A 57,483-nucleotide genomic window follows, 5' to 3' on the forward strand; every position below is an offset into this window, starting at 1 on the left:
CGAGGAGTTGATGATCGCGCAGCATACCTTATCGCTGCTCAAGAGCACGCCAGCGAGTACCGTCAAGCCAGCGAGGATGTCATGATTCCCGTCTATCCGGAGACCAAGGTCGCGTTGAAGGGGAAGAAGGGGCTCATCGTCGGCATCGCCAACGATCAATCCATAGCCTGGGGCTGTGCGAGGGCGTTTCGTGCGCTGGGCGCCGAACTTGCTGTCACTTATCTCAACGATCGCGCCAGAAAGCATGTCGAGCCGCTTGCCCAAGCGCTCGAAGCACCGATCTTCATGCCGCTGGACGTAATGACCGAAGGCCAGATCGAGGAGGTCTTCGAACGCATCACGAAGGAATGGGGGCAACTCGACTTCCTGCTGCATTCGATCGCCTTCGCACCCAAGGAGGCGCTCCACGGGCGTGTCGTCGATGTCGGCCGTGAGGGCTTCCTCAAGACCATGGAAGTCTCATGCTGGTCGTTCCTGCGGATGGCGCATCTGGCCGAGCGGCTGATGAAGAATGGCGGCACGCTGTTCACAATGACCTATTACGGCAGCCAGATGGTCGTCGAGAACTACAACATCATGGGGGTGGCGAAGGCGGCGTTGGAATCGGCAGTTCGCTACGCCGCGGCCGAACTTGGGCCGAAGGGAATTCGGGTGCATGCCATCTCGCCCGGGCCGCTCGCCACGCGCGCCGCTTCGGGAATACCTGAGTTCGATGAACTGATGGATAGGGCGCAATCGAAAGCGCCGTCGCGCAGCCTCGTCAGCATCGATGATGTCGGCAACGCCACCGCGTTCCTGGCGCTTGACGGCGCCAAGCTGATCACCGGCGGCGTTCTTTACATTGATGGTGGCTATCACATTATCGATTGAGGATGCGACCTGGTTGTTTGTCTTGCCGCCGGGCATCGCGTGCCTGGAGCGTTGCTGGTGCCGACGGCCGATTTCATCCGTTGAAGCTGTTGAAAATCGGCATGCTTCGCCTGTTTCAAATCTTCATTTCGGGCACGCTTTCGCGGACGACGAGTTCCGCGTCCGTTACAGCCATGATCTCCCCGACGCTGACGCCGGGAGCTGTCTCCAGCAGTGTGGCTTTTCCATCGGCGAAGCCGATCACTGCGAGGTCGGTCACAACAAGGTCGACCGGCCGCGCCGACGTCACGGGCAGGTTGCATTCTACGACGATCTTCGACTTGCCCTTGGCGGCGTGCTGCATGGCGACTATGACGCGCTTGGCGCCGGCAACGAGATCCATGGCGCCGCCCATGCCCGGCACCATCTTCCCGGGAATCATCCAGTTCGCGAGGCGACCTTGCCCGTCGACCTGTAGGCCGCCCAGCACGGTGACATCCACGTGCCCACCGCGGATCAAGCCGAAGGACATCGCGCTGTCGAACGTACTGGCGCCCGGAAGCGCACTGATCGGCCGGCCGCCGGCGTCGGTGAGCAGGGGATGTTCCAACCCCTGCTCGGGGATCGGTCCGGTGCCGATCAGCCCGTTCTCCGATTGAAAGAAGACCTTGAGGTCAGCCGAAACATAGTTGGCGACCAGCGTCGGAATTCCGATGCCGAGATTTACCAGATTGCCAGGTCGGAGCTCCCGTGCCACGCGACGTGCGATGATCTCCTGTGCGTCCATGACTTCACCCGCTTGGATTCGTGACCAGATAATCGACCAGCGGTGCCGGCGTCATGACATGATCAGGCGCAATCACGCCGACCGGTACGATATGCTCGGCGGTCACAATCACGGTGTCGGCTGCCATGGCCATGACCGGATTGAAATTGCGCGCAGTTAGCGCATAGGACAGATTGCCGAGGTAGTCGGCCAAGAATGCGTGGACGAGCGAAAATTGCGCGCGTAACGCGGCTTCGAGCAAGAATGACTTGCCGTCGACCTCGACCAGACGCTTGCCCTCGGCCACCAAAGTGCCGACGCCCGTCGGCGTGAGTACGCCTCCAAGGCCGCAACCGCCCGCACGAATACGTTCGGCGAAAGTACCCTGTGGAACGAGATCGGCGGTGATCTGCTTGGCGAGCATCTGCTTCTGCGCGCTCGGGTTCAAGCCGATGTGAGTAGCGATCAGGCGAGATACCAGCGCGGCATCGAATAGTTTGCCGACGCCTGTGCCAGGTGTTGCCGCATCGTTGCTGATGATCGTCAGTCCATGCTTGCCTTGACGAACGATTTCGTCGAGCAGGCGAGCCGGCGTTCCGACACCCATAAAGCCGCCGACCATGATGCTGGCGCCGTTCGGGATCATCGCGACGGCTTCTTCAAGGGAAATCGGCGTCATGACCCCAACTCCGGTCAAATGCGTGAGCGGATGTTGTCGAAGTTAAAGCGGACTCTATTGATTTGCATCAAGCCTCTCGATCTTGTCCGCGACCGTTGGTCGGAGGACGCAAGAGCTCTCGACCGGTCGGATCTCGCGCGAACTGGAACAGGGGTCTCAATTTGTTTGACGCTGACCGGCCTGAGCTTGATCTTCGTCAGTTGCAGGAGCGCCGGTGGTGTGTTTCGGACGAAATGTCCGCCAAAGCAGCGCCTGAATCTCCTCGAGCTCATGCACCCGAAACAGCCATATCGTCGCAATGTAGACGCATAAGCTGGTTGTGCAGAGGATGGTCGCGCGGGCCAGCACGGTCCCTGCATCGACGCCCGGGAGCCAAAGCAGCAATTCGAAGCGGGCGAGTAGGCCGAGGCCGATCGCAATGACGGCTGCTACCGCCAGGAGGAGCGTGACTCGGAGCATTCCTTCTGATTCATCGAGCGCCGTGCCCCGGATCGCCGCCTCCCTTTCGAAACGTCGCCGCTGCAGCCAGCCGAGTACCATGACGTAGAGTACGATGGCCGCCGAACTCGCGATCGCCAGGCCGATGGCGCCACCGCGCTCTCGTAACATGATATAGGCCGGTGTCATCAAAATCGCGATCGCCGTGCCGACCAGCGTCGGCAGCCACGTACTGCCGAGCGCATAGAAGCCGCGACTGATCAGCGTTTGCGCAGCCCACCCGCTGAGGCCGATGCAGAGAAAGGCCATCACTGTCGCGGTATCCTGCGCATCGGCGAGGCTGAAGCGATGAGCGGCCAGTCCCCAGATCAGGTAGACGGCTTCGAAACCGGCGACTGTCAGGCACACCTGTGCCGCAAATGTCAGCAGCAGCATCAGCCGCATCGCGCGGCACAGCAATGCATAAGCCCTCACGACGGCGCCGGTGGCAACCAACTCGCTGATGGTCGGATACGAAGCGACGCCGAGTGCCATCCCGAACATCCCGATCGGGACCTTCATCAAGGTCCGTCCATATTGCAGATGGGCCAGGTTTCCGGCCGCGAGATATGAGGCTTGGTTCTTGACGATCCATTCGTCCACGATCACGATCGAAAATCCGATCATGATCGGAACCGACAGCCAGAGATAGCGTCTGAGATCAGGATCTTTGACTGGCAGCAGCGGCAGCCAGCGCATTTCGCTCTTGATGCATCCGTAGAGTGGCATGGCAAAAGGGCCGGCGATCGAGCCGATCAGGACGCCCCAAGCGAATCCCTCGGCGCCGAGATCGGGATAGACGATGCCGACGAGTCCTCCGGCGATGATGCCGGCCGAATAGACAAGCGGCGCCAGAGCCGGCAACGTATGAAGATTCTGAGCCATCAGGGCAGCCGAAAGCAGACCCCCCACGATGTGGAAAAGCTGGGCCGGCAAGACGATACGCGTAAGACGAACGAGCGTATCGAATTCGCTCGGATCGACAATGCCCGGCGCCACCAGTGCGGCCAGAGGGCGAGCAAATATCATTAGAACCCCGATCCCAAGCATGCAGATCAGCACAATGAAGTTTGCGATGATGCTGAAGGAAGTCCAGGCGCGGGCATTATCTCCACGCTGAAGGTGCGCGACAAAGATCGGAATGAATACGATCGATAGCGCGCCCGCAGCCAGCAGGTAGTTCAGAAAGTCGGGTAACGTGAAGCTGGCAAAATAGAGATCGGCTTGCCTGCTCGCACCCAGCGTACGGCCGATGATTTGCTCGCGGACGAGCCCCATCACGCGGCTGAGGAGGATGGAGACGCCCCAAATCATGGATGCGATACCGATGACGCGCGTTTGGCGCTGGCTGTGCTGTTGTCCTTCCAAATGGATGCCCGGCCTGACGAGATCGAGAGAACTGGACGACACCGTTTGTCATCCTCTCGCCCGGCATTGCTTCAAATCGGTTGATGCAGATCAAGAGCGCGGTGAATGCAGGGCAGATGGTTGGCGGTCCGCTGAACCGGTTCGATCCTATTGAAAGGGTACTGAGACATGAAACGCGTGCAATTGATCATTGGCGTCGTCGCTTCCCTCGTGGCGACGGGCGCGGCCGCCCAAACCGTTGATCTGACCGGCACTTACCAATGCGTCCAGTCCTGCCGAGGCGGCATGTTCGCTCACATCACGCAGAACGGGCCGGAACTCAACCTGGTGACTGAAGCCGGAGTGGCGTCGCGCGCCTGGCCGGATTGGTTTTACCCTGGCAGCCGAATTTGGATCGACGCCTACAATATGAGTGCTGTCTACACACCCGATGGCTTCACGATCCAATTCGACAACGGAACGATTTGGCAGCGTGAGCTTCCGCCGCCGCCACCGCCGCCTCGGCGGGCCAGGTAGGGGGGGCTCCGTATTTTTACGGGGTCGGCAAACCCGGTTCCAACCGTTTGTCCTGAATCAAATGCGCCCCTCCGCCGTCCGCTTAGCATCGGCCCAGGTTAAAGGGAGTGCGACGATGCTGGTAAGAACCAATGCACTGACCCGCAGATCGATTGACGGCCCCTTGGCCACCCTTGCCGGGGATCAGGTGGCATGTAGCGAATTCCGGTACCGCAGGGGCGCGGAGGTCTTCGGCGAGGGAGAGCCAGCGGAATACGCCTACCAAGTCATCTCTGGTGCAATCCGAACCTACAAGTTGCTCTCGGATGGCCGCAGGCAGATCAACTCGTTTCATCTGCCGGGCGACATCTTCGGGCTCGAGAACGGACGCACACACCGCTTCAGCGCCGACGCGGTCGTTGAAACTGAAGTTCGAATTACGAGAAGGCACAGCCTCGTCGACGTGATGAAAAGGCGCGAGACGGAGACCAACCTGGTCGACCTTGTTACCCGGAATCTGCAGCACGCCGAAAATCACATGCTTCTGCTCGGCAGGAAAACGGCGCTCGAAAAGGTCGCCGCATTCCTGTTGGAGATGGATGAGCGGCTGGCTCATCCGAACGTGATGGTTCTGCCGATGGGACGGCGCGACATCGCCGACTACCTTGGACTGACACTGGAAACGGTATCGCGCGCGCTTTCGTCGCTGCGCGATGAGCACATGTTGCGATTTGATGGGCAGACACAACGGGAGGTCGTGCTGCTGGACCGGATTCGACTAGCGGAACTGGACAGCTGAAGTCGCCCTTGGCCTATTCGTCTATGTCCTGCTCGATCGTCCGCGCCGGCGCTCCGTTGTGGGCGGCGGCGAATTGTGCGAGCGGCAGTGACGTCCTGAGAGACAGCAAGTTGGGATCGACGACCTCCAGCGTCAACGTCGTTCCTTTCTCCATGTCCTTGACAAATCGCGGGCTTGCGACGTCGGCCGCAATGCACCCGTTACTCAAACACCAGCTGTAGGGGATCACGCTGGGCTTTTCCTCGTCAACTTGCAGCTTGGCGGGGATGCGCAAATACATGCCGACAGGTACGAACACTTGGATCCGTGCCGCGCGGTCGCCCTCGCGCTTGATCAGATCGATCCGGACTGCGGTTTGCCCCGTTTCGTATGTACCCTTGATCGAGGTTCTGCAAAGCATCGGGGCGCCTGCGGCCTTGAAGCAAAGCTTCTGCCAGGCGCCATATTTGATGTCGGTTGCCGTACGTTGCCCGCGAGGACTGATCTCGGCCGGAGCATGTGTGGAATCGAGAACCGTCGAGAGCAACAGCAGTGCAGCCACCGTGCTCCGCCGAAGCCAACTTGGTGTTGTTTTGTGGGCCGATGGTGTCATGGGAGTTCTCCAGAGTGCCGACGTCCCGCGTCTGCTACTTAGGCGCCTCAAGGAATTTCGTCACCAGTGGCGACCAGATCGGGATCGAATCCGGTGAGCCGATGAAGAAGTGCCCTTCATCGCCGAACGGCGGCATCAGGTGATATTCGGCCTTACCGCCCGCCGCGGTGAACGCGTTATGCATTTGCTTGGACAGAGCAGGACCAAAGAAAGTGTCGTTCTCGATGTAGATCCACAGCATTGGAATGCGTGAAGTTCGACCGAAATCAGCCGTGGCTTCAACGAGCTTGTCCGGCGCGCAATTGTTGTTTGGCTTGCCGCCGACGCGGCCTCCACGACCCGCGGCGAAGGTGATGATAGCCTTCACTTGCGGAGGGTTCAGGCTGGACAGCGCGATCGAAGCCCAGCCACCGGCCGATTGGCCGATAACGATGACATTCTGGGGAAGAACACGCTTCTCGGCCACCATGTAATCGATGATCCAGAGATCGACCTGCGCGACGGCGAGCCCCGCGTCGTGGAAATTGGGATTGCTGCATTTGCCGACCTTCGAGAAGAACGGGCCATAGAGGCCGCGCTCGGGGATGTCGATCGCGGAGGCGCCATATCCAGTGCCGACGGGCGCGACCACGAGATAGCCTTGCCGGGCGAACCATTTTGCGGCGTCTCGGAACTCCACCAGCGGAAAGAAGCTGCGCTCGGCCGGATTGAGCGACACGCCGTGATTCATGATCGCCAGCGGGAAGGGACCTTCGCCGACCGGCCGGACGAGATAGGCGAACATCGGGAGTGGCAAAGGCAGCGCCCAGACTTCTTCCTGGATGCGTCGTGGCGGGGATTCTTCCGCGGCTCGTGCCGGCACAATGAAGCAGCTGAGCAAGAGCAGGGCCGCTGCCGTTCGCCATTGGATCGAGCAGTTGAGCCGCATCCCAGCCTCCCTCAGCCGGCAGACGTAGCCGCGACGATGATCGGACCGAGCACGGTCAACAACACGTTCCCCACCGCGTAGGGCACGGCCACGCCTAGCACCGGCGTCTGGCTCTCGGCGACCTCGCAGACACCCGTCACCGCAGCATCGACGGTCATTGCCCCCGCCAGTGCACCGCAGGTAACAACCGGGTTCATGCGGAGCACGTGGCGAGCGAACAGTGTTGCGACCATGAGCGGCACCAGGGTGACCACGAAGCCCATCCCGACCAGCAGTCCACCCTGCGTTTGAATTGCCAGCCAGGCCGCGTGTCCATTGCCGAGGCCGATAGCAGCGATGAAGCCGCCGAGGCCAAGGTCGCTCAGTGTTTGCTGCGCAGCGGGCGGCATTGCGCCCATGGTCGGTCGGCGGGAACGCAGCCATCCGCAAACGAGCCCGGCGACCAGCGCGCCGCCGCCGCCACCCAGTGTCAGCGCGATTCCCCCGATCTTCAGGCTGACAAGGCCCGCAAGCAGCCCGACGGCGATGCCGGCCGCGAGGAAGGAAATGTCGGTGCGGTCGCTGGAGCGGAGAATCTGTCCAACCTGCGCTGCAGCGCGTTCGATGTTGTGGCTCGTCCCGACCAGCGTCATGACGTCCCCGACATAGATGCGGGTGTCCGCACTCAATGGAACGTCACGCCCCATTCGTGTCAGTGCGCGCAAAAATACGCCGCGCGCGTCAGTCCCAACGCGGTTCGCAACGTCTTGTACCGAGCGGCCGTGCAGCTTTCGGCTATCGACCAGGACGTCGATCACGTTGCCCGGCATAGCCTTCAGGATCTCGTCGGCATCAATTTCGGTACCGATCGCCGGGCGCGCGCGAACGATGGCCGCCGTTGGGCCCGCGATCACGATGTCATCGCCAGCTTCGAGAACGGTGTCGAGATGAGGCTCAATATCGCTTCCCTGACGGACGATGCGTTCAATCACGGTCCGGCCGCCGATCTCCTCCTCGATCGCCTTGACCGTGCGACCCGCGGACACCGAGACGCGATAGGCGCGTGCCTGGAATTTCCGGTAGTGCAGGTTCTCGGTCTTTGGCGGTTCACCACCCGAAAGCTCGATCTCGAGCTTCTTCGCCTCGTCCTTGAGGTTGATCCCCATCAGTTTCGGCGCGATGAACGGGACGTAGATGAGCGTCAGGATATAGCCAAGCACGTACGTCACAGCATACCCGGCTGCGATGTTCGCCTCCTGCTGCTCAAGCAAGGCCTTCGGCAGCCCGAGCTGCGCGAGCGCGCCTGACGCCGTGCCGATTACAGAGGATTGGGTCAGCGCGCCGGCGGCGAGCCCCGAGGCGGTGCCCGGACCGAGCCCGAAGGCGGAAGCGAAGACGAGTACGACCAAGAGTCCTGTACCCCCGAGTACGAGCGCCATGGCAACCTGGGCCAAAGTACGGATACTCAACGACGCAAAGAATTCCGGTCCCGACTTGTAACCGATCGTGAACACGAACAAGCTGAACAGGATCGTTCGCAACACTGGTGGGAACGCGAAGTTGCCCAGCTGCCCGATCAGCACCGCCACGATGAGGACGCACGCGGTGGTCCCGATCGAAAAACCGTGTATCTTGATCCGGCCCAGGACGGTGCCGATGGCGACGGCCAGGAGCAGAAAGACTTCAGGGGCCGTGGAGATGATCCACCTGACGGTCTCCATAATCGCTATCCCCGGGGCGTGATCTTTGAAGGATATAATTCTTCAAGGTCCGCCCAAGGCTTGATTCAGATCAACGCTTTCCTGGCCTGAGCATCTTCCCTGAGCCGAAGCCAAGTCAGCGAAGTCGTGGGCATGAGCTCATTCGATATTGCCGTTCGCCCACCGCTACGAGGCGAAGAAACGGTGCTAGTCGCACTCCTGCTTGCGTTTGTCGGCGGTTATATCGACGCCTATACTTGGGTGGTTCATGGTGTGATGGCCAATGCACAGACGGCGAACCTGATCTTTCTCTGGGTCTATGGGACCGCGGGTGAATGGACCAGGGCGATGGAGTTCGTCCCGCCGATGCTGGCCTTTGTAGCTGGCGTCGCAATTGCGTCGTTGCTTCGGGGGACGGCCAGTGGACGGGCGAGGGCCATCGCTACGTTGATGGAGCTCGTCGTGCTGATCGCCATTGGCATCCTCCACAATCGTATGCCGGATATCGCCGGCACCCTGGGCGTCTCCTTCGTTGCGGCAATCCAGGCAGCCATGTTTACCAAGATCGAAGGAGCGTCCTACAGCACGGTGATGATCACCGGTAACCTGCGCCAGGCGATCGAGAACGTCTACGCGGTCGTCTCGCGAGCAGATCCGTCCGCATCTGTGCGCCGCTCAGGCATTTTTGCTGCGGTCTGCGTTCTGTTCGGTCTAGGTGCCGCGGCCGGTGCCTTCGCAACCAGGATGATTCCAGATCTGACGTTGGGGATACCCGTCACAGCTCTGTTGGTTGTGCTGCTGCGTTGTGAAGCCAGGCGTTCGAGTTGCAGAAATGAATGAACGATCCGAGCCGCGCGCGAACTGGACGCGGCTTCTTCCGTTCGGGACTTGGCTTGGCGCCTACCGTCGCGAGTGGCTCGCGTCGGATGCGATCGCCGGTGTGACGCTGGCTGCCTATGCAATTCCGGTTTCGCTCGCTTACGCGGCAATGGCTGGTCTGGCTCCACAAGTCGGCATCTATGGCTACATGCTTGGCGGGCTCGGCTACGCCGCGTTTGGCACGTCGCGGCAGCTCGCCGTCGGTCCGACTTCCGCGATCTCCTTGATGATCGCCGCGACAGTCGGCGCGCTTGCTGGCGGGGACGCCGTCCTATACGCGCAAATTGCCAGCCTCTCGGCCTGTGCGGTGGCTGTGTTGTGCTTCGTGGCATGGCTGTTTAAATTGAGCGTTCTGGTCCGGCTCGTCAGCGACAGCATTCTGGTCGGCTTCAAGGCCGGTGCCGGGCTAACCATCATGATGAGCCAGCTGCCGAGCCTTCTCGGCGTTGCCGGTGGCGGCCATAATTTCTTCGATCGCATCGTGAAGCTCGCCGGTCAGTTCGGTGACATCAACCTGTCGGTGCTGTCGGTCGGCGCGGTCGCGTTGTTGCTGCTCTTGCTTGGCGAACGGCTCTTACCGGGGAAGCCGGTCGGCATCGCCGTCGTGGCCCTGTCCATTGCCCTAGCCACCCTCTTGGGTCTTTCGTCGCTTGGAGTTCCGGTCACCGGAAGAATTCCGGAAGGACTGCCTGCATTGGGTTGGCCGACGTTTGGCCTTCTCGAGTTCGACGATCTGTTTCCGCTCGCGGCGGGCTGCGTCCTGCTCGCGTATATCGAAGGCGTCTCGGCAGCCAGAAGCTTTGCTGCCAAGCACGGCTATGGCCTTGACGTCCGGCAGGAATTTTTGGGCCTGGGGTTCGCAAATCTGGCCACGGCTTTCGGTCATGGCTATCCGGTCGCGGGCGGCCTTTCTCAATCCGCCGTCAATGATAGCGCGGGCGCGCGAACTCCACTGGCGCTCATCGTCTGCTCCCTGACGCTCGCGCTGTGCTTGCTGTTTTTTGCAGGGCTGCTGACCAACTTGCCCAAGGCAGTGCTCGCGGCGATTGTTTTTGCCGCAGTCTATAGACTGGTGGACATTCGTGCGCTGCTGCGGATGTGGCGGATCAGCCGGATTGATTTCTATGCCGCATCGATTGCGCTGATTGCGGTCCTGCTTCTTGGCATCCTGCAAGGCGTCCTACTGGCGTCGATTGCGTCGATCTTCCTGTTGCTGGCGCGTGCGTCGAATCCCAACGTCGCGTTCCTCGGCCGCTTGCCCGGAAGCGGTCGCTATTCCGATCGCGCCCGGCATGAGGGAGTCGAACCGCTGGCCGGCGTTATCGCCTTCCGTCCCGAAGCGTCGCTCCTCTATATCAATGCCGAAGGGGTTCTCGAGACCGTCTTGAGCGCAGTCCGCAACTCGCCAGACATTCGCCTGGTGATCTGCGACCTGTCAGCATCACCCTACATCGATCTGGCCGGCACGCGAATGTTGCACGATCTCTACGACGAGCTCGTCTCTCGTCGGATATCGTTGTCGATTGTCGGTGCGCACGCCCAGTTGCGTGACCTCCTTCGGGCGGAAGGCTTGGCCGAAAAGATCGACAGCAGCCAATGGCTGCGCACGCTCGACGGCGTTCTTGGCAGCGTTCAATCTAATTCCGATCAGACATCTCGCTGACGTCCAGTCGTCATTTTGCATCGCCATGGAAGTGCGGGCGGGACAAAACTCGTTCACCTGCATCTCCTGCACGACTGTTGATTTGGATCAATGGTGGGCTTCGGGGCCACTTCAGGATCGGCCATCATCGCTGGCAAGGCCCAGAAGATCGGGAGACACCCATGTCCAAGGACGCAATTCCTGCACAAAAGCGCATCGATCAGTTCTTCTCCGGCCCTGGAGCAAGAGCGGATAGTTGGCGTGACCTGGTGGAAGCCGCGAAGGCGTGGGCGCGCGATCAGAATCGCACAGGGTACGATGCGGCGCTCGCCGAATTATCGGTGACAGAGGAATTCCACGGCTATCCGGGCCTCCAGTTGATGTCCGCGTTGCGGGAAGCGGCTTCGGCCGGTGACGCCGCGACCTCAGTTTCACTCGCCATGAGGATTGCACAGGCCTTGACGACGAAATCTTTTCGTCAGCATGCCGGGGACTGGAATCTGCATGACGAGGGCAACGGCGATATCCCTGACTTGTTGCCGCCGACCTTCGGACACAAGGAAGCGCATCGTCCCTACTTCGAAACATTGATCGTCACCGGCGTGCCGTCGAATAACTGGCCGGCGCTTGCGACAGAATGGCGGAACCTGCGGCGCCCGATCGATGCCTTTGTCTATGAGCCGGTCATCGTTGGTAGTCTCGAAGATGCGTTCTGCGCGGCGCTGCTCAATGCCGATCTGGCGGCTGTCGTGATCAACGAAGGCTTTGCATTGCGATCGCGTCACAATGCGCCGATTCTGCGCAGCTTCACGAACGCGATGGGCGAACACGAGGCGTCCGATGTTTCGGCGCTGAAGCTCGCACAGATCCTCAAGCGGATCCGTCCCGAGCTCGACATCTACCTCATGTCTAATCGCGACGTCGAGGAGATGGCTGGCAATCCGGAAGCCAATGTGGCTCGTCGTATCTTCTATTCGGTGGAGGAGATTCTGGAACTGCATCTTTCGATCCTTGAGGGTATTCAGGATCGTTACGACACTCCGTTTTTCGATAATCTCAAGAAATACGCGCAACGTCCGATCGGCACTTTCCATGCACTGCCGATCGCCCGGGGCAAATCTATCTTCAAGTCAGACTGGATTCGCGACATGGGCGAATTCTATGGCCCGAACCTGTTCCTGGCGGAGAGTAGCGCGACCACGGGAGGCCTCGACAGCCTTCTGGAGCCGACCGGCAACATCAAGAGCGCCCAAGACAAGGCAGCGCGGGCGTTCGGCGCCGATCGGGTCTTCTTTGTCACCAATGGTACGTCGACCTCGAACAAGATGGCGGTCCAGGCGCTGTTGTCGCCGGGAGACATCGCGATCGTGGACCGGAACTGCCACAAGTCGCATCACTACGGGATGGTTCTGGCCGGTGCCCAGCCGCTTTATGTCGAGGCGTTTCCGATGACGGAATACTCGATGTATGGCGCAGTCCCGCTAAAGACCATTAAGCAGGCGCTGTTGAATGCCAGGGCCGACGGCCGGCTCAATCGAGTGAAGATGGTCGACCTCACCAATTGCACCTTCGACGGCCACATCTACAACACTCGTCGGGTGATGGAGGAATGCCTCGCGATCAAGCCGGATCTGATCTTCCTGTGGGACGAGGCTTGGTTCGGCTTTGCACGCTTTTCGCCATTTCTTCGTCCTCGCACTGCGATGGGCGCCGCCAACGACATCGAAGCGTGGATGCACGATCCGAAGTCGATTGCGAGCTATGAGAAGCAGCGAGCTGAACTCGGCAAGAATCCCTCCGATGACCTGCTGCTCAAGACCCGCCTGATCCCGGACCCCAGGCAAATCCGGCTGCGCGTCTATCAGACCAACTCGACTCACAAATCGATGTCGGCGATCCGGCAGGGTTCGATGCTGTTCGTCAAGGATGTCGAATTTCACACGGTTGAGCAGCAGTTCAAGGAGGCTGTCTTCACGCATGCCTCGACCAGCCCAAATCAGCAGCTCATCGCCAGCCTCGATGTCGCCCGCCGGCAGATGGAGTTGGAAGGGTATGGCCTCGTGGCGAATGCGATGGAGATCGCGCTCGCGATCCGGCAGGCAGTTAACAACAACCCGCTGATCTCGAAATACTTCCGCATACTTGATGCGTCGGCAATGGTGCCGGCTGCCTATCGGCAAACCGGGTTTGTCGACTATCTCGCGCCCGGCGCCAACTGGGCATTAGCGCTGAAGAGCCTGCAGGACGATGAGTTCTGCCTCGATCCGACCCGCATGACCCTGGTCTGCGGTACCGCGGGCTTTGACGGGACGCAGTTCAAGGGGATTCTGGCGAGCCAGTACGGCATCCAGGTCAACAAGACGTCGCGCAACTCCGTGCTGCTGCAATCGAACATCAACAACACCCGCAGCGACGTCGCGCATTTGATACGCGTGCTGTCTGAAATCGCCAGCGAAGTCGATCGCGGCCTGGCGCAGGGCGGTGCGAACGCCAAAAAGACCTTCGAGACGCGGGTGAAGAGTCTGATGCAGGATGTGCCCAACCTGCCTAACTTCTCGCATTTCCATCCAAGCTTCCGAGGCGACGCCGGGTCGAAGACCAATGAGGGTGACATCCGGACTGGCTTCTATGCTGCGTATGATGCCGTGGGTTGCGAGTTCATCCGCCTCTCCGATCCCGAAATTGATCGTCGCCTGAAGGCGGGTCCTGAACTCGTCTCCGCCAATTTCGTCATTCCGTATCCACCGGGTTTTCCGATCATGGTGCCCGGTCAGGTGATTACTCAGGAAACCATCGACTTCATGCGCAAGCTCGATGTGAAGGAGATCCATGGCTATGACGCCAAGGAAGGGTTGAAGCTCGTTCGCACCGAAGCCTTGGCGAAGATCGGCAAGCCCAGGCCTGCGGCTGCTCCGAAGCTGAAGGCCGCATCCTAGAGGGGGCGAACATGCAGGGCCTATTCACGTTTCTGCAGCAGAATCCATATCTGCTGCTGTTCTTCGTCGTCGGTCTGGCAGTGTGGATCGGCAGGGCCAGTATAAAGGGGTACGGGCTCGGCATGGTTGCGGGCGCCATCGTGGTCGGTGCGGGCCTCTCGGTGTGGGCCTCAACCTACGGCGTGAAGCTCGAGCTCAACAACTTCGCCAAGAGCTTGTTCTACTATCTGTTCATGTACGGTGTCGGTCTGCGCGTCGGCCCCTCCTTCATCAACAGCCTGAAGGGGGATGGTCTCAAGTTTTGCATCCTGGCCGTGGTGTCGAGCGTGCTGGGGCTCGCTCTTGTCGTCGTGTTTGCGAAGCTGTTCGCGCTTCCGATCGGCGCGGCCGGCGGCATGCTGGCGGGCTCGCAGACGATGTCGGCCGCGATCGGTTCAGCCGAACAGGCTATCACCTCGGGCGTGGTCAAGCTGCCCGCGGGCATGAAGCCCGAGGATGCGTCGGGCATGATCGCATTGTCCTATGGCATCACCTACATCTGGGGTACCGTCGGAATCATCCTGATCTGCAAATATCTGCCACGCTGGTGGGGCGTCGATGCCAGGGCCGCGGCCAAGCAGTACGAGCAGGAATTCGGGGTCAAGGACCTCGAGGGCGGCGGTCTCACCGGCTTTCGCCAGTTCGGTCTGCGCGCGTATCGCCTGGAAAATCCGGCGCAGTTTGGCGTAAGCATCGCCGGCTTCCGCAAGAGCAATCCAGAATATCGAATCGTCAACGTCTCGCGCGGCGGTGAGCCACAGGGCGCCGATCCTGACTTCGTGCTGCAGAAGGGCGACATCATCGCGCTCGGCGGCTCGACCGAGCATCTCACGGAAAAGATGGGCCTGATTGGCCCCGAGGTTGCGGACCCCAAGGCTCTCGGCATCCCGATGGACCAGGCCGATATCCTGGTTACCAACAAGGATGTTGTCGGACGGACCTTCGAGTCTTTCCGCGGCGAAGCGATTGCGGGTCAATTGCAGGTCACCAAGGTTGAGCGGGGAGGCGTGCAAATCCCCGCTGGTTTGAAGACCGAGTTGCAACGGATGGATATCGTCTCGGTGGTCGGACTGAAGTCGGCCGTCAATGAGCTCGGGGAGATGTGGGGACGTATCGCGCGGACGAATACGTCGACCGACCTGCTGACGCTCGCCGTGGGCATGATTGTCGGGTTCCTGATCGGCATGATCGAATTTCCGGCCTTCGGCGCGAAGGTTGGGCTCGGCAATGCCGGCGGCCTGCTGCTATCGGGAGTGATCGTCTCCTCGATCGTGTCAAGGCTACGCTTTTTCGGCAACACGCCGAATGCGGCGCGCAACGTGCTGGAGGATCTCGGCCTCGTTGTCTTTGTGGCGATCGTCGGCGTCAATGCCGGTGCCGGGCTGCTCGCGCAACTCACGGGCGCGGTCGCGCTGAAGATATTTGTTGCGGGCTTCATCGCCTGCACGGTGCCGCCATTTATCGTCTGGGCGATCGGCTATCACATCTTCAAGATCAACCCGGCTGTACTGATGGGCGGCGTGGCCGGGGCGCGGTCGCATTCCGGCCCTTGCCGGGAGGCTGCGGTCGAAATCCAGAGCTCGGTGCCCTGGATTGGTTTTCCTGTCGGCTACGCCGTCTCGGGTATCCTGCTCACTGTGTTCGGCTACTTCGCGATGCTATTGGCGCAATAGTCCAAGATTATTGATCGAGGGAAACGGAAATGGGAAAAATTGCCAGACGTACAGTTCTCGTGATGCTGCTCACGGGTCTTGCAGCTTTTAGCACCGCGGCCCGAGCAGAGACCGGTCATGTTGCCGTGATCTTCACCAAGGGCGGCCTGATTGTCGGAGTTGGCGGTGGCGAGGGCGTGCTGACCCTCAGAGGCAAGCATTATCCCTTCACCGTTTCCGGCATGAGCGTAGGCTTCACGATCGGTGCTTCCACCACGAAGCTTGTGGGCAGAGCCATCAATCTGCGGGGGCCGGGATCGATCGAGGGAAGCTACGGTGCTGCGGGCGCCGGTGGTGCGCTTGCGGCTGGTGCTGGGGGTGTCCAGCTGCAGAACGCCAATGGTGTGATTCTCCAGCTCAGCGGACCGAAAGTCGGAGCCGAGCTGTCAGCGGCCGTTGGCGGGGTGACGATCCGTCTGAAATAGCTGGGAAGCAATCTCAGGAGCAGGGCCGCCGATTTGCGGCCCTCTTCTGGTCAATATTGCTGAGCTACAAAGCTCATTCCACGCAAGCTGGCCTGATCATTGTAGCGCCCTTTGTCGGACCGCTTCGGCAACTTGACCTTGTCCTTCTTGATCCGTTTGTAGGGAATTGCTTTCAGGATATGGGAGATGCAATTCAACCGTGCGCGCCGCTTGTCGTCGGAACGAATGATGGTCCATGGCGCGTGTTTTACATTGGTCGCCTTGAACATGAGGTCGCGTGCCCGTGAATAGTCGTACCAGCGACGGTAGGATTCCAAATCCATCGGGCTCAGCTTCCATTGCCGCAGGGGATCGTCGATACGCGCGTTGAAGCGGCGCTCCTGCTCGTCCATCCCGACTTCAAGCCAGAGCTTGATCAGGATGATACCGCCCTCAACGATGTACTTCTCGATCTCCGGGCAGAGGGACAGGAAACGATGATGCTCCGCTGGCGTGCAGAATCCCATTACGAACTCGACGCCGGCGCGATTGTACCAGCTTCGATCGAAGATCACGATTTCGCCTGCGGCCGGAAAATGCTGCATGTAGCGCTGCAGGAATAGCTGCGTCTTCTCGCGATCGGACGGAGCGGGAAGGGCGGTTACGCGAAATACCCGCGGGCTGACTTTCTCCGTCATTGCCTTGATCGTCCCGCCTTTGCCTGCCGCGTCCCGACCTTCAAACAGGATGATGACACGGGCCCCGCTCGCCCTGACCCATTCCTGAAGTTGGCAGAGTTCGACCTGCAGCTTCTCCAGCTCCTTTTCGTAAGGTTTTCGTTTCATCGTCGCCCGGGCGCCATCCTTTGCCATGCCGGCCTCTTCCATATCCGGTTGTGATGATGGCTAGATCAGTCGCCCCAGGAAATCGTGATACCGATATCTCCCGGCACGCCGCTCGAGAAGTCGATCACCTGATAGCCGATGCGATAGCCGCGCGGCTTGAGGTAGTCGGACCAGAGCTGAAAAATTTCCTTGGGGATGCCAGTCAATGTTTTCTCCCAGCCCGCCTCGCGTTGATTGATCGCACGTCCCTTGTCGGTGCAGAGCGAATTGGGAAAGCGATATACTTCAACTTCAGTCAGCCCGTTCCGGACCGCGCGTTGGATGATGTTCGCCGCCAGCTGGATCTTTTCCTCTTCCGTCTTGCCGGACGGCTTGCTGAGACGCTCGATCAGCGCCCTCTTTTCTGCCTCCGCGGCCGCTGCAAGCCGGGCGTATTCGTCGACCTTTTCAGCCTCCTTGAGGGCGGCCTCCTTGCGGATTTGCGTTGCACTCGGGATCAGATCGTCAAGTTGGGCCATGGCTCGTCGCTCCTGGGGATATCCTTGCTCGCGCCAAGGCTAGGTCGGACAGGGCGCATTCCCTTGATTCAAATCAAGCGTCGGTCCGACCGGGCTGCTCACAGTGCCGCCGGGGTCCTGCGCATGCGGGGCCTCCCGTCCTGGGAGAGATCATTGAGCGAACAGCTTCACCCGATGGCACCGCACCATTTGCCGTTCTATCTGGCCTCCGGAAGCGAGGTTGACACGCTCATGGTGGTGATGGGCCTCTTTTTGGTCGGTGCGGTGTTTTGGGTCGGTACCCTCTACTGGCGTCTGCACAGCCTGCCTGAGCGTATGGCGCACAAGTCGCAGAAGCTGCAGTTCGAGATCGTCGCGGTGCTCGGCCTAATCTCGCTGTTTACGCACATTCACGCCTTCTGGGTGGCAGGTCTTCTATTGGCCCTGATCGATATTCCCGATTTTGGCACGCCGCTGCGAAGCATCGCCGATTCGGTAGAAAAGATTGCCGATCGGGATTCCGGCGATGAAACGGGGCGGGTAAACGGTGAGGCGGTCTTGGACCCGTCAAAGGCCGAACCTGTGCTGAGGGAGCATCACAATGCTTGAGATCATCATTTGCTCCCTCGTGACGATCCTGCCCGACTATCTCTTTCGCCGCTATGTGCAGGGCAAGCGATTCGGCAAAGAGATCACGTTCTACTCCGTCTGGTATGAGCTCAGGTGGGGGATCACTGGCTGCCTGATGCTGACCGTCTCCCTGATCACTTTGATCTTCTATTTCCATCCGGCGACCACCAATGCGACGCTCTATTTTCGCACCGTGCCGATCCTTCCGGAAGGCTCTGGCCGAGTTGCGGAAGTTGATATCGGCTTCAGCCAGCCGGTGAAAAAGGGCGACGTGCTGTTCAGGCTGGACAGCTCGAAGCAACACGCAGCGCTCGAAACTGCCAAGCGAAAGATCGCTGAGGTCGATGCATCACTGATCGCGGCCGAGGCGGACGTCGTGAAGGCCGAGGCGCAGGTCCAGGAAGCGAAGAGCAATCTGCAGCAGGCAAGGGACGAGCTCGACGTCAAAAGCGAGCTGCAGCGCCGCAACCCGGGAATCGTGCCGCAGCGCGACATCGAGAAGCTGCAGGTGCTGGTAAACCAGCGGCAGGCCGGCGTCGATGCCGCGGCCGCCTCAAGGCAATCCGCTGATCTGCGGGTTTCAACGTTGCTTCCGGCTGAAAAGGCAAGTGCGCAGGCTGCGCTCAACCAGTCGCAGGTCGATCTCGACAAGACCGTTGTGCGAGCCGGCGTCGACGGCCGGGTCGAGCAGTTCGTACTCCGAGTGGGCGACGTAGTGAACCAGCTGATGCGTCCGGCGGGCGTGCTTATTCCGGAAGGAGCCGGTCAAGAAAAGTTGCAAGCTGGATTCGGCCAGATCGAGGCCCAAGTCATCAAGGACGGCATGGTGGCCGAAGCCACCTGCATCTCAAAGCCATGGGTCATCATCCCAATGGTGGTGACATCCGTTCAGGACTATATCGCCGCCGGACAGTTTCGCGGCGGAGATCAGTTGCTCGAAGCACAGAATGCTGTGAAGCCGGGTACAATTCTCGCGCTCCTGGAGCCGCTTTACAAGGGCGGTCTGGACGGGGTGACACCTGGCAGCAGCTGTATCGTCAACGCCTATACCAGCAACCATGAGACCATAACGTCGAAAGATACGAGTACGGGCCGAGCCATTGCGCTGCATGTGGTCGATGGAGTCGGACTCGTGCATGCGTTGCTGCTGCGGATTCAGGCGTTGCTGCTCCCGATCAAGACGCTGGTTCTTAGCGGTCACTGAGACAGTGACATTGAGAGGAGACATCGGATGAAGCCGTATGGCAGGACATGCGCGATTGTTGCCGTGCTCGTGGCCTGCGGCGATTGCGCGCAAGCATATGACCTGACGGGCGCTTGGGCCACGAGCGCTGATCAATGCAGCAAGGTATTCGCGCGCAAAGGTCGAGCAAGCCAGGTTGCGTTCGCAAACTTTTCGGGAATCTATGGTGGCGGCTTCATCGCGGAACCAAGTCGCCTGAGGGGAAAGTTCGAGACTTGTGCAATCAAGTCGCGGAAAGAGGACGGTCAGACGATCAATATGGTCGTTGGTTGCGCGTCGGGCGTCATGACGTCTAATATTCAGTTTTTCATCAAGACCGTGGATGAAACGACCATCGTGAGGCAGTTCCCTGGCATCGATGGAATGGAGGTGACTTATCACCGCTGCCAAATCTGACGGTAGCGACTGTCAGCAGTCGAGTGTGCCCAAAGCGGACACGCCGCGTGCCGCTTCCCTTGATCTCGATCAACGATTCTCGACTGGCAGGACTGATGTTAACGGGCATTGATGTCGATGGAGGATGCGATGATCCATTTGGGCCGGGTTCTGCTCGCGATCGTCCTCATGGCGACGACGGCGGTTGCCGCAACAGCGCAGACCGGCGGTAACCCTCCAGCTGCATCCAGCCAGCCGCAATCGGGGACGCCGTCACAGGCCGACCAATTGCTGAAGCCCGAGCAGCTCGAAGCGCTGGTCGCTCCGATTGCGCTTTACCCTGACACTTTGCTCGCCAACGTCCTGGCGGCTTCGACTTATCCGCTCGAGGTCGTCCAGGCCGACCGCTGGCTGAACGCGCGCAAGAACCTCAAAGGGGACGCGCTCAAGGCGGAAGTCGACAGGCAGGCCTGGGACGAAAGCGTGAGAGCGCTCACCAGCACATCGGACGTGCTCTCGATGATGAGCGATAAGATCGATTGGACCAAGAGCCTGGGCGATGCGGTGCTGGCCCAGCAGGCGGACGTTATGGATGCGATCCAGCGGCTTCGCAGCAAGGCACAGGCCAACAACAAGCTGGTGACTACCAAGCAGCAGAAGGTCAGCGTCCAGACCCAGGAGAGCAAGCAGGTGATCGTGATCGAGCAGACCGATCCGAACACGGTCTACGTGCCGTATTATGATCCCGCGACGGTCTATGGCGCTTGGCCCTATGCAGACTACCCGCCCTATTACTTCGGCTATCCGTCCTACATCGGCGCCGGCGTGATCGCCGCCGGCCTCGCCTTCGGGACCGGGTGGGCGATCGGACGCTGGGGCAACTACTGGGGCGGCGGCTGCAACTGGGGAAATCGCAACGTCTATGTGAACCATTTCAACAAGATCAACAATGCCGGCAATGGCTGGCAACACAATCCTGCGCATCGCCAGGGCGTCCGATACAACAACAGCAACGTCCAGCAGCGCTTCGGCGGCAGCAATGATCGGGCCGGTGCCGGCGATCGAATGAACTACCGCGGTCGCGATGGTCAGCAGGTTCTCAAGCCCAGCGGCGATCGCCCGGGGACTGATCGTCCAGGTGGAGATCGCGCGGCGGATCGGGCGGGGGATCGTGCAGGCGATCGTGGCGGAGATCGTGCGGGTGATCGCGCCAAGGGGGGCGACCGTGCAGGGGCCGCCGATCGTGGCAAGGGTGGCGACCGCGCGGGTGCTGGCAACAAGGCCAAGGGCGGCGGCGATCGCGCCAGGACGAGCGACCGCAGCCGCAATGCCTCGCGCGGTGGAGGCGGCAATGGACGGCGCGACGGAGCGCTCGGTAACGTCTCTTCGGGGCGCGCAGCCGCTCTGCAGTCCGCGCGCGGGCAGGCGAGCCTCGCTGGACGGAGCGGCGGTGCCAACTTTGCTGCCCGCGGTGGCGGAGGCTACGGCGGCGGCGGTTTCCGCGGCGGAGGCGGAGGTGGCGGCTTCCGTGGCGGCGGCGGGGGTGGTCGGCGATCGGACATTGCGCTCAAGCACGATATCGAACTGCTTGGGCATCTCGCCAACGGCCTCGGCTATTACCGCTTCAGTTATCTCGGCAGCAGCAAAGCGTATGTCGGCGTAATGGCGCAGGAGGTCGAGCAGATCATGCCGGCGGCTGTGACGCGCGGCGCCGACGGTTATCTGAGGGTCTACTATGACAAGCTCGGCCTTAAGTTCCGCAGCTATGACGACTGGCTTTCTGCCGGCGCAAAGCTTCCATCCCCCTCGGAGTCATCGCGATGACAGGCCGCTCGCAGTTCCGACTGAACCGTCTTGCTTCCGTCAGCATTGCGGCGGCAACGGCACTCGCCCTGTTGTCGCCCGTGCGAGCCCAACAAGGCTTCGCGAGCCCGGAGGATGCGGCGGCGGCTCTGGCGACGGCCGTCAAATTGGGCACAAGCAGGGCTATGTTAAAGGTATTGGGGCGTGATGCCGCTGATATTATCGAGTCCGGCGATGACGTCGCCGACGCCGACGCGCGGCAGCGTTTCTTGACTGCTTACGACGCCGCGCATTCGATCAAGGCTGATCAGCACAAGAAGGCCACGCTGATCCTCGGCAAGGACGACTTCCCGTTCCCAATCCCGATCGTCAATGGCCGCGATGGCTGGAGCTTCGACGCTGCGGCAGGCCGTCGCGAAGTTCTCTATCGTCGGATCGGGCGCAACGAACTTGACGCGATCCAGACCTGCCTTGCCTATGTCGATGCTCAAAGAGAATACGCCGACAGGGATCGCGGTCAGGGAATAGGAGCTTATGCTCAGCGTATCGTCAGCAGTCCCGGCAAGACGGATGGCTTGTTTTGGCGCGACGACAATAACCCAAGTCCACTCGGCGAGTTCGCAGCCCGGGCTGCTATCGAAGGCTACAAGGCTGGAGAGCAAAGCGCGCCTTACCACGGTTATTATTATCGGATCCTGAAGGCGCAGGGATCGGACGCTCCCGGCGGGGCGCTCAATTATGTGGTGAAAGGCAAGATGATCGGCGGCTTCGCATTGGTCGCCTATCCCGCCGAATACGGCAACTCCGGCGTCATGACCTTCCTGGTGAGCCATGCCGGTGCGGTCTATCAGAAGGATCTCGGTTCACGCACCGATTTCGTCGGCAAGCGCATGATCCTCTTCGACCCGGATCACACCTGGAGGAAGGTCGATCCAAGCAATCCTTGACGGAAGGGCACTTGCGATGTTCAGATTCTCGGTGCGTTGTCTATCGCTGTTGTTGCTTACGTGTGCTTTCTCTTCCCCGTCCTTCGCTCAGGCTAGCGGGCACGTTCAGGTCAAATTCGTGAAGGCCGCTCTGATCGTCGGTGGCGGCGGGGGAAGCGGCATCCTTACGTTCCGCGGGCGGCACTATCGGTTCACCGCGTCCGGCTTCAGCCTCGGGATAAGCGCGGGTGCTTCCACGAGTTGGTTGGAAGGTACTGCCTCGGGCATCCGAGAGATCAACGATTTCGCCGGCAACTATACGCTCGTTGGGGGAGGCGGCGCATGGGCCGCGGGTATGGGCGCAGCAAGCTTGCGAAACGAACATGGCGTGGTGCTCATGCTCAGAGGGCCAAAAGCCGGGCTGGAATTTGCAGCCAATCTTGGCGCGCTCACGATTTCATTGAGGTGAGCGTGAAATTCGCTCCGTCGTTGTCCGTTTCCCGGGTCGCCAAGCGGTCTGCGGATATGCCCGATGACATCGGGCTCGTCCAATCTGGACGAAAAGGCGATCCGTCGGCTGGCCGACTGTGGCGATCGGCTCACGAATCGCGGTCGTGGAGCACCTTCAAAGGCAAGGCGTGCTTCACGATCGGCGATTTGAGAACGATATAGGAGAAATACTTTTCAATTCCGACGTTGCGTTCAAGCAGATTTTCCATCCGCTCTTGGTAGTGCGAGATGCTGCGACGAACGAATCTGAGAAGATAGTCGTAGCCGCCGCTGATGAGATGACATTCCATCAGCGTTCGGCGTCTCGATCATGGCAGCATCATCCCGCCCACATATTCAACCAGCTGATCGACGAAGGATAGGAACGCGGCACTGCCGTGGCTTCGCCTGCGTCCTAGCCCGATTGCGCGCGAGTCCAAGACGACCCGACTCGGTTGGCTTATCGCTGTCCCGGACCGCGTCACGCGGCGTTCGAAAAAATATCGATCTGGGACGCGCTCGAGGTGCCAATGAGATTTGCTGGGCGAACCGCCCTGGTGACGGGTGGTGGAACGGGAATTGGCGCAGCCGTTGCGCGGCGTCTGGCTTCGGAGGGCGCCAAGGTCGCGGTCATGGGCCGGCGTCGCGAGCCCCTGCGCGAGCTCGCTGACGAGACCGGCTGTCTCGTCGTGCAGGCCGACGCCGCAGATGGCGCAGCGGTCCGCGCCGCGCTAAGCGAGATTCGGGGCAAGTTCGGCAGGCCGGATATTCTCGTCGCGAATGCGGGCGGACATGGGGTCGGCCCGACTATGTCAATGACCGACGAGACGTGGGCGCTGTCGACGCGCCTCAACCTTGATACGGCGTTCGTTTGCGCGCGCGAGACCCTTCCGGACCTGATCGAGCGAAAGGGTGCCATTGTAATCGTTGCATCGATTGCCGGCCTGTTTGCGGGCCCGCAGGCCGCCGGCTACGTGACCATGAAGCATGCCTGCATCGGCCTCGGCAAGTCGCTGGCACGCGACTACGGCCGCAGCGGCGTGCGGACCAACACGGTCTGCCCAGGCTGGGTCGCGACCGCCATGGCCGACGAGCAGATGCAGGTCCTGGTCGAGAAGCACGGTCTTTCCTCGATCGAAGAGGCCTATCGCCTGGTGACCAAGGATGTGCCCCTTGGCCGGCCGGCGACGCCGGAAGAGGTTGCCAACGTCGTTTGCTTTCTGGCTTCGGACGAGGCGAGCGCGATGAACGGCTCGATCCTGACGGTGGATGGCGGCGCCACCGTGGTCGATCTGCCGACGCTGGCGTTCGTCGAGTAGGAGGGAGTTTGAAATGGAGCAAGCAAGCCGGCCTGCCGACTGGAAACATTTCGATGATTTCGCCGCCGGCATCGCCACCAATCGCCTGCCGGTCACGGACAGGCTCGCGGGCAGGTCGCTCGATATCACGCTGCAAAACGGGCGTGCGGTCAGACTGAATTTCACCTCCGCGGACCGGGTTGAATGGGCGGAGGGGAGCGCATCGGGACAGGACTGGTACGAGGCGATCGACGTGGCGCCGGACGTGCTCTTCGTCAACATGACACTGTCCGGGCGGCCGGATGAAGATGAAGCCTTCATCGTCAATCTCAGCACTCGCCGGGTTCTGTCGGTGCGGGAACGGGTGCGGCCGGCGAGTGAAGCGCCTGGCGAGCCGCGCGTTAGGCAAGACTATACGCCCGGCATCGTCGGCGACCCCACGGTTCCGGCCACAGGTATGGAGCCTGCGCCGACAAGGGATCTGATCGGATTGACTGCGCACTATGAATATAGCCCGCAGCACGTCTACGAGCACGTCTATCTGAGCTCACAGCGCTACGCTTGGCAGAACATCGTCGGCGTGCAGCGAGGGCATGGTGATGTCGATCTGGCCACCACATACAAATTCGATGACAACCAGTATGTGTTCGGGTTTCGCGAGTTCATCATCCCGGTGGCATCGATCTTCTTCTACAACTGGGATGCCATGCGCTCGACCGGGAAATTTCTCGGCGTGACCAGCCAGGGCATCATCGAAAACAAGCCCGCCGGGGCCTTGATCCAGATGAAGTCCCGGACTGTCTATGACGAGAACAAGCAACCGGTTTGACGGGGGACGCGGCGCGTGAACTCGAACTACGATGCAATCAAGGCGCATTACGCGGCGTCCGACCGCAAGGACGTTGTGGGCATGATGGCGCCCATCACTTCCGAAACTCGTTGGACCGAGATGGCGGGCTTTCCGTACGCGGGTACATATGTCGGCGCTGGTGCCATTGTGGAAGGCGTCTTCAAGCGCATCGGCGAAGAGTGGATCGACTATACGTTCTCGCTCGAAAGGTTGGTCGACGGCGGGACAACGATCGTCGGCATCCGGACCTATTCGGGCCGGTACAGGAAGACGGGGAAGACCATGACGGCACGCGTGGTGCACGTCTGGGACATGAACGACGGCCGCGTCGTTCGCTTCGAGCAATTCGCTGACACCAGCCTGGTTGCCCGCGCGACGATCTAGATCGGCAGTCCCTCCACTTGGCGCGGCTCATGACATGGGCCGCGCTTTTTCTTGCCATGACGGGGCTTCGCTCGTTTGCGTCCTAGGCCGGCTGCGTTGGAGTCCAAGACGCCGGCAAAGGGCAGCGCCTAGTGTCATCGCGCCGGACAAGCGTCGGACGATCGCTCGGCCTCCCTTGAGGCGGCGCCGCGATCGCGAACAGATGCACCGGTGCAACGCCGCCGTCGGACGGGTGGCCTAATGAGGGGAAACGCATGACATTGAGGAACACGATCCTGGGAATCTTCATGGCTGCGCTGCTCGGCTGTGCCGGCTGCACGGCCCATGCGGCCGATGCCAAATGCGGTGCCAACACCGGCAAGGCGGCGAACGGCGAGCCGATCGTGATCGGCGGAATTGTCAGCGTGACCGGACCCGACAATTTCAGCTCCTCCGGGCTGGCCGCGACAGCCTATTTCAAATGCCTGAATGCCAATGGTGGCGTCAACGGACGTCCGATCAAGTACCAACTCGAAGACGACGGCTGGAATCCCGAGCAGTCATCGCAGGTCGCGGCAAAGCTGATCCGTGATCAGAAGGCGGTCGCGCTGGTCGGCAACATGAGCTTCGTCGATTGCGGTGCTAACCAGGGCATCTATGAAAAGGAAGACATCATGGTGATTGCGGGGGTCGGCGTCCCTCGCGATTGCTTCTTCCAGAAGAACTACGCGCCGACCAATGCCGGCCCGCGGGTCAGCAATACCAAGGCCGTGATGGATGTGGCGCAGACCTATCCGGGCAAGATCAAGCGCGTGGTCTGCATCGCACCGAACATCCCGAATCTCGGCGAATGGTCCTGCTCCGGCGCGGTCGCCTGGATCAAGAAGCAAGGCGGTGATGGCAAGATCATCACGTTCGACCCTGGCTCGCTCGACGCGACTTCGGTCGTCCTTGAGGCGATGGCCTTCAAGCCTGACGTCATCAGCGTCGGTACGCCCAAGGGCCTGGCCGTTCCGATCTTTGCCGCCGCGGAAGAGCAGGGGCTTGCCGACAAGGTGCATTTCACCGGACCTGCCTCGCTGTACAATCCGGATTTTCCGCGTGCGATCGGAAAATACTGGGACGGCAAAGTCACCGTCGACATGGAACTGAAGGCGGCCGACGCCGGCACGCCCGATATGCAGAACTGGCTTGCGGTGATGGACAAGTATGGCCAGGCCTCGGATCCGCGGGACACCTTCTCGCAAGCCGGCTATCTGGCGGCGCGCGTCACCGCCGAAACCCTGCTGAAGATGGACGCGGCCAAGATCGACCGGAAATCGGTCACGCAGGCCTTGCGGAGCATCAAGCGGTTCGAAAGCGACATGTGGTGTTCGCCTTGGTACGTCGGCGAAGGTCCTCGTCACAACGCCAATCACGCGGGCCCGGTGTCGTTCGTCAAAGACGGCAAGCTCGTGGCAAAGCAGGTGTGCGTCGAGTCGGAAGATCCTGAACTCGACGATGTGCATACCTACGAGAAGACGATCGGCATCGCGAAGTAAGCAGTCATGCCTGATTTTACGCCCTTTCTCGTCTCGGGCCTCGCGACGGCGGCAACCTACGTGCTCTCCGGCGTCGGCATCGTGGTGCTCTATCGGGCGGCGGGCGTGGTCAATTTCGCCCAGGGCGCCGTCGGTGCCCTGGCCGCCTTTGTCTCCTGGTCGATTGTCGAGCGCGGAGGTCCTCCCGGCTGGTCGTGGATCGCGGGTGTCGCGGCAGCAGCGCTTGTCTCGTTCCTCTATGGTCGCGTCATCGCGCCCCGGCTGGCCTACGGTGATCCAATCATGCGTGCGGTGGCCACGCTCAGCTTTGCGCTCATCCTGCTTGGCTTCATGGGCTACGTCTGGGGTGAGGCGCCGCGCCGGCTTCGTCTGCCCACGGATACGATGAGCTTTGAGCTCCTGGGCGTCCGGATCACGATGACGCGGGCAATCGCATTCGGCCTTGGCGTACTGGCGACCACTGCCGTGATGCTGTTTCTCGCCTATAGCCGGGTGGGCCTGCAGATGCGCGCGCTCGCCAGCAACCGCGATCTCAGCGCGATGCTCGGGGTTCGCGTGCTCCGCGTCGACAGTTGGGCGTGGGTGATCTCCGGCCTGCTGGCGGGCGTCAGCGGCGTGTTGCTGGCCGATCTGCAGCGCTTGAGCGGACAAGCGCTCACCTTCGCGGTCATTCCGGCGATCGCCGCCGCGGTGTTCGGGCGCTTCGTCTCGCTCCCCGCAACAGTCGCGGGTGGTTTGGCGATCGGAGTTTGTGAGGCGCTGCTGACCCCGATTCCCTTGATCGGCCCGTTCCGCACCGCAGTCCCGTTTCTGTTTGCGGTCGGCGCCATGCTGTGGATGCAGCGTCGAGTGACCTTCGTCTACAGGTGATCCGACGTGACCGACCGAAGCCTGCAGGCAGCCATGCCGATCTCTACTGCACGATTGCCGCTCCGCGCGATTGCCGTCTGTGCCGGCGCGCTCCTGGCGCTTTATTTCCTGCCCGCCGCGCTGAGCGATTACTGGCTGCGCACGCTGATTTCGGTCACCGCGTTGACCGTTGCCAGCCTGAGCGTCAGCCTGCTGTTCGCGCAGCTCGGCATGGTCTCGCTGGCGCAGTACGGCCTGTTAGGCGTCGGCGGCTGGTTTGCGCTCAGGATATCGCACGGCCTCGGCGTACCGTTCGAGCTCGCGCTGCTGACCGGCGGGATCGCCGCGGCGCTCGTCGGGCTCGTCATCGGCCTGCCCGCGCTGCGGATGCGGGGTCTTTATCTTGCGATCGTTACCTTGATGATGGCCGGTGCAATCCAGGTACTGATCAGCGCGTTCGGCTTTCCGGATGGAGGCTCGGGCATCCTCGGCAAGAGTACGGGGACGCGGATGATGATGGCGCGTCCTTTGCTCGCGCAGAACGACGAAGCCTATCTGCGCTACGCCATCGTCATCGCCGGGCTTTGCTACCTGCTCGTGCTTGCGCATGTCCGTGACCGCCCGGGGCGCGCATGGGCGATGATCCGCCGCAGCGAAGTTTGCGCCCTCGCCGGGGGCGTCGACATCACTGCTTACAAGGTACGGGCCTTTGCGTTGTCCGGCTTCCTTGCAGGGATCGCCGGAGGCCTGCTTGCAGGGGGCGTGGGACAGCTTGATGCAAGCGCGTTCCCGGCCAGTCAGTCGATCATGTTGTTCGCGCTGACCATCGTCGGCGGCGCTTATTCCTGGCTCGGTCCGATCGTGGCCGGGCTGCTGCTTCGGGCATTTCCGGCGCTACTGAACGACTTCAGGATCGACGGCAATATCGCGACAATGATCTTCGGTCTCGGCCTGCTGCACGCCTTGATCACGGCTCCGCGCGGCGTGGTCGGCCAATTGGCGGATCTGGTCCGAACAGTTCGCCGGCTCGTGGGTGGCAAGCGGAAGGCCGAGTCATGATCGAGATCGACGACGTGACGGTGCAGTTCGGAGGTGTGCTCGGCTTGAACGCCTTGACCGCCAATCTTGCGGAGCCGGTCACCGGTCTGGTCGGCCCGAACGGCGCCGGCAAGACCACATTGATTAATGTGCTTTCCGGATTCGTGCAGCCTACGAAGGGCCGTGTGCGGGTGGATGGGCGGGACCTGAAGGATGTTCCCATTCGCAAGCGTGCCGCGTTTGGCCTCCGCCGAACGTTTCAGAACGAGCAGATCGTCGAGAATCTGACTGCCGGCGACAATGTCGCCGCGGTGCTCGACAACGTGCCGACGGACGGCCAGCCACGGCGGCTGTTGATCGACAAGGCGTTGGACTTCGTCGGTCTTCTCGCCAGGCGCGATACGCCCGGACGCGACCTGAACGCCTATCAGCGCCGCATGCTGGAGATCGCGCGGGCAACCGCAGGGCTGCCCCGGTTGATCATGATGGACGAGCCCGGAGCAGGGCTTGCTCAACATGAGAGCGAGCACCTGCGCGATGTCATCAAGGCGATCCACGGTTATTGCGGTGCGCAGGTGCTGCTGGTCGACCACGATGTCGATCTGATCTCGGCAACCTGCACGGCGACACTGGTGCTCGATTTTGGCTCACCAATTGCTTATGGGCCAACGCCGAACGTGCTTGCGGATCCAAAGGTCAGGGCGGCCTATCTCGGGGTCCTGGAGGAGGATGCGACGTGAGCGCCGGGCTGGCCGTGCAGAACCTCAACATCGCGCGCAACGGCAAGGCCGTTCTTCACGGCATCGATCTCACGATCTCGCCGGGGAGGATCACCGCCCTGCTTGGCGCCAACGGCGCCGGCAAGAGCAGCCTCGTTCTCTCCATCGCCGGCGTGTTGCCGGCGACCAGCGGTTCGATCGCAATGGACGGCCAGTCCATTGTCGGCCTCAGGCCGGAGACCATTCGCGCCGGCGGTGTCGCCGCGGTGCCCGAAGGGCACCAGGTGCTGAACGATTTGAGTGTCGAGGATAACCTCAAGGTCGCGGGCAGCCACCTCGCGCGTTCGCAACTCAAGGCGGCCCTCGAGGTCGCGCTCGGTACGTTTCCGGAATTGCGCGACCGTCTGCCGGCGAGGTCGGGCACGCTCTCGGGTGGACAACAGCAGATGGTTGCCCTCGCGCAGGCGATCATTGCGCGACCACGTTATCTGCTCGCCGACGAGCTCTCATTCGGCCTCGCGCCGGTCGTGGTCGCGCGTTTGGTCCCGGTTCTGCAGGGCCTCGCCGCGCAGGGTGTCGGCGTCCTTCTGATCGAGCAGTTCACGCACATCGCGCTCAAGATCGCGCATGCAGCCTATGTCATGGAGCATGGAAAAATCTGCTTTGCCGGCGAGCCACAGGAGCTGATCGACAGGCCCGAGATCCTGCACAGCGCCTATCTCGCTTGACATCAGCATCAACATCGGCGGACGCAGATGCGGTTCCCTGCAGGATACCGCCCATTGACAGCTCGGAAGAGCTGCTTAACATGTTAGATAATAGCCGCCAGACGGCCCTTCCAGGGGAGGAGCGCGTGCAGCTCCAGGAGTTTAGCAACTGGACTCCGCAAGTCTGGAGTCAAGCTCCGTTGGAGGAGTGGAGGCACAAGCTCCAGTCCGTCTGCGGACGATTCAATCCATTCGGATGGGAAGAACGCGACCTCGTCAACGGCGGCGTGCTGGTTCGTGATGCCGCGGGCATGGACATCGCCCAGGTTGCCGGCGACATCGGCGTCGTTCGTCGCGACGAGCGCGACATCCGCCTCGACTATGGCGAATTCTTCTTCCTGCTTGTCCAGTTGGAGGGGACGTGCGGGGTCGAGCAGCAGGGGCAACAGAGCATCATTTCCCCGGGTGACTGTATCCTGGTCGATTCCTCGCTGCCGTCGAACTTCTATTTCAACGGTCAATTCATCAATCACCTCTCCGTGCATCTGCCGCGGCAATTGCTGCTGGCAGAGAGGCCCAACGATTTCGAGGTATCGCGACGCCTGGGCGCCGAGGACCCGATGTCGACCATGCTGCGGGCGCTCGTCGCCAAGATGTTGCAGACGCCGGCCAATCACCAGCGATCGGGCGAATTGCGGCAACTCCTGCTCCACGCGACGCGGCAGGCGTTCGCCACGGATACCGCCGTTGCACCCTTGTGTCCGAAGGAGCGTGCCTCGGGCCGGCTCGAATTCGCCCGCGCGCTGGTCGACCGTCATCTCACCGCGGAGTGCCTGACGCCGCAATGGCTGGCCGGCCGTCTCGGTGTGTCGATGCGGACCCTGCAAGAGGATTTCAGCACGGTCGGGACCACCATCACGAGCTTCATTCGTGATCGCCGTCTGCGACTTGCGAGGGACCGGTTGATCGAGAAGCAACGCGGCGCCGAAGGCGGGACCATCGCCGAGATCGCATTTTCATCGGGGTTCAACGATATCTCCTATTTCAACCGCTGCTTCAAGAAGGCCTTCGACTGCTCTCCCACGGATGTGGTGCGCCGATAGCCGCGCTCCTGTCCAATCAACGCCGCGCTCTTTTCCAAGACAGCAGACGCATCATCGTCTTTCCTCGGCCGCATCACTTGCGCTTGGGAGATCTTTGCATGCAGCGCTCGAGCCTGGTCATTGACGGTCGCAAGGTCGAGACAGCCGGCGTCCTGGACGTCATCAATCCGGCGACTGGCGCCGTCGTCGGCGCGATGCCGCTCGCGACGGCGGAGGATCTGGATTCCGCGATATCCGCCGCCACCAAGGCGTTTGCGATCTGGAAGGAAGCCTCCGAAATTGAACGGGCCGAAGCGTGTCGTGCGGTTGCGCAAACGATCGAGGCGCATTCCGAAGAGCTTGCCCGCCTGCTCACGCTCGAGCAAGGCAAGCCGCTGAACGGTCTGGGATCGCGCTTCGAGATCGGTGGCGCGGTTGCCTGGACGCGCTTCACGAGCGATCTGTCGCTCCCGGTGGAGGTCCTGCAGGACGGAGCCGAGGGGCGCGTCGAGCTGCACCGCAAGCCGATCGGCGTGGTCGGCTCCATCACGCCGTGGAACTGGCCGGTCATGATTGCATGCTGGCACATCATTCCGGCAATCCGGGCGGGTAACACGGTGGTCATCAAGCCTTCGCCGCTGACCCCGCTCAGCACCATCAGGCTTGTGGAGCTGATGAACGAGACGTTGCCGCCGGGCGTGGTGAACGTCGTCTCCGGCGAGAACGAGATCGGCAGCCTGATGTCCTCGCACCCCGGCATTGCCAAGGTGACGTTCACGGGCTCGACGGCGACGGGCCGCAAGATCATGCAGAGCGCAGCGACCACGCTCAAGCGGCTGACTCTCGAACTCGGCGGCAATGACGCGGGAATCGTGCTGTCTGACGCTAACCCGAAGCAGATCGTCGAGAGCCTCTTCTGGGGTGCCTTCATCAACGGCGGCCAGACCTGTGCCGCGCTGAAGCGGCTCTATGTTCACGACAGCCTCTACAAGCAGGTCTGCAACGAGCTCGTCGAGTATGCCGGCCAGGTCGTCGTCGGCGATGGCTTGTCGGAAAAATCGACGCTCGGTCCGGTGCAGAATCGCCGTCAGTTCGACATCGTTTCAACGTTCGTGAATGAGGCGCGCGACAAGGGCGGCCGTGTGCTGATCGGCGGCAATCCCTCGGAAGGGCCCGGTTTTTTCTATCCAGTCACGCTGGTTGCCGACGTGGACCACGGTTGCCGGCTCGTGGACGAAGAGCAGTTCGGTCCTGCTCTTCCGATCATCCGGTACCGCGACATCGATGATGCCGTCGCCAAGGCCAATGCGAGCTCGATGGGGCTGGGCGGCTCGGTCTGGGGTACCGACCTGGCGCAGGCAAAACGTGTGGCAGGGCGGATCGAGGCCGGTTCGGTCTGGATCAACAAGCATGGCGCCATTCAACCCAACGCGCCGTTTGGCGGCGTGAAGCAATCGGGATTCGGGGTCGAGTTTGGCGTCGAGGGGCTGAAGGAGTTCACCACCGTACAGACCGTGTTCTGTTGAAGTGGAACGCTGAACGCGGCGCGTCGGGGAGGGCAGATGCAGGACTATGATTACATCGTCGCGGGCGGCGGCTCTGCGGGATGCGTCCTCGCGTCGCGCCTCTCGGAGGATTCCCGCAATCGCGTACTCCTCATCGAAAGCGGCCAGCGCGACACCGACAAGTACATTCACATTCCGGCAACTTTCTTCAAGGTTCTGGAGAAGGGCCGCGACGCGCTTTTCTACGCATCCGAGCCGGAGCAGGGCCTCAACGGACGGCCGTCGATCGTGCCGCAGGGTCATGTGCTGGGCGGCGGCAGTTCGGTGAACGCGATGGTCTACATCCGTGGTTCGCGGCAGGATTACGATACGTGGGCGCAGCTCGGCTGTCGTAGCTGGGGCTACGACAAGGTGCTTCCTGTCTTCCGCGACCTCGAAAACAACCAGCGGCTTTCCGGTGAGTATCACGGGGCCACTGGCGAGCTCACCGTGTCGGACCGCGCCTACGGTCATCCGCTCTCGTGGGCCTTCATCCGCGCCGCGCAGGAAGTCGGCATCCCCTACAATGAGGACTTCAATGGAGCCCGCCAGGAGGGCGTCGGCTTCTATCAGACGACCACAAGTCGCGGGCGCCGTCGCAGTGCGGCGGAGGCTTTTCTGCGGCAGGCGGAGGGGCGTGCCAACCTGACCGTCAAGACGGGAAGCCGTGTCCACAAAGTCCTCTTTGATTGCAAGAGAGCGACCGGAGTGCTGCTCGATGACGGATCGACCGTCACGGCGCGGCGCGAAGTGATTCTGACCGCCGGCGCGCTGGCGACGCCGAAAATCCTGCAATTGTCGGGGATCGGGCCGGCGGCCCATCTGCGCGAGCACGGCGTCGACGTCGTGCTCGACCTGCCCGGGGTCGGCGAGAACTACCAGGATCATCTCGAGGCGACCGTTCAGTGCGAGACCAAGGATCCGATTTCGATCTTCGGCGAAGACAAGGGCTTCCGCGCGGCAGCGCACATGATGCAGTATCTTCTGACCAAGACGGGCCTGCTGACGTCGACGGTCGTCGAATCCGGCGGGTTCGTCGACACGGCAGGTACGGGCGAACCCGACATCCAGTTTCATGTACTGCCGGCATTCAATGGCTTTGCCGATCGGTCAGCTCATGCGGGCCATGGCATCTCGATCGGTCCCTGTGTCCTGCGGCCGCAATCGCGCGGCTCGGTCCGGTTGCGCTCAACGAACCCGACCGACGCCGCTCTGTTTGTTGCCAACTCGCTCGCCGAGCAGGCCGATGTCGAGACGCTCGTTCGCGGTGTTCAGATCGCCATCCGGATCTCTGAGGCCCCCTCGCTGGCCCGTTTGGTCAAGCGGCGTGTCCTTCCGAAGCCGGGGCTGGAAGCCGACCCAGACGCGCTCCGCGACTATGTTCGTGCGATATCCAAGACCGTGTTCCATCCGTCGGGCACCGCGAAGATGGGAGCTGCCGATGATCCCATGGCGGTCGTGTCGGAAGACTTGCGGGTGCGTGGCGTGGAAGGGCTTCGTGTCGCCGACGCCTCGATCATGCCTCGTCTTGTCTCTGGCAACACCAATGCGCCGACGATGATGATCGGCGAGCGCGCTGCACGCTTCATTCTGGGCAAGGAGACCGCCGCCTAGCGACGGCGAATGCCCGATATGAGCTGCAGCAGTGCCAGCGCATTGCTGAAATTGTGTCAGGGGTTACCGACCTCGAAGGCCAACAGAACGTTGCCGGGCAGGCCGCCCCATTGCGCGTAGCCGGAATTGACGTACAGCATGCCGTCCACAACGATCGGCCCGGGTCCGTCCATGGCGCCGCCATGGCCCGGAACGTCGTTGACCGTGGTGTAGTCGCGCGCGGTGTCGAATTCCCAGAGCAGCTTTGCGTCATCGGTCGCGTAAGCACGCAGGAAGCCGCTCACGCCGCCCGAGAACACCACGCCGGGAATTGTGGTGACCGCTGCGGAAAGAGCAGGACTGCATTGGGGGCGGTCGCCGCAGGCAACCGGCGCGACCTGCATCGCGATCTTCCCGGTCGCCAGATCGAGTCCGAACAGGCCGCCGCCTTCGCTTGAATTCAGGCGCCGCGAACCGTCACGAAGAAACCGCACATCCGAGTTGGCGACATAGATTCGGTCCTGGTCGGCGGCAGAGCCCCACTCGGTCCCGCCCAGCGGTCCACCTTGGCCGATCCGCGTCTGCCACAAGATCTTGCCTTCATGGTCGGGATCCAGCGCGTGGACCACGCCGGACTTCTGGCCGATGACGAGCACGCGATGTCCATCACGCAAGTTCACCAGGATCGGCGATTGCCCGAAGTCGTGATCGGGACCGCGATCTTGCGGACAGTTGCTCTGGTCGGTGCCGAAGCACGCGACGACGAAGCTGTCCTTGGGCGTCGCCTGCTGATGCCAAAGCATCTTGCCGGTCGAAAGATCGAACGCGAGGATGGCGTCGCTGGTGTCGGTTGCCGGGTCGGCATAGCTGTTCGATGTCGCGACATAGAGCGCCTTGCGTTGAACGTCGATGGTGGGAGCGGACCAGACCGACGCGCCGGCCGGGCCGAACAGCTGGGTCCCGATCGCGTTCGTCCTGGTCGGATGCGGCGCTTCAGCGATGGTGTAGGTCTTCCAGATATGCGCGCCAGTATCGGCCTTCAGCGCCACGACGCTGCCGCGAAACGTGCAGCATTGGTAGGTGGGGCGAGACCCCGTCGCTTCCTCGATCGATGACACGCCGACATAGACGGCGCCGGAGTAGAACACGGGTGCGCCGGTGATCCGGGCGGCCAGGTGGTCCTCGATCCTGGTCTTCCAGATCAGCGTGCCGGTTGTCGCATTCACCGCGTAGATGTTGGCGAGCAAGTCGCCGAAGAAGATCACCGGCTGGCCGTCATCCATCGCGGCGAAATTGATCGCCGCCCGGACCGGCGCGTCGGTCGGAAACACCCAGCGGGTACATCCGGTCTTGGCATCGAGGGCGTGGACCTTGCGGTCGGTGCCGCCGACGAACAGCAGGCCGCCGATGACGGTCGGCTGAGCGAACGCGATCGAGGCGCCGGGAAACCCGAAGGCCCATTTCAGGCGCAGCCGGGAGACCTGGTCGCGTGTGAGGCCGGCCATCGCCGCCGGCTGAAACCGGCTGTTGTTGAGATCCGCGCCCCAGCCGTTCCACCGTGGCCCATCGATCGCCTGGGGGAAGCCGGCCTCGCTCTGCGCACATTGGCCTGCGTTCGCGGCCGCCGCATGCGAGGCGGCCTTACCGGTGACGAGCGAGGCGATCGCCGCCCGCTCGTCATTGCTCAGTCCCTGCGCGAAGGATGCCATCGGGCCCGTGGTGATCGCGCCCAGAACCTCATCGAACGACCTCGATTGCAGCGCGGCGCGGCTCGGCGCCCGAATATTCGCGTCGGTGCTATCGTGACACTGCGCACAGCGTTGCGCGTAGAGGGCGGCACCGCCTTGCTGCGCTGTCGCAGGGAGGCAAAACCCGATCAGGGCGACGGCAATCGCAGCACTCAGTTTCATCTGGGTTCACCGGCATTGGCTTCGATGAGATGAGCGATCACAGCGTAGCACAACCCTGATGGATGTCGGCGTGCCCCGCGGAGGCCGGCGGTGCGTATCCGACGGTGCGGGGGCTCGATCGGCCGCCCTCGATTCCGACGCCGGCGGGCGCGATCTCCCATTGACAGGTCGGCTGTTGTGATAGAATTATAACACAATAAGTTGCAAAAATAACAAGATGTCATCATCGCATCAGCGTTTCGCGCGGGCGGCGGAGGAAAAATGGAATTGTCCGGTTCGATCGCTGCAGAGCCTCGGCCGTCGACGTCGCTCTTGATGGTCGGCGGCATCAACAAGCGCTTTGGCGGCGTGCGGGCGCTGCGCGACGTCAACCTCGAGGTCCGTGCCGGCGAGGTGCATGCCCTATTGGGCGAGAACGGGGCCGGAAAATCCACGCTGATCAAGATCCTCAGCGGCGTTCATACCGCCGACAGCGGCACCATCGAGATCGCCGGCAAGCCTGTGACGTTCGACAGCCCGGCACGGTCGCGTGAGGCCGGGATCGCCGTCGTCTATCAGGACCTCAGTCTCGTCGAATCGTTGAGCGTCGCCGACAACCTGCTGCTCGGCCGCGAGCCCCGCGCGCGGTTCGGCTTTGTCCGCAAGCGCGAATTGATGGCGAGGGCCGAAGCGTTCCTGGGCGAACTCGGCATTCCCCTGGATACCAAAGCTGCGGTCGGTTCGCTGCCGTTCGCCTACCGCCAGATGACGGAGATCGCCAAGGCGTTGATGGGCGAGGTGCGGCTGTTGATCCTCGATGAGCCGACATCTTCGCTGACCTCGGATGAGGTTCGCATCCTGTTTGACGCGATCGGCAAGGCGACGCGCCGCGGCGTCGGCGTGATCTACGTGACGCACCGGCTCAACGAGGTCTTCGAAATCTCGCAGCGGGTCACCGTGCTGCGCGATGGTGCCAACGCCGGCACCTTCGTCACCGCCGAGACCGACATGAAGCGGCTGGTGAACGCCATCATCGGCACCGATCGCTCGGCGCCCGCGGCGTCGCGCGCCGCGCCCGCGGCAGCGCGCGCGCTCGATCCGTCGCCGGTGCTGTCGCTGTCTGATGTGTCCAACGACCGGCTGTCGGCCGTCGACTTGTCGGTGATGAAGGGGGAGATCCATGGCCTTGCCGGATTGATTGGCAGCGGACGCACGGAGATTCTCGAGACGATCTTCGGACTTCGGCCGGTCGAGCGCGGCGCATTCGAGATCGAGGGCCGGCCATGGCTGCCGAACGGCCCGGCCGATGCGATCGAGCACGGCGTCGCGCTGGTGCCGGAAGATCGGCACGTGCAGGGCCTGGTGCTGGACCATTCGATCGAGCGCAACATCACGCTGCCGCGGATTCCGCATTTCTCGCGCTGGGGCTTCATGCAGCAGCGCGCTGCCATCAGGCGCGCGGAGACCGCGGTCGCGCGGCTATCGGTGAAGGCGCAGGGCGCCTCCAGCCTGGTCAGGACATTGTCCGGCGGCAACCAGCAGAAGGTCGTGTTCGGGAAATGGAATGATCCGCGGCCGCGCGTGCTGCTGCTCGACGAGCCGACCGTCGGCGTCGACGTCGGCGCACGCGAGGAAATCTATGGCGTGATCCGCAATGCCGCCCGCGACGGCAGCGGCGTGCTGGTCGTCTCGTCCGATCTCGTCGAACTGATCGAGCTCTGCGACCGCATCTCCGTGATCGTCGATGGACGCGTGGCGCGGACGCTGAAGCGCGGAGAGATCGTTGATGCCGAAGAGCTGCATCATCTGCTGCAGATCTACCAGGCTTCCGGACAAGGCGTATTGCAAGAGCTGCCCGCATGACTGAACTGACCGCGCCCAACGTCGCCGCCGCGCCGACCCGGTCCGACCGGCGCCGCAAGCTGCTGCAGAACCTGCTGCGGGGCGAGCGGCCCTACATGCTGTACATCGCCTTCGTGGTGCTGCTGGTGGTGTTCAGCCTGTCCTCGCCCTGGTTCCTGTCGGTCGACAATTTCCTGAATATCGGACGCCAGACCACGCTGGTATCGATCATCGCGGTCGGCATGACCTTCGTGATCATCGCGCGCCAGATCGATCTGTCGGTCGCATCGACATTGGCGCTGTCCGGCATGGCCGCAGCGCTCGCCATGAGCCAGATCAGCAACAGCTGGATCGTCGGCGCCGCCGCCGGGCTCGGCACCGGCGCGCTGGTCGGCTTGCTCAACGGCATCCTGACCACGCAGCTCTCGATTCCGTCCTTCCTGGTCACGCTGGGCTCGCTGAGCATGGCGCGGGGCCTCGCGATGATGGTGACCAACACCAAGCCGGTCATCATCACCAACGAGACCTATTTCGCGATCTTCGGCGAAGGCACGTTCCTGGGCATCCCCGTTCCGATCGCCTGGACGCTGGTGGCGATGATCGTCGGCATCCTGTTGCTGCACTACAATGTGTTCGGCCGCCGCATCTATGCGGTCGGCGGCAATCCGACTGCGGCGCTCTATTCCGGCATCAACACCAAATGGGTGACGACCGCGGCCTTCGTGCTGACCGGCGCGCTGGCCGGGCTCGCGGCGCTGGTGCTGTCGGCGCGCTCGCATGCCGCGCGGCCCGACGTCGTGCAGGGCATGGAGCTCGACGTCATCGCCGCCGTGATCCTCGGCGGCTGCAGCCTGTTTGGCGGCCGTGGTTACATTCTGGGGACGCTGTTCGGCAGCCTGATCATCGGCACGCTCAACAACGGCCTCGTGCTGCTCGGCGTCAGCTCGCCGATGCAACTCGTCATCAAGGGAGCGATCATCGTGGCCGCGGTCGCTTTCACGAAACGCTAGTCGGGATGCGGCGTCGGGACCGTAAGGCCCGCGTTGCGGCAGTAGGGGCAAGGTCGCCGGCCTCCGGTCAATCGGCGACCAAAAAGGGAGGAAACAATGAAACCAATCTTGCGACAAACCCTGCCGCTGACCGCGCTGATCGCGGCGACGGCGATTTCGATCGCCCCCTCGGCCCACGCCGAAGTGCCGGCAACCTGCGTCAAGGGCGTCGATCTGGCGACGCTCGGACCGAAATCGATCGTCGGTCAGGGGCCCCACGGCGAGAAGGCCGCGTCGCCCGAAGTGCTCGCACTGTCGGATGCCGATGCCGCCAAGGTCAAGGAGAAGCATTTCAAGGTCGGCATCTCGATGCAGACGGTCAACCTCGACTGGGCGCAGCTGCAGATCCAGGGCATCACCGACACGCTGAAGAAGTACGGCGTGACGGTGACGGGCGTCGCCTCGGCCGAATATCAGGTCGACAAGCAGATCGCCGACATCGAGAACACCATCCAGCAGCATCCGGACGGCATCATCTCGATCCCGGTCGATTTCACCGCGACCGCGCCGACCTACAAGAAAGTCGCCAAGGCCGGCATCAAACTGGTGCTGATGGACAGCATCCCGACCGGCCTCAAGCATCCCGAGGAATATGCCTCGATGATTTCGGCGGACAATCTGGGTAACGGGCAGATCGCGGCGCAGATCCTGGCCTCCTGCATGGCGCAGGGCGCCACCATCGGTCTCGTCAATTTCGGCGTCGACTATTTCAGCACCAACGAGCGCACCAAGGGCGTTCGCGAGTGGATGCAGAAGAACCGGCCGGACATCAAGATGAAGCAGGTCGACTTCACCGATCCGCCGAAAGTGTCGCAGATCGCGGGCGACTTCCTCACCGGCAATCCCGACGTCAAGGGCGTGTTCGCGGTCTGGGATCAGCCGGCGCTCGATACGTTGAGCTCTATGCGCGCGCAGGGCATCGACATTCCGGTCACGACCGTCGATCTCGGCCTGCAATCGGCGATCGAGATCGCCAAGGGTGGACCGCTGAAGGCGACCGGCTCGCAGCGTCCCTATGACCAGGGCGTCGCGGAGGCGATGGCCATGATGAACGCGCTGCTTGGCAAGGAGACGCCGGCCTGGGTTGGCGTGCAGTCGCTGCCGGTGACGCAGTCGAATGTGCTGGAATCCTACAAGACGGTGTTCAAGAAGGAGCCGCCGTCCGAACTGACCGACGCCTGCAACAAGGCGAAGCCGGCCTGCAACTGATCTTTGGCCAGCGATGCGCGGTGTCGCAACGGCGCGCATCGTGGACAAAGCTGACCCGGGCGAGCCAGCCCCCGCCCGGGTCAGATTGCGGTGGTCACATACTCGACCGGAAGGCTGCGGAAGTGCTTGCGCATGTCCGGCGACGCCGCGCCGCCGACGATGATCCGCGAGAACGCGCCGATATCGGAAAAGAATGCCGACTTGAGGCTGCCGAGCTTGCTCGCGTCGATCACCAGGATGCTCTCCATCGCGGTTTCGATGACAGCCCGCTTGACGGCGACCTCGTGAAAATTCGAGCAGCTCGCGCCGCGGGTCCAGTGCACGCCGCCGGCGGAAATGAAGGCCTTGTTGATGCCGAGCCGCCGCAGATAGGACAGGCCATCGTCCGATGCAAAGGACTGCGATGAGGGATGATAGAGCCCGCCCATCAGCATCACCTGCGTGCCGGGCCTATGCGTCACGATCGACGCCACGTTCATCGAATAGCAGATCACCGAGAGCGGCAGATCCTCGGGCAGGCAGTCCGCCAGCGACTGCATCGTGGTGCCGCAATCGATGAAGATCGTATCGCCTTCCTTGATCGAGGCGGCCGCAGCCCGGCAGGCGAGACGCTTGTCCTGGGTGTGCTGGTCGATCTCCTGCTCGAACGTGTACTTGATCGCGGTCGGCGATGCGGCGTTGACGACGTAGCCGCCGAGCAAGGCGAGGGCGGCCTCCGGGCCGGCAAGGTCACGCCGCACCGTCATTTCGGAGACCTTCAGGAGCTCGGCGGCATCCTTCAGGTGCAGCGCGCCACTCGATTCGACGGCGCGGCGCAGCCTCTGCAGGCGCTGGACGCGTGTCTCGCTTGGTCGTGCGTTCGGGGTTTCAGCCATTTTTGTCGCCGAGCTTGCTTATCTGATTGACAATGATCTTACAATGTTGTGAGTTTAGCAACGTCGATTTGTTACAATAATAACATCCAGTTTGGCGGCTCATCTGGCGTCGGGACGGTGTCGTTCCTCGGCAGGTGGCAAACCCAGCGGCAAGGTCAGGGGAGGATCACATGTTGCGATCGACACATTCAGTTTATCTGGCGATCTCGTCGATTCGCTAGGACCGCACGGCGTTTCCATGACGCAGAGCGTCCCCATGCAGAATCCGATCGCGCTGACCACGCTGCCGCCTTCCCCGGGCGGTGGGCATCCTCATTCGGCGCTGCGCAATAGCGGCCGCGCGCTCGACATGGATTGGGTCGACGAAATCAGGATCAACCTGTCGGCCGCCGAACGGCGGGTCGCGAGCCTGCCGGGCCGTCGTACGGTCAAGAAGGATGCGCAGGCGGCGTGGCTGCTCAAGGCGATCACCTGCATCGACCTGACGACGCTCAACGGCGACGATACCACCGAACGGGTGAAGCGCCTCTGCGCCAAGGCCAAGGCGCCCGTGCGCGGCGACCTTCTCGAGCGGCTCGGCTTTGCCGGGCGCGAGCTGCATACCGGCGCGGTCTGTGTCTACCATCGGTTCGTCGGCACGGCCGTCGAAGCGCTCGCTGGATCCGGCATCCCGGTCGCTGCGGTCTCGACCGGATTCCCGGCGGGGCTGATCCCCCACGAACTGAAGCTGAAGGAGATCGAGGCGTCGGTGCGCGACGGCGCGCAGGAGATCGACGTCGTCATCACGCGCGAGCACGTGCTGACTGGCGACTGGCGGGCGCTTTACGCCGAGGTCCAGGACTTCCGCGCCGTCTGCGACAACGCGCATCTGAAGACGATCCTGGCCACCGGCGACCTCAAGACGCTGCGCAATGTCGCCAAGGCATCGATGGTCTGCATGATGGCCGGTGCCGATTTCATCAAGACCTCGACCGGCAAGGAGGGCGTCAACGCCACGCTGCCGGTGACGCTGGCGATGCTGCGGATGATCCGCGTCTACCAGGAGCGCACCGGCTTCAAGATCGGCTTCAAGCCGGCCGGCGGAATCTCGACCGCAAAGGACGTGCTCAACTATCAGTTCCTGATGAAGGAGGAATTGGGGCGCGACTGGCTCGAGCCGGATCTGTTCCGCATCGGCGCCTCCAGCCTGCTTGCCGATATCGAGCGGCAGCTCGAGCATCACGTGACCGGCCACTATTCGGCTTTCAACCGCCACCCCGTGGGATGAGACTCCAGCGATGAGCGTCGCAAACTATTTCGAAACCATGGAGTATGGCCCCGCGCCCGAGGCGGACGGCGAAGCGCGCGCCTGGCTGGCGCGGCATGACGCCACGTTCGGGCATTTCATCGCCGGCAAGTTCACAACGCCGCATGCCGGCAAGCACCTCACCACGTTCGAGCCCGCCACCGGCAAGCCGCTGGCGCGCATCGCGCAGGGCGCGGCGTCCGACGTCGAGGCGGCGGTCAACGCCGCGCGCACGGCGCAGACGGCATGGGCGAAGCTTGGCGGTCACGGCCGCGCGCGTCATCTCTATGCACTGGCGCGCATGCTGCAGCGTCACGCCCGGCTGCTCGCCGTGCTGGAGGCGATCGACAACGGCAAGCCGATCCGCGAGACCCGCGATCTCGACGTGCCGCTCGCCGCCCGCCATTTCTACTATCACGCCGGCTGGGCGCAGTTGCAGGAGCGGGAATTCGCCGATCAGGCGCCGATCGGCGTGATCGGGCAGATCATCCCGTGGAATTTCCCGCTGCTGATGCTGGCCTGGAAGATCGCGCCGGCACTTGCCGCCGGCAACACGGTGGTGCTGAAGCCCGCGGAGTTCACCTCGCTGACCGCGCTGCTATTTGCCGAACTCTCGGCCGAGGCCGGCCTGCCGCCGGGCGTGTTGAACGTCGTGACCGGCGATGGTGCGACCGGCGCGCTGCTGGTCGAAAGTCCCGTCGACAAGATTGCCTTCACCGGCTCGACCGAGGTCGGGCGGCTGATCCGTCAGACGACGGCAGGCACCGGCAAATCGCTGACGCTCGAACTCGGCGGCAAGTCGCCGTTCATCGTATTCGACGATGCCGACATCGATGGCGCGGTGGAAGGCGTGGTCGATGCGATCTGGTTCAACCAGGGCCAGGTCTGCTGTGCCGGCTCGAGGCTGCTGCTGCAGGAAGGCATTGCTGACACCTTCCGCAGGCGGCTGATCCGCCGCATGTCGACGCTGCGCGTCGGCATGCCGCTCGACAAGGCGATCGACATGGGCGCGGTGGTCGCCCCGGTGCAGCTCGAGCGGATCAAGTCGCTGGTCGAGACCGGCGTGAAGGAAGGCGCCGAGAAATATCAGACGCCCGGCGCGATGCCCGCGGAGGGATGCTTCTATCCGCCGACGCTGCTTTGGAACGTGCATCCATCCTCGACGGTTGCGACTGAAGAGATCTTCGGTCCTGTCCTGGTTGCGATGACATTCCGCACGCCCGACGAGGCTGTCATGCTCGCCAACAACACGCGCTATGGCCTTGCCGCGAGCGTGTGGAGCGAGACGATTGGTCTTGCGCTCGACATCGCGCCGAAGTTGCTGGCCGGCGTCGTCTGGGTCAACGCCACCAACCTGTTCGACGCCAGCGTCGGGTTCGGCGGCTATCGTGAGTCCGGCTTCGGCCGCGAGGGTGGCCGTGAAGGCATGGTCGAATATCTCAAGCCCAAGGCCTGGAGCGGGCGCAAGGCGCGGCCCAAGGTATCGCCGCTGCCGATTGCGGCCGCCGCAAGTGCTGGATTCGACGTGCCGCCGATCGATCGGACGGCAAAACTGTTCGTCGGCGGCAAGCAGGTCCGCCCGGACGGCAATTATTCGCGCGCGGTGCTGTCGCCAAAGGGCCGGCGCCTCGGCGAGGTGGGCGAGGGCAATCGCAAGGATATCCGCAATGCGGTGGCCGCGGCGCGCTCAGCCGAATCGTGGGCGCGGGCGACAGCGCATAATCGCGCCCAGATCCTCTACTACCTTGCCGAAAATCTCTCCGCGCGCAGCGACGAGTTTGTCCGGCGCATCGCCGACATGACCGGCGTGTCGTCGGCAAAGGCGCGCACGGAAGTCGATGCGAGCATCGAGCGGCTGTTCAGCTATGGCGCCTGGGCCGACAAGTTCGAGGGATCCATCCACGCGCCGCCGCTGCGCGGCGTGGCGCTTGCAATGCATGAGCCGATCGGCGTGGTCGGTGTCGCCTGTCCGGACGAGGCGCCGCTGCTCGGCTTCATCAGCCTGGTCGCGCCGTTGGTTGCGATGGGCAACCGCGTCGTCGCGGTACCGAGCGAGCGGCATCCGCTCGCCGCGACGGATTTCTACCAGGTGCTCGAGACGTCTGATGTGCCGGGCGGCGTGGTCAACATCGTCACCGGTGAGCGCAACGAACTGGTCAAGGTGCTTGCCGAGCATGACGATGTCGACGCGCTCTGGGCGTTCGGGTCGCAAGACGCGTCGGCGGCCGCGGAACGGCTGTCGATCGGCAACCTCAAGCGGACGCTGGTCGATCATGGCCTCGCGCTCGACTGGTACGACAAGGCCGCGAGCGAGGGCCCGATCCTGCTCCGCCATGCCGTGCAGGTGAAGAACATCTGGATTCCGTACGGCGACTAGAGCGTTCTCAAGCGAGGTGGGTACCGGTTCGCGTGAAGACGACGCGTCAAGACTGGAATCTAGGGACGTCACCTTGCGGTGATATGGATGGGGTCCGGACCGTCAGAGTCCGGCGATGCTGAAGACGAGGGAGGGACGCTACATGCTCAAGGGCATCAATCCACTGCTCAATGCCGACGTGCTCTATGCCCTACGGGCGATGGGGCACGGCGATCGCTTGGTGGTGTGCGACACCAATTTTCCGGCCGACTCGATCGCGCGCCAGAGCGTGCTGGGCGAGTTGCTGCGCATCGACAATGTGAGCGCCGCCAAGGCGGTCGAAGCCGTGCTCTCGGTGATGCCGCTCGATACCTTCGTCGACGATGCCGCGATCCGCATGGAGATTGTCGGCCAACCGCAGGAGGTGCCCCCCGTGCAGCACGAGGTGCAGACCGCGATCGATCGTGCCGAGGGACGGTCCTGGCCTCTGGTCGGCGTCGAGCGCCACGCGTTCTATGAGAAGGCGAAGGCGGCCTACTGTGTGATCGCGACCGGTGAGCGGCGCTTCTACGGCTGCTTCCTGCTCACCAAGGGCGTCATCGCGCCGGACGGGGAGTAACGACATGAGCAAGAATGGCGTCGCCGTCCTCGGCGTGTTCGTCGTCGATCTGGCGTTCCGCGCCGGCAACATGCCAGCGATCGGCGAGACGATCGCCGGATCGGGATTTGCCATGGGGCCCGGCGGCAAGGGATCCAATCAGGCTGTCGCGGCAGCAAGGGCCGGTGCCAGCGTGAGCTTCATCTCGCGGATCGGCAGCGACGCCTTCGGCGAGCTGGCGGTCAAGACCTGGGAGGCCGAGGGAATTCGGCCGCGGGTGGCGAGGACTGCGGACGCGCCGACCGGCGCTGCGTTCATCTACGTCCATGAGACGCGCGGCGACAACGCGATCATCGTGGTGCCGGGTGCGGCGGGCGGCATCAGCCCGGCCGATGTCGACGCGGTCGCGGACGCTATCAGAGACTCCAGGGTGTTCGTGACGCAGCTCGAGCAGCCGGTCGATGTGGCATTCCGGGGGCTCGAGGTCGCGCGTGCCGCCGGCAGCATCACGGTGTTCAATCCGGCGCCGGCGATCAAGTTCGACGATAGCCTGTTTGCGCTGTGCGATTATGTTGTTCCGAACGAGACCGAGGCCGAAGCGTTGACCGGGATCGCGGTCGGCGATCTCGCCGGCGCCCGACGTGCCGGCGACGCGTTGCTGGCGAAGGGCGCCGGCACGGCGCTGATCACGCTCGGCGAGCGTGGCGCGCTGTTCCATGCGCGGGACCGCTCGCTGCACGTGCCGCCGTTTGCCGCCGGCAAGGTGGTCGAGACCACCGGCGCGGGCGATGCCTTCGTCGGCGGCTTCGCTGCGGCGCTCGCCGATGGCGTCGATCCGCTCGAGGCTGCGCGGTTCGGTTCGGCTACGGCCGGAATTTCGGTCACGCGTCCCGGGACCGCGCCCGCAATGCCGCAGCGTGCCGAGATCGAAGCGCTGCTGAAGGGATGATCGCGCGATGATGCGGAACGATCCGATCAAGCATGTCTTCATCTGGCCGGCGGTGCTCGTCGTGCTGGCGATCTCGATCTTTCCGCTGATCTATTCGCTGACCACGAGCTTCCTCAGCTATCGCCTGATCCCGCCGATCCCGCCGCGCGTGGTCTGGCTCGGCAATTATGCGACGCTGTTGCAGGAGCCGCGGTTCTGGAGTGCGCTCTTCACGACGACGCTGATCGCCTTCATCGCGGTCGGCCTGCAATACGCGATCGGTTTCGGCGTCGCGCTGGCACTGAACGCGCGGGTGCCGGGCGAGCGGCTGTTTCGCGTCGCCTTGCTGCTGCCGATGCTGCTTGCGCCGGTGGCGGTCGCGCTGGTGGCGCGCATGATGTTCAACCCGACCATGGGACCGCTCAACCAGTTCCTGTCGAAGTTCGGGCTGGTCAATCTGCCCTTCCTCACCAATGGACATTGGGCACTCGCCTGCATCATCGCGGTCGAGGTCTGGCAATGGACGCCGTTCGTCATCCTGATGATGCTGGCCGGCCTGCAAACGCTTCCCGAAGACGTCTATGAGGCCGCCGAGCTGGAGAATGCCAGCGCCTGGCAGCAGTTCTGGGGGATCACCTTTCCGATGATGCTGCCGATCTCGGCCGCAGTCGTCTTCATCCGCCTGATCGAGAGCTACAAGATCATGGATACGGTGTTCGTGATGACGGGCGGCGGGCCGGGCGTCGACACCGAGACGCTGACCTTGTTCGCCTATCAGGAAGGCTTCAAGAAGTTCAATCTCGGCTACACGTCGGCACTCAGCTTCCTGTTCCTGATCGCGATCACGATCATCGGCGTCACCTATCTGGCGCTGCTGCGGCCGCATCTGGAGAAGCGCCGATGAGCGGGCAGGGCTTGACGGGACTGTCGCCATGGAGCCGCCGGCTGGTCGCGGTCGGCGTTCTCGCCTGGTGCCTGATCACGGTGTTTCCGCTCTATTGGGTGGTCGTGACCGCGTTCAAGACGCCGCCGGGCGTCGTCGGCGGGCCGACTTACATTCCGTTTGTCGACTTCACGCCGACCCTGCAGCCGTTTATCGATCTCTATCAGGGGATTCGCGGCGAGTTCTTCCGGACCTTCCTTAACTCGACCATCGTAGGCCTGTCGGCGGCGGCGATCGCCACCGCGATCGGTGCGATGGCGGCCTATGCGCTGGTGCGGTTCGAGTTCAAGGTCCGGTTCGGCGCGGGCCTCGTGTTCTTCCTGCTTGCGCTCGCCGGCTACCTCTTCTTCAACGCGACGTTCGGATTGACCCGCCCGCAGGCACTTCTGCTCGCCTTTCCGATCGCGCTGGTCGCAGCCGTCATCGCCAATCGCCTGCCGCTGCCCGGACCGATCCTCGGCAATGAAGACATCCTGTTCTGGTTCGTGAGCCAGCGCATGTTTCCGCCGATCGTCACGGCCTTCGCGCTGTATCTGCTCTACAGCGAGATCGGCCGGCTCGGTTTCCAACTGATCGACAGCTATGTCGGCCTGACGCTGTGCTACGTCGCGTTCTCGCTGCCGATCGTGGTCTGGCTGATGCGCGACTTCTTCGAGGCGATCCCGATCGAGGTCGAGGAAGCCGCGATGGTCGATAACGTGCCGAGCTGGCGCATCTTCATCGGCATCGTGGTGCCGATGTCGATGAACGGGCTGCTGGCGACGTTCATGATCACGCTGGCCTTTGTGTGGAACGAGTTCCTGTTCGCGCTGTTCCTGACCAATTCCAGATGGCAGACGCTGCCCATCCTGGTGGCGGGACAGAACAGCCAGCGCGGCGACGAATGGTGGGCGATCTCGGCTGCGGCGCTCGTGGCCATCGTTCCCATGATGATCATGGCGGGCCTGCTCAGCCGGATGATGCGGTCGGGCCTGCTGCTTGGGGCCATCAAATAGCAAAAACTTTGTAGGGAGGACTAGACGATGTTACGACGGACGTTCCTGATGCTGACCACCTCGCTCGCGATGGCCTGCGCCGCGGGCCAGGCGAATGCTGCCTGCAGCCCGGATTACACCGGCGTCACCTTGACGGTGGCGTCGCAGACCGGACCGTATATCGCCTCCGCGCTCAAGCTCGGCGCCGATGAATGGGCCAAGAAGACCTGCGGCAAGGTCAACGTCGTCGAGTTTCCATGGTCCGAGCTCTATCCGAAGATCGCGACATCGCTGACCGCGTCGGACGCGACGTTCGACCTCGTCAGCTTCGCGCCGGCCTGGCTGCCGGACTTCGTGCCCTATCTCAGCGAGATGCCGAAGGAGATGCAGTCCGGCAAGGACTGGGACGATATCGAGCCGGCCTATCGCGAACGGCTGATGGTGTGGGAAGGCAAGATTTACTCGCAATCGATGGACGGCGACGTCCATACCTATACGTATCGCACCGACCTGTTCAGCGATCCCAAGGAGAAGGACGCCTTCAAGGCCAAGTACGGCTACGATCTCGCGCCGCCGAAGACCTGGAAGCAGTATCTCGACATCGCGGAGTTCTTCCAGCGGCCCGACAAGGGGCTGTGGGGAACGGCGGAAGCCTTCCGTCGCGGCGGTCAGCAGTTCTGGTTCTTCTTCAGCCACGCGGCGGCCTACACCAACAATCCGAACTATCCCGGCGCGATGTTCTTCGACCCCGAGACGATGGACGCACAGATCAACAATCCGGGCTGGGTGAAGGGGCTCGAGGAATACATCAAGGCATCGAAGCTCGGGCCGCCCAACGCGCTGAACTTCTCGTTCGGCGAGGTTAACGCGGCGGTCGCCGGCGGGCAGGTCGCGGAATCGATCGGCTGGGGCGATACCGGCGTCATCGCCGCCGACCCGAAGCAGTCGAAGATTTCGGGCAAGGTCGGCTCGGCGATGCTGCCCGGCTCGGACCAGATCTGGAACGCCAAGACCAAGACGTGGGATAAATTCCCGAGCGTGCTGCCGGGCCCGTTCATGGCATTCGGCGGCTGGCAGATCGCGGTGCCGAAGGCCGGCAAGAACCAGAAGGCGGCGTGGGACTTCGTCAAAACGCTGACCAGCCCCGAGGTGTCGGGCCAGGCGGCGATCACCGGCGGCAGCGGCGTCAATCCCTACCGCAAATCGCACACCGCCAATCTGCAACTGTGGAGCAAGATCTTCTCGCCGGAAGAGGCCAAGGAATATCTCGGCGCGCAATCGGACTCCATCAATGCCAAGAATGTCGCACTCGACATGCGTCTGCCCGGCTATTTCTCCTATACCGAGGTCGTGGAGATCGAGCTCGGCAAGGCGTTGGCCGGCCAGACCACGCCGCAGGCAGCGCTCGACGCGATGGCGAAGGAGTGGAACAGGCTGACCGACGAGTTCGGCCGGGCCAAGCAGCTCGCGGCCTATCGCGCGGCGATGGGCCTTCCGCCGAAGAACTAGCTTTCAACCGAGGCATCCCGGATGATGCGCGAGCGTCATCCGGGATTTTGACGAACCGTCGACGAAGGGACGGAAAAGGATTCCATGGCGCACGTCGAGATCGAGAACGTCAGCAAGGCATACGGGCCCTACAAGATCATCGAAGGGCTCGACCTCAAGGTGGCCGACGAGGAGTTTGTCGTGCTGGTCGGCCCGTCCGGCTGCGGCAAGACGACGACGCTGCGCATGATCGCGGGACTGGAGGCGGTCACCAGCGGAACCATCCGCATCGGCAACCGCGACGTGACGCAGCTGCGCCCCGGCCTGCGCAACTGCGCGATGGTGTTCCAGAACTACGCGCTCTATCCGCACATGACGGTCGCCGAGAACATCGGTTACGGCATGAAGGTGCGCGGCGAGCAGCGCGCCAGCATCGACAAGGCCGTGGGTGACGTGGCGCGGGTCCTCGACCTCGATCAATATTTGCAGCGTCGGCCGAAGCAGCTTTCCGGCGGGCAGCGCCAGCGCGTCGCGATCGGCCGCGCCATCGTGCGCAGCCCGGACGTATTCCTGTTCGACGAGCCGTTGTCCAACCTCGACGCCAAGCTCCGCATCGAGATGCGGACCGAGATCAAGGCGCTGCACCGCCGCCTCGCCAAGACGATCGTCTATGTCACGCACGACCAGGTCGAAGCCATGACGATGGCCGACCGCGTCGTGGTGATGAACAAGGGCCGGATCGAACAGGCAGCCGATCCGATCACGATCTACGAGAAGCCCAGCAACCTCTTTGTCGCGGGCTTCATGGGCGCACCCAGCATGAACTTCATCCATGGCGTGCTCACGGCTCGCGACGGCGCGCTCACCTTCACCGAGCCGTCCGGCACGGCATTGAAGGTGCCGAAGTCGCGTGAGGCTGCTTATGCGGGCAGCGTCGGCAAGCCCGTGGTGCTCGGTGTGCGACCCGATCATGTGCTGCGCGAAGGCGCGCCGGCGGGCTCTTCCATCCGCATATTTGTGAAGGACGTGGAGCCGCTCGGGCCGCATACGCTCGTGATCGGGACCGTCGGCGCATTCGCGTTCACCGCGCAAATGCCGGTCGGCGTCGCCGCCGAGCCGGATCAATTCATTGACGTCGCGCTCGACCTCGAGCGCACGCATCTATTCGACAAGGCGTCAGGGATGGCGATTTGCTGATCTGCCGGAGTGCTCGACAACCGCGCGCTCAGCCGCAGAAGCCGCGTGCTCGCCGCACTGTATCGGATGGATAAAGGCCGAACGCAGAGCGGTACACCGCCGCAAACCGGCCCATATGTGTAAAGCCCCACTTCAGCGCAACTTCGCTGACCGGAAGCAGGTTCTCGGGTCGCGATAGCTCATCGTGGATCGCCTCGAGCCGAACTTGTCGCAAATAGGCGACCGGCGTCGTGCCGTGAATTTTGCGGAAGCCCAATTGCAGCAGCCGGCTGCTGACACCGACTGTCGCGGCAATGTCCGATATCGTCAGCGGCAGATGAGGGTTTGCGCGCATATAATCGACAGCCCGCCTGATGTAACGCGGCGGCGCATCCAGCGGGTGGCGGTTCAACCGGTCGCTCAGCCGATGTGGAACGTTCTCGAGGATGAGCTGTATCGTGGCCTCGGACAGCAGCGCGCTGGCTTTTGGAGAGCGCGCCAGGGTGCCGTCGTACAGGCCGCTCGCGCTCGTACGCACGAGCTGAAGGAGCGTCTGCCCGGCGCCGGTCGACAAGTCGACGATGGGTGTCAAATTGAGATCTTCGAGCGCCGCGCTCCCGAATGTCGCGGACAGCACCTTCGAAACGACGCCCGTATGCAGGGTAAGGGTGACGCTCGAGTATCGTCCATCGACCGCTTCGACACGCTGTGCCTGCATCGTCGGGAGGGGGACGATAGCGATCTCGGACGGGGTTCGCTCGACGTTCTTTCCCGCAATGCGCGTCTCGGCCTTGCCGGCATTCAGCAGGCTTATTGCGAGTTCTCCGGCAGAGTCCTCGTACGAGTAGCGCCAATCCCACCCTGCAGAGAGATCCGCCCGTACAACATCAATCTCCGCGCCAATTGCAATATCCGCATGCCAACGAAACGATTGGTCGGGCTGCAGCGGGGAGTTGGTACTGATCCCGTGCGGTCTGAGCATTTCAAGGAGTTCTTCAAACGAAGAGCCCGATCGTGTGGGAGGTGCAGCGAGTACGTCTTCGATCATCAAATCCTAACCAATTGCTGTGTGCGAAGTGACCCGATCCATCAGACCGGGGGTATCCATCCCCTGAGACGTCTGCCACACGCACAAACCGCACGGTCACACTAACACAGCCTTGGGGAATTCAGGTCGCGTTCTCATTTTCGTCCCACTCGATATCCAATTGCCGAACAGGATATCCGGATCGCGAAATCGAGCGGCGAAATGTAAGATTTGATCCAATTCGCTCGCCTCCGGAGCGTGTTCGTTGCGGTCACGCCTGCTGCAGTGCTGGCGTTTCAGAATACCAGCGAGCGTGGCGGCGCACGCAACCGTTCATGCTAGCCAAAATCCGAACGCATCCATCCAGAATGCGATGGCGTCCATGGACTCATAGCCCATTTGGCCTAAATGCTGCGGGCCTACTCAAACGGGTTATGAAAGCATGCTTACAAGGATAACTTGCGTACTCGCGCTCACGGTTCTTTCGTCCATACCTGCGCTGGCCGATAGCTGCGCAGATCACGTCCAGAGCACCGGCGTTCCGATGGTCACGGGCATGACGCACAAGACCTGGATGATCTTCCCGTCGGTCAATCCCGCTGCTGCCCTCGACAAGGTGTCCCGCGCAGTCCTGGCCGAGGGTTTTGTCGGTGTGAACGTGGACAAGAAGCTCGGCACGCTGACCGTTCAGCAGGAGACCACCGGATCCGGCCGGCCACAAACGTTGCAGGTCGTCGTCCGCAAGGACGTCAAGGGCAGCCGCGTCGATGCGACCTTCATCTTGCCGCCGGGACAGTTGGCTCCGGGTGTCGGCGATAATCTCTGCCGCGTCGTGAACGCAGCCGGCCAATGAACTCCGCCCATCCGTGAAGCAGGCTGACGCGCGAATTGTAACCGGCCGCGCGTGTCCGGGTGTCGTCCGGTCCGGGACCAGACGAGCCCATTTATGTCGAGGGAATCGGGACGCAGGTACCGGCCTGCGCCCACAGCAATGAAGCAGGAGATATGATGCGTAGGGCTCGCTTTCTGAAAGTCGTTTTGACGGCCACCACCGGCGTTATGATGTTTTCCGCCTCCGCAATCTCGGCTCCGCTGCAGCATGCTACCGGTGTTGCGGCCGCAGCGCCGGCCGTGACCGAGAAGGTCTGGTGCCGCTACGGGAACTGCGATGGCGGCGCGGCCGTCGGCGGACTGGTCGGCGGCCTCATCGGCGGCGTCATCGCGGCCGGTGCGGCCAACGCCGCCGCGCAGCAGGAAGCTGCGGCCGCCCAGCAGCACGCGACGTCCTGCGCCCAGCGCTATCGCTCGTACGATCCGGCGTCGAATACGTTCCAGGCCAAGGACGGCCGGCGCTATCCCTGCCAGTAAGCGGTGAGACGCAGCTGCGCCTGCTCCGGTAAGCCGGAGCAGGCGTTCGACCGCGCCGGGGCAGAACGGAGCCGCTGCCCGCGAATCGAGCGAGATATTTGGCTGAATCGGTTCCCGCCCCGCGTCTGGATGTACGGATCGAGGGGGCTTGACCAGAAATCGCGGGGCAGGCCGCTGACGGCCGCTTCTGACGCGATTGCTTTCTATGTTATCACCTGATCCGTCGAAACTGCGTTCGCGCTTGATCTGCCGAACCTACGAGCTTGGATCTTGATGATGTTGTCGCTTCCCAAGACAAAAATACGCGTGCTGCTGCTGGAGGGCGTGAACGATTCCGCGGTCCGGATGTTCGAAGCGAACGGCTATACCGAGCTGCAACGTCTGCCCAAGGCGCTGGGACCGAAAGAACTCAGGCAGGCGCTGTCGGGCATCCACATGCTGGGAATTCGGTCGCGGACCCAGTTGACCGCGGAAATCCTCGAGGCCGCTGACCGGCTGCTGGTCGTCGGCTGCTTTTCGGTCGGCACCAACCAGGTGGATCTCGACGCCGCGCGAAAACTCGGAATCCCCGTCTTCAACGCCCCATATTCCAACACCCGCAGTGTGGCCGAGCTGACCATCGCCGAGATCGTGATGCTGTTCCGCCGGATCTTTCCACGGTCGGTCTCCGCGCATGCCGGCGGCTGGGACAAGTCCGCCGAAGGCAGCCGCGAGGTGCGCGGCAAGACGCTCGGCATCGTCGGCTACGGCAATATCGGCTCGCAGCTGTCGAACCTCGCGGAAGCGATGGGCATGCGCGTGATCTATTTTGATCACACCGACAAGCTGCGCCACGGCAACACCGAGCCGGTCGACACGCTCGACGAGCTGCTCGCGGCCAGTGACGTCGTCTCGTTGCACGTGCCGGAGACGCCGGCCACCGCCAACATGATCGGCGCAGCCCAGCTCCAGCTGATGAAGCCCGAGGCCCATCTGATCAACAATTCGCGCGGCACCGTGGTCGATCTCGATGCGCTGGCGAGCGCCCTGCGCGAGGGCCGGCTCGCGGGCGCCGCAGTCGACGTGTTTCCGGTCGAGCCGGTGTCGAACGAGGCGCGCTTCGTCTCGCCGCTGCAGGGCCTACCCAATGTCATCCTGACGCCGCATGTCGGCGGTTCGACCGAAGAAGCTCAGGATCGCATCGGCGGCGAGGTCGCACGCAAGCTGATCGACTATTCCGATGTCGGGTCGACCTTCGGCGCGGTCAATTTTCCGCAGGTGCAATTGCCGGCGCGACCGACCGGCACCCGCTTCATCCATGTTCATCGCAACGTTCCCGGCGTCATGCGCCAGGTCAACGACGCGCTCTCCCGGCACGGCATCAACATCCTGGCGCAGTATCTGCAGACCGATCCGGAAGTCGGCTATGTCGTGCTCGAGACCGACGTGGTCGGCGGCGAGGGTGAGGCACTGCTCGCCGATCTGAGAGCCATCGATGGCACCATCCGTGCGCGGGTGCTGTACGACCAGAACCGGCCGCAGGCTTGATCGATCGCGTCAGTCCGCGGAGAAGCCGAACGGGACGCTCGAGGTTCTAAAATCATCGGGAAGAATCTCGCGTCCGATCGGCGGCGCCGATCGGGCGGCGCATCGCGGACGATGGCAGACGCGGCAAGCGACGCCGATCGGCGTCGGCTCGTCCGCGTTCGGCCCCTGTCCGTCGCGTGTGTAGATCAGCTGGCCCGCATGCTCGGCGGCACAGCCGATCGCGATCGCCCGCTCGACGCGGATAGCACCGAATGCGCCGCCGCCGGCGGTCACGGTGCGGGCGATTGAAAAGAACCGCTGTCCGTCGGGCAATTCCAGCCATTGCGTCACGATCTGACGTGGCGTCTTGAAGATGCCGTGGACCGACCAGAGCGGACACGCGCCGCCGTGCTTCGCAAACGGAAATCCGGCGCCGTCCAGCAGCTTGGAAATGTTGCCGGCCGGATCGACGCGGATCAGGAAGAACGGGACTTTCTCGAGACCGGGCCGCTGCAAGGTCGTGACGCGGTGCGCCGTCTGCTCGAAGCTGGTGCCGAATTGACGCGCCAGTGCCTCGAGGTCGTAGCGACGCGTCTCGACAGCCTTCGCGAACACCGAGTACGGCATGATGAGCGCGGCCGCCGCGTAGGCGCCAAGCGCGCGGCGGGCCAGCAACTCGGCGCTCTTGCTGGTGAACTTGCCGTCCTCGACCGCCGCGCCGATCTCGTCTTCCAGTTCGAGATAGGCGAGCTGCTTGGCCAGTTGAAAATTGAGGCCCGCGGTATCGAGCGAGTCCTCGAGCAGCAATTGCCTGCGATGCATGTCCAGCCGCCGGATCGAGCCGAGCATGACGTTGGGCGGCAGATAGCGGACCTGGAGTTTGTGACGCTCGCGCAGCCGCTCGATAAATCCGGCCGGCCCGGCGGGCTCGTGGACGAGGCGCTCGGCCGCGTCGTCGAGATTGGCGAAGTTGTTGCGTCGCGCGGCGAGGAACCGCCTGACCTCGGCGACCGGATCGTTGGCGTCGAAATTCTCCTGCCCGGGAAAGGATGCGCCCCCTGCCAGGTCCGGGGCGCTCCGCTCGGCCAGCGCCAGCTGTTCCTCGCGATAGGCGGTGTAGAGCCGCAGGAACGCCTCGGTCATGCCGGGGTAGCTGACCGCGAGGTCGCTGACCTCCAGCGCGGGGATGTCGATGTCGGCGAACATCGGTTCCTTCAGGATCGACTGCATGCGTGCGGTGTGATCGGCACCGCCGTCGCCGGCGAGATCGGCCAGATCGATCTTGTAGGTGCGGGCGAGGCGAAGCAGCATGTCGGCCGTCACCGGCCGCTGATTGCGTTCCAGCAGCGCCACATAGGGGGCGGAGATTTCCAGGTCGGCCGCCATGTCGGCCTGGGTCAGCCCGAGATCGCGCCGCAGCCGGCGCAGCCGGGGGCCCATGAAAACGGAACGGGCGCTTGAGGTTGCCATAGCCTAATCCAGGTGGGTTGTAATTTTCTTACAACAATACATTGGTTTCTTGTAAGTTATGACAAGTTTTCCGCGCCAGGTCTAGCTCCCGGTGAGACTGGGCTTACAAAAGAACCAGTTATTTCGTCACCGAAGGGATCACGGACATGAACTTCCAACCGCGCGGGATCAGCGACCGGGCCATCCAGGGACCGGCTTCCTATCAGAGCGAGATCGAGGCGGCCGAAGCGCTGCTCAAGACCAAGGACACCTGGAACGGCGTCACCGCCGAGGCCGTGGCGCGCATGCGCCTGCAGAACCGTTTCAAGACCGGTCTGGATGTTGCCCGCTACACGGCTGCGCTGATGCGCGCCGACATGGCCGCTTATGACGCCGACAGCACCAAGTACACCCAGTCGCTCGGCTGCTGGCACGGCTTCATCGCCCAGCAGAAGCTGATCTCGGTCAAGAAGCACTTCGGCAATACCGACCGCCGCTACCTCTATCTCTCCGGCTGGATGATTGCGGCGCTGCGTTCCGAGTTCGGCCCGCTGCCCGACCAGTCGATGCACGAGAAGACCTCGGTGCCGGCGCTGATCGAGGAGCTCTACACCTTCCTGCGTCAGGCGGATTCCCGTGAGCTCAACGACATTTTCCGCGCGCTCGATGCCGCGCGCAAGGAAGGCGACAAGGCGAAGGAAAAGGCGCTGATCGAGAAGATCGACAACTTCCAGACCCACGTCGTGCCCGTCATCGCCGACATCGACGCCGGCTTCGGCAATGCCGAGGCGACCTACCTGCTCGCCAAGAAGATGATCGAGGCGGGCGCCTGCGCCCTGCAGATCGAGAACCAGGTCTCCGACGAGAAGCAGTGCGGCCACCAGG

At 62.7% G+C, this 57,483-nt stretch carries 53 protein-coding genes and 1 pseudogene (2 of these 54 running past the window's edge); 41 read left to right on the forward strand and 13 right to left on the reverse strand.

Annotated features, from left to right (window positions below):
• Positions 1–85: the end of an acetate/propionate family kinase gene (locus tag CK489_RS18410; protein WP_095733213.1), read on the forward strand. Its footprint begins 1,130 nt before the window's first position; 85 of the gene's 1,215 nt are visible here — the last part of the coding sequence; its start codon lies beyond the left edge, outside the window; its stop codon occupies positions 83–85.
• Positions 82–870 (forward strand): enoyl-ACP reductase FabI, encoded by a 789-nt coding sequence (gene fabI / locus CK489_RS18415; protein ID WP_095733214.1) that lies wholly within the window; start codon positions 82–84, stop codon positions 868–870. The genes CK489_RS18410 and fabI overlap by 4 nt, the downstream gene beginning before the upstream one ends.
• A 115-nt stretch (positions 871–985) precedes the next feature.
• On the opposite strand, the gene CK489_RS18420 is transcribed toward fabI, so the two are convergent.
• The 3 genes from CK489_RS18420 to murJ all read right to left on the reverse strand — a co-directional run bounded on the left by CK489_RS18420 (position 986) and on the right by murJ (position 4,181).
• The gene (locus tag CK489_RS18420) at positions 986–1,636 is read right to left on the reverse strand and encodes a 3-oxoacid CoA-transferase subunit B (protein WP_050627742.1); all 651 of its coding nucleotides are present in this window, start codon (positions 1,634–1,636) and stop codon (positions 986–988) included.
• Between the two features lie 4 nt (positions 1,637–1,640).
• On the reverse strand, positions 1,641–2,294 hold the full coding sequence (locus CK489_RS18425; protein WP_095733215.1) for a CoA transferase subunit A: 654 nt from the start codon (positions 2,292–2,294) through the stop codon (positions 1,641–1,643).
• A gap of 156 nt (positions 2,295–2,450) precedes the next feature.
• Entirely contained in the window at positions 2,451–4,181 is a 1,731-nt protein-coding gene (gene murJ, locus CK489_RS18430) for a murein biosynthesis integral membrane protein MurJ (protein ID WP_245350412.1), read from the reverse strand.
• A gap of 126 nt (positions 4,182–4,307) precedes the next feature.
• Here murJ and CK489_RS18435 point away from each other — a divergent pair, with 126 nt between their 5' ends.
• Both CK489_RS18435 and CK489_RS18440 read left to right on the forward strand, forming a co-directional pair.
• A complete protein-coding gene (locus CK489_RS18435) occupies positions 4,308–4,655 on the forward strand; it encodes a hypothetical protein (protein WP_050627740.1) in 348 nt (115 codons plus the stop codon).
• A gap of 115 nt (positions 4,656–4,770) precedes the next feature.
• Positions 4,771–5,433 carry a helix-turn-helix domain-containing protein gene (locus CK489_RS18440; protein ID WP_095733701.1) on the forward strand — a complete coding sequence of 221 codons (663 nt, stop codon included), beginning with the start codon at positions 4,771–4,773 and terminating at the stop codon, positions 5,431–5,433.
• 13 nt (positions 5,434–5,446) lie between these two features.
• On the opposite strand, the gene CK489_RS18445 is transcribed toward CK489_RS18440, so the two are convergent.
• From CK489_RS18445 to CK489_RS18455, 3 genes are all read right to left on the reverse strand, one after another.
• A complete protein-coding gene (locus tag CK489_RS18445; RefSeq protein ID WP_245350413.1) occupies positions 5,447–5,974 on the reverse strand; it encodes an invasion associated locus B family protein in 528 nt (175 codons plus the stop codon).
• Positions 5,975–6,059: 85 nt separating this feature from the next.
• Positions 6,060–6,953, reverse strand: coding sequence for an alpha/beta hydrolase family protein (locus tag CK489_RS18450; protein ID WP_095733217.1), 894 nt, complete (start codon positions 6,951–6,953; stop codon positions 6,060–6,062).
• An 11-nt stretch (positions 6,954–6,964) separates the two neighbouring features.
• Positions 6,965–8,653, reverse strand: coding sequence for an aspartate:alanine exchanger family transporter (locus CK489_RS18455; RefSeq protein ID WP_095733218.1), 1,689 nt, complete (start codon positions 8,651–8,653; stop codon positions 6,965–6,967).
• A 132-nt stretch (positions 8,654–8,785) separates the two neighbouring features.
• On the opposite strand from CK489_RS18455, the gene CK489_RS18460 reads away from it, so the two are divergent.
• The 5 genes from CK489_RS18460 to CK489_RS18480 all read left to right on the forward strand — a co-directional run bounded on the left by CK489_RS18460 (position 8,786) and on the right by CK489_RS18480 (position 16,265).
• Entirely contained in the window at positions 8,786–9,472 is a 687-nt protein-coding gene (locus CK489_RS18460; RefSeq protein ID WP_095733702.1) for a YoaK family protein, read from the forward strand.
• The gene (locus tag CK489_RS18465) at positions 9,465–11,174 is read left to right on the forward strand and encodes a SulP family inorganic anion transporter (RefSeq protein WP_095733219.1); all 1,710 of its coding nucleotides are present in this window, start codon (positions 9,465–9,467) and stop codon (positions 11,172–11,174) included. The genes CK489_RS18460 and CK489_RS18465 overlap by 8 nt, the downstream gene beginning before the upstream one ends.
• Positions 11,175–11,335: 161 nt before the next feature.
• On the forward strand, positions 11,336–14,089 hold the full coding sequence (locus tag CK489_RS18470) for an aminotransferase class I/II-fold pyridoxal phosphate-dependent enzyme (protein ID WP_095733220.1): 2,754 nt from the start codon (positions 11,336–11,338) through the stop codon (positions 14,087–14,089).
• An 11-nt stretch (positions 14,090–14,100) separates the two neighbouring features.
• Positions 14,101–15,801: an aspartate:alanine exchanger family transporter gene (locus CK489_RS18475; protein ID WP_095733221.1), complete on the forward strand. Its 1,701-nt coding sequence runs from the start codon at positions 14,101–14,103 to the stop codon at positions 15,799–15,801.
• A 29-nt stretch (positions 15,802–15,830) separates the two neighbouring features.
• Positions 15,831–16,265, forward strand: a complete 435-nt coding sequence (locus tag CK489_RS18480; RefSeq protein ID WP_050627734.1) for a hypothetical protein — start codon at positions 15,831–15,833, stop codon at positions 16,263–16,265.
• Between the two features lie 50 nt (positions 16,266–16,315).
• Here the strand turns inward: CK489_RS18480 and ppk2 are convergent, their stop codons facing one another.
• A complete protein-coding gene (gene ppk2 / locus CK489_RS18485) occupies positions 16,316–17,116 on the reverse strand; it encodes a polyphosphate kinase 2 (protein ID WP_050627788.1) in 801 nt (266 codons plus the stop codon).
• Between the two features lie 38 nt (positions 17,117–17,154).
• The gene (locus CK489_RS18490) at positions 17,155–17,607 is read right to left on the reverse strand and encodes a hypothetical protein (protein WP_050627733.1); all 453 of its coding nucleotides are present in this window, start codon (positions 17,605–17,607) and stop codon (positions 17,155–17,157) included.
• Positions 17,608–17,781: 174 nt separating this feature from the next.
• Between CK489_RS18490 and CK489_RS18495 the strand changes: the two genes are divergently transcribed.
• From CK489_RS18495 to CK489_RS18520, 6 genes are all read left to right on the forward strand, one after another.
• Complete coding sequence (locus CK489_RS18495) at positions 17,782–18,195, forward strand: hypothetical protein (RefSeq protein WP_050627732.1); 414 nt, start codon at positions 17,782–17,784, stop codon at positions 18,193–18,195.
• Positions 18,188–19,420 carry an HlyD family secretion protein gene (locus CK489_RS18500; RefSeq protein ID WP_095733222.1) on the forward strand — a complete coding sequence of 411 codons (1,233 nt, stop codon included), beginning with the start codon at positions 18,188–18,190 and terminating at the stop codon, positions 19,418–19,420. The genes CK489_RS18495 and CK489_RS18500 overlap by 8 nt, the downstream gene beginning before the upstream one ends.
• 27 nt (positions 19,421–19,447) lie before the next feature.
• The gene (locus CK489_RS18505) at positions 19,448–19,855 is read left to right on the forward strand and encodes a hypothetical protein (RefSeq protein ID WP_245350414.1); all 408 of its coding nucleotides are present in this window, start codon (positions 19,448–19,450) and stop codon (positions 19,853–19,855) included.
• A 129-nt stretch (positions 19,856–19,984) separates the two neighbouring features.
• The gene (locus CK489_RS18510) at positions 19,985–21,658 is read left to right on the forward strand and encodes a DUF3300 domain-containing protein (protein ID WP_095733704.1); all 1,674 of its coding nucleotides are present in this window, start codon (positions 19,985–19,987) and stop codon (positions 21,656–21,658) included.
• Entirely contained in the window at positions 21,655–22,584 is a 930-nt protein-coding gene (locus CK489_RS18515; RefSeq protein ID WP_095733223.1) for a DUF2950 domain-containing protein, read from the forward strand. The genes CK489_RS18510 and CK489_RS18515 overlap by 4 nt, the downstream gene beginning before the upstream one ends.
• Positions 22,585–22,702: 118 nt before the next feature.
• Entirely contained in the window at positions 22,703–23,032 is a 330-nt protein-coding gene (locus CK489_RS18520; protein ID WP_245350415.1) for a hypothetical protein, read from the forward strand.
• A 130-nt stretch (positions 23,033–23,162) separates the two neighbouring features.
• Here CK489_RS18520 and CK489_RS18525 read toward each other — a convergent pair.
• Positions 23,163–23,366: pseudogene (locus tag CK489_RS18525) on the reverse strand (Lrp/AsnC ligand binding domain-containing protein); the annotation flags it as partial.
• Between the two features lie 216 nt (positions 23,367–23,582).
• Between CK489_RS18525 and CK489_RS18530 the strand changes: the two are divergent.
• From CK489_RS18530 to CK489_RS18580, 11 genes are all read left to right on the forward strand, one after another.
• Positions 23,583–24,371 (forward strand): SDR family NAD(P)-dependent oxidoreductase, encoded by a 789-nt coding sequence (locus CK489_RS18530; protein WP_095733226.1) that lies wholly within the window; start codon positions 23,583–23,585, stop codon positions 24,369–24,371.
• Positions 24,372–24,384: 13 nt separating this feature from the next.
• A complete protein-coding gene (locus tag CK489_RS18535; RefSeq protein WP_095733227.1) occupies positions 24,385–25,179 on the forward strand; it encodes a MoaF C-terminal domain-containing protein in 795 nt (264 codons plus the stop codon).
• Positions 25,180–25,194: 15 nt separating this feature from the next.
• A complete protein-coding gene (locus CK489_RS18540) occupies positions 25,195–25,584 on the forward strand; it encodes a nuclear transport factor 2 family protein (protein ID WP_095733228.1) in 390 nt (129 codons plus the stop codon).
• 254 nt (positions 25,585–25,838) lie between these two features.
• Positions 25,839–27,104, forward strand: a complete 1,266-nt coding sequence (locus CK489_RS18545) for an ABC transporter substrate-binding protein (RefSeq protein WP_095733229.1) — start codon at positions 25,839–25,841, stop codon at positions 27,102–27,104.
• 6 nt (positions 27,105–27,110) lie between these two features.
• Entirely contained in the window at positions 27,111–27,974 is an 864-nt protein-coding gene (locus tag CK489_RS18550; RefSeq protein ID WP_095733230.1) for a branched-chain amino acid ABC transporter permease, read from the forward strand.
• A 54-nt stretch (positions 27,975–28,028) separates the two neighbouring features.
• A complete protein-coding gene (locus tag CK489_RS18555) occupies positions 28,029–29,012 on the forward strand; it encodes a branched-chain amino acid ABC transporter permease (protein ID WP_158226468.1) in 984 nt (327 codons plus the stop codon).
• On the forward strand, positions 29,009–29,731 hold the full coding sequence (locus CK489_RS18560; protein WP_095733232.1) for an ABC transporter ATP-binding protein: 723 nt from the start codon (positions 29,009–29,011) through the stop codon (positions 29,729–29,731). Before CK489_RS18555 ends, CK489_RS18560 begins: the two co-directional genes overlap by 4 nt.
• Complete coding sequence (locus CK489_RS18565) at positions 29,728–30,438, forward strand: ABC transporter ATP-binding protein (RefSeq protein WP_095733233.1); 711 nt, start codon at positions 29,728–29,730, stop codon at positions 30,436–30,438. The genes CK489_RS18560 and CK489_RS18565 overlap by 4 nt, the downstream gene beginning before the upstream one ends.
• Positions 30,435–31,520: a helix-turn-helix domain-containing protein gene (locus CK489_RS18570; protein WP_245350416.1), complete on the forward strand. Its 1,086-nt coding sequence runs from the start codon at positions 30,435–30,437 to the stop codon at positions 31,518–31,520. The genes CK489_RS18565 and CK489_RS18570 overlap by 4 nt, the downstream gene beginning before the upstream one ends.
• Positions 31,521–31,618: 98 nt before the next feature.
• Positions 31,619–33,025: an aldehyde dehydrogenase family protein gene (locus tag CK489_RS18575; RefSeq protein ID WP_095733235.1), complete on the forward strand. Its 1,407-nt coding sequence runs from the start codon at positions 31,619–31,621 to the stop codon at positions 33,023–33,025.
• A gap of 36 nt (positions 33,026–33,061) precedes the next feature.
• Positions 33,062–34,657: a GMC family oxidoreductase gene (locus CK489_RS18580; protein WP_095733236.1), complete on the forward strand. Its 1,596-nt coding sequence runs from the start codon at positions 33,062–33,064 to the stop codon at positions 34,655–34,657.
• Positions 34,658–34,713: 56 nt separating this feature from the next.
• On the opposite strand, the gene CK489_RS18585 is transcribed toward CK489_RS18580, so the two are convergent.
• A complete protein-coding gene (locus CK489_RS18585) occupies positions 34,714–36,546 on the reverse strand; it encodes an outer membrane protein assembly factor BamB family protein (protein ID WP_095733237.1) in 1,833 nt (610 codons plus the stop codon).
• 261 nt (positions 36,547–36,807) lie between these two features.
• Here CK489_RS18585 and CK489_RS18590 point away from each other — a divergent pair, with 261 nt between their 5' ends.
• From CK489_RS18590 to CK489_RS18600, 3 genes are all read left to right on the forward strand, one after another.
• Entirely contained in the window at positions 36,808–38,388 is a 1,581-nt protein-coding gene (locus CK489_RS18590) for a sugar ABC transporter ATP-binding protein (RefSeq protein ID WP_095733238.1), read from the forward strand.
• On the forward strand, positions 38,385–39,377 hold the full coding sequence (locus CK489_RS18595; RefSeq protein ID WP_095733239.1) for an ABC transporter permease: 993 nt from the start codon (positions 38,385–38,387) through the stop codon (positions 39,375–39,377). Before CK489_RS18590 ends, CK489_RS18595 begins: the two co-directional genes overlap by 4 nt.
• 96 nt (positions 39,378–39,473) lie before the next feature.
• Positions 39,474–40,625 carry a substrate-binding domain-containing protein gene (locus CK489_RS18600; RefSeq protein WP_095733240.1) on the forward strand — a complete coding sequence of 384 codons (1,152 nt, stop codon included), beginning with the start codon at positions 39,474–39,476 and terminating at the stop codon, positions 40,623–40,625.
• Positions 40,626–40,705: 80 nt separating this feature from the next.
• On the opposite strand, the gene CK489_RS18605 is transcribed toward CK489_RS18600, so the two are convergent.
• Positions 40,706–41,500 carry a DeoR/GlpR family DNA-binding transcription regulator gene (locus CK489_RS18605; protein ID WP_050627717.1) on the reverse strand — a complete coding sequence of 265 codons (795 nt, stop codon included), beginning with the start codon at positions 41,498–41,500 and terminating at the stop codon, positions 40,706–40,708.
• 349 nt (positions 41,501–41,849) lie between these two features.
• Here CK489_RS18605 and deoC point away from each other — a divergent pair, with 349 nt between their 5' ends.
• The 8 genes from deoC to CK489_RS18645 all read left to right on the forward strand — a co-directional run bounded on the left by deoC (position 41,850) and on the right by CK489_RS18645 (position 51,269).
• A complete protein-coding gene (deoC, locus tag CK489_RS18610; protein WP_245350458.1) occupies positions 41,850–42,767 on the forward strand; it encodes a deoxyribose-phosphate aldolase in 918 nt (305 codons plus the stop codon).
• 10 nt (positions 42,768–42,777) lie between these two features.
• Positions 42,778–45,162, forward strand: a complete 2,385-nt coding sequence (locus tag CK489_RS18615) for an aldehyde dehydrogenase family protein (protein WP_095733241.1) — start codon at positions 42,778–42,780, stop codon at positions 45,160–45,162.
• Between the two features lie 142 nt (positions 45,163–45,304).
• Positions 45,305–45,760 (forward strand): RbsD/FucU family protein, encoded by a 456-nt coding sequence (locus CK489_RS18620; protein ID WP_050627784.1) that lies wholly within the window; start codon positions 45,305–45,307, stop codon positions 45,758–45,760.
• Positions 45,761–45,764: 4 nt separating this feature from the next.
• Entirely contained in the window at positions 45,765–46,688 is a 924-nt protein-coding gene (gene rbsK, locus CK489_RS18625; protein WP_095733242.1) for a ribokinase, read from the forward strand.
• A 7-nt stretch (positions 46,689–46,695) separates the two neighbouring features.
• Complete coding sequence (locus CK489_RS18630) at positions 46,696–47,571, forward strand: carbohydrate ABC transporter permease (protein ID WP_021076112.1); 876 nt, start codon at positions 46,696–46,698, stop codon at positions 47,569–47,571.
• Positions 47,568–48,605, forward strand: coding sequence for a carbohydrate ABC transporter permease (locus tag CK489_RS18635; protein WP_095733243.1), 1,038 nt, complete (start codon positions 47,568–47,570; stop codon positions 48,603–48,605). Before CK489_RS18630 ends, CK489_RS18635 begins: the two co-directional genes overlap by 4 nt.
• Positions 48,606–48,632: 27 nt before the next feature.
• On the forward strand, positions 48,633–50,093 hold the full coding sequence (locus CK489_RS18640) for an extracellular solute-binding protein (protein WP_095733244.1): 1,461 nt from the start codon (positions 48,633–48,635) through the stop codon (positions 50,091–50,093).
• 84 nt (positions 50,094–50,177) lie between these two features.
• On the forward strand, positions 50,178–51,269 hold the full coding sequence (locus CK489_RS18645; protein ID WP_095733245.1) for an ABC transporter ATP-binding protein: 1,092 nt from the start codon (positions 50,178–50,180) through the stop codon (positions 51,267–51,269).
• Between the two features lie 28 nt (positions 51,270–51,297).
• On the opposite strand, the gene CK489_RS18650 is transcribed toward CK489_RS18645, so the two are convergent.
• Complete coding sequence (locus CK489_RS18650) at positions 51,298–52,296, reverse strand: AraC family transcriptional regulator (RefSeq protein WP_244486066.1); 999 nt, start codon at positions 52,294–52,296, stop codon at positions 51,298–51,300.
• Positions 52,297–52,831: 535 nt separating this feature from the next.
• Between CK489_RS18650 and CK489_RS18655 the strand changes: the two genes are divergently transcribed.
• From CK489_RS18655 to serA, 3 genes are all read left to right on the forward strand, one after another.
• Positions 52,832–53,128 carry a hypothetical protein gene (locus CK489_RS18655; RefSeq protein WP_244486065.1) on the forward strand — a complete coding sequence of 99 codons (297 nt, stop codon included), beginning with the start codon at positions 52,832–52,834 and terminating at the stop codon, positions 53,126–53,128.
• Positions 53,129–53,283: 155 nt separating this feature from the next.
• Positions 53,284–53,643, forward strand: coding sequence for a BA14K family protein (locus CK489_RS18660; protein WP_245350417.1), 360 nt, complete (start codon positions 53,284–53,286; stop codon positions 53,641–53,643).
• A 273-nt stretch (positions 53,644–53,916) separates the two neighbouring features.
• A complete protein-coding gene (serA, locus tag CK489_RS18665) occupies positions 53,917–55,170 on the forward strand; it encodes a phosphoglycerate dehydrogenase (RefSeq protein ID WP_095733247.1) in 1,254 nt (417 codons plus the stop codon).
• A 9-nt stretch (positions 55,171–55,179) separates the two neighbouring features.
• Here the strand turns inward: serA and CK489_RS18670 are convergent, their stop codons facing one another.
• Positions 55,180–56,619 (reverse strand): helix-turn-helix domain-containing protein, encoded by a 1,440-nt coding sequence (locus tag CK489_RS18670; RefSeq protein WP_050627711.1) that lies wholly within the window; start codon positions 56,617–56,619, stop codon positions 55,180–55,182.
• A gap of 146 nt (positions 56,620–56,765) precedes the next feature.
• On the opposite strand from CK489_RS18670, the gene CK489_RS18675 reads away from it, so the two are divergent.
• A protein-coding gene (locus CK489_RS18675) for an isocitrate lyase (RefSeq protein WP_028337031.1) crosses the window boundary here: on the forward strand, positions 56,766–57,483 show its beginning. It continues 920 nt past the right edge of the window; the window shows 718 of its 1,638 coding nt (coding positions 1–718); its start codon is at positions 56,766–56,768; its stop codon lies beyond the right edge, outside the window.

This window comes from Bradyrhizobium sp. UFLA03-84, assembly GCF_002289535.1.
GTDB classification, from domain to species: Bacteria; Pseudomonadota; Alphaproteobacteria; order Rhizobiales; family Xanthobacteraceae; genus Bradyrhizobium; species Bradyrhizobium viridifuturi.

Bases quoted from the DNA above. Each gene is read 5' to 3' on its own strand.
- fabI (WP_095733214.1), top strand. From the start codon at position 82: ATGATTCCCGTCTATCCGGAGACCAAGGTCGCGTTGAAGGGGAAGAAG.
- CK489_RS18420 (WP_050627742.1), bottom strand. From the start codon at position 1,636: ATGGACGCACAGGAGATCATCGCACGTCGCGTGGCACGGGAGCTCCGA.
- CK489_RS18425 (WP_095733215.1), bottom strand. From the start codon at position 2,294: ATGACGCCGATTTCCCTTGAAGAAGCCGTCGCGATGATCCCGAACGGC.
- CK489_RS18435 (WP_050627740.1), top strand. From the start codon at position 4,308: ATGAAACGCGTGCAATTGATCATTGGCGTCGTCGCTTCCCTCGTGGCG.
- CK489_RS18440 (WP_095733701.1), top strand. From the start codon at position 4,771: ATGCTGGTAAGAACCAATGCACTGACCCGCAGATCGATTGACGGCCCC.
- CK489_RS18450 (WP_095733217.1), bottom strand. From the start codon at position 6,953: ATGCGGCTCAACTGCTCGATCCAATGGCGAACGGCAGCGGCCCTGCTC.
- CK489_RS18455 (WP_095733218.1), bottom strand. From the start codon at position 8,653: ATGGAGACCGTCAGGTGGATCATCTCCACGGCCCCTGAAGTCTTTCTG.
- CK489_RS18460 (WP_095733702.1), top strand. From the start codon at position 8,786: ATGAGCTCATTCGATATTGCCGTTCGCCCACCGCTACGAGGCGAAGAA.
- CK489_RS18465 (WP_095733219.1), top strand. From the start codon at position 9,465: ATGAATGAACGATCCGAGCCGCGCGCGAACTGGACGCGGCTTCTTCCG.
- CK489_RS18470 (WP_095733220.1), top strand. From the start codon at position 11,336: ATGTCCAAGGACGCAATTCCTGCACAAAAGCGCATCGATCAGTTCTTC.
- CK489_RS18475 (WP_095733221.1), top strand. From the start codon at position 14,101: ATGCAGGGCCTATTCACGTTTCTGCAGCAGAATCCATATCTGCTGCTG.
- CK489_RS18480 (WP_050627734.1), top strand. From the start codon at position 15,831: ATGGGAAAAATTGCCAGACGTACAGTTCTCGTGATGCTGCTCACGGGT.
- ppk2 (WP_050627788.1), bottom strand. From the start codon at position 17,116: ATGGCAAAGGATGGCGCCCGGGCGACGATGAAACGAAAACCTTACGAA.
- CK489_RS18490 (WP_050627733.1), bottom strand. From the start codon at position 17,607: ATGGCCCAACTTGACGATCTGATCCCGAGTGCAACGCAAATCCGCAAG.
- CK489_RS18495 (WP_050627732.1), top strand. From the start codon at position 17,782: ATGGCACCGCACCATTTGCCGTTCTATCTGGCCTCCGGAAGCGAGGTT.
- CK489_RS18500 (WP_095733222.1), top strand. From the start codon at position 18,188: ATGCTTGAGATCATCATTTGCTCCCTCGTGACGATCCTGCCCGACTAT.
- CK489_RS18505 (WP_245350414.1), top strand. From the start codon at position 19,448: ATGAAGCCGTATGGCAGGACATGCGCGATTGTTGCCGTGCTCGTGGCC.
- CK489_RS18510 (WP_095733704.1), top strand. From the start codon at position 19,985: ATGATCCATTTGGGCCGGGTTCTGCTCGCGATCGTCCTCATGGCGACG.
- CK489_RS18515 (WP_095733223.1), top strand. From the start codon at position 21,655: ATGACAGGCCGCTCGCAGTTCCGACTGAACCGTCTTGCTTCCGTCAGC.
- CK489_RS18530 (WP_095733226.1), top strand. From the start codon at position 23,583: ATGAGATTTGCTGGGCGAACCGCCCTGGTGACGGGTGGTGGAACGGGA.
- CK489_RS18535 (WP_095733227.1), top strand. From the start codon at position 24,385: ATGGAGCAAGCAAGCCGGCCTGCCGACTGGAAACATTTCGATGATTTC.
- CK489_RS18545 (WP_095733229.1), top strand. From the start codon at position 25,839: ATGACATTGAGGAACACGATCCTGGGAATCTTCATGGCTGCGCTGCTC.
- CK489_RS18550 (WP_095733230.1), top strand. From the start codon at position 27,111: ATGCCTGATTTTACGCCCTTTCTCGTCTCGGGCCTCGCGACGGCGGCA.
- CK489_RS18560 (WP_095733232.1), top strand. From the start codon at position 29,009: ATGATCGAGATCGACGACGTGACGGTGCAGTTCGGAGGTGTGCTCGGC.
- CK489_RS18575 (WP_095733235.1), top strand. From the start codon at position 31,619: ATGCAGCGCTCGAGCCTGGTCATTGACGGTCGCAAGGTCGAGACAGCC.
- CK489_RS18580 (WP_095733236.1), top strand. From the start codon at position 33,062: ATGCAGGACTATGATTACATCGTCGCGGGCGGCGGCTCTGCGGGATGC.
- CK489_RS18585 (WP_095733237.1), bottom strand. From the start codon at position 36,546: ATGAAACTGAGTGCTGCGATTGCCGTCGCCCTGATCGGGTTTTGCCTC.
- CK489_RS18590 (WP_095733238.1), top strand. From the start codon at position 36,808: ATGGAATTGTCCGGTTCGATCGCTGCAGAGCCTCGGCCGTCGACGTCG.
- CK489_RS18595 (WP_095733239.1), top strand. From the start codon at position 38,385: ATGACTGAACTGACCGCGCCCAACGTCGCCGCCGCGCCGACCCGGTCC.
- CK489_RS18600 (WP_095733240.1), top strand. From the start codon at position 39,474: ATGAAACCAATCTTGCGACAAACCCTGCCGCTGACCGCGCTGATCGCG.
- CK489_RS18605 (WP_050627717.1), bottom strand. From the start codon at position 41,500: ATGGCTGAAACCCCGAACGCACGACCAAGCGAGACACGCGTCCAGCGC.
- deoC (WP_245350458.1), top strand. From the start codon at position 41,850: ATGGATTGGGTCGACGAAATCAGGATCAACCTGTCGGCCGCCGAACGG.
- CK489_RS18615 (WP_095733241.1), top strand. From the start codon at position 42,778: ATGAGCGTCGCAAACTATTTCGAAACCATGGAGTATGGCCCCGCGCCC.
- CK489_RS18620 (WP_050627784.1), top strand. From the start codon at position 45,305: ATGCTCAAGGGCATCAATCCACTGCTCAATGCCGACGTGCTCTATGCC.
- rbsK (WP_095733242.1), top strand. From the start codon at position 45,765: ATGAGCAAGAATGGCGTCGCCGTCCTCGGCGTGTTCGTCGTCGATCTG.
- CK489_RS18630 (WP_021076112.1), top strand. From the start codon at position 46,696: ATGATGCGGAACGATCCGATCAAGCATGTCTTCATCTGGCCGGCGGTG.
- CK489_RS18635 (WP_095733243.1), top strand. From the start codon at position 47,568: ATGAGCGGGCAGGGCTTGACGGGACTGTCGCCATGGAGCCGCCGGCTG.
- CK489_RS18640 (WP_095733244.1), top strand. From the start codon at position 48,633: ATGTTACGACGGACGTTCCTGATGCTGACCACCTCGCTCGCGATGGCC.
- CK489_RS18645 (WP_095733245.1), top strand. From the start codon at position 50,178: ATGGCGCACGTCGAGATCGAGAACGTCAGCAAGGCATACGGGCCCTAC.
- CK489_RS18650 (WP_244486066.1), bottom strand. From the start codon at position 52,296: ATGATCGAAGACGTACTCGCTGCACCTCCCACACGATCGGGCTCTTCG.
- CK489_RS18655 (WP_244486065.1), top strand. From the start codon at position 52,832: ATGACGCACAAGACCTGGATGATCTTCCCGTCGGTCAATCCCGCTGCT.
- CK489_RS18660 (WP_245350417.1), top strand. From the start codon at position 53,284: ATGCGTAGGGCTCGCTTTCTGAAAGTCGTTTTGACGGCCACCACCGGC.
- serA (WP_095733247.1), top strand. From the start codon at position 53,917: ATGATGTTGTCGCTTCCCAAGACAAAAATACGCGTGCTGCTGCTGGAG.
- CK489_RS18670 (WP_050627711.1), bottom strand. From the start codon at position 56,619: ATGGCAACCTCAAGCGCCCGTTCCGTTTTCATGGGCCCCCGGCTGCGC.